Origin of the sequence: Haloarcula sp. JP-Z28 (assembly GCF_011440255.1) — an archaeon.
Classification (GTDB): Archaea; Halobacteriota; Halobacteria; order Halobacteriales; family Haloarculaceae; genus Haloarcula; species Haloarcula marismortui.
This window is the reverse complement of record NZ_JAAOHT010000028.1, coordinates 1-44,203: the sequence shown is the minus strand read 5'-3', so window position 1 is coordinate 44,203 and position 44,203 is coordinate 1. Positions and strand designations below refer to the sequence as shown.

General features: G+C 59.7%; 38 protein-coding genes and 4 pseudogenes. 27 read left to right on the top strand and 15 right to left on the bottom strand.

The genetic code is table 11. From position 1 onward, the window contains the following. From G9463_RS12035 to G9463_RS12025, 3 genes and pseudogenes are all read right to left on the bottom strand, one after another. Positions 1-484: pseudogene (locus G9463_RS12035) on the bottom strand (IS5/IS1182 family transposase); the annotation flags it as partial. Between the two features lie 105 nt (positions 485-589). After that, complete coding sequence (locus G9463_RS12030) at positions 590-1,339, bottom strand: helix-turn-helix domain-containing protein (RefSeq protein WP_165896837.1); 750 nt, start codon at positions 1,337-1,339, stop codon at positions 590-592. A 214-nt stretch (positions 1,340-1,553) separates the two neighbouring features. After that, entirely contained in the window at positions 1,554-2,741 is a 1,188-nt protein-coding gene (locus G9463_RS12025) for an orc1/cdc6 family replication initiation protein (RefSeq protein ID WP_165896836.1), read from the bottom strand. An 898-nt stretch (positions 2,742-3,639) separates the two neighbouring features. Between G9463_RS12025 and G9463_RS12020 the strand changes: the two genes are divergently transcribed. The 8 genes from G9463_RS12020 to G9463_RS11985 all read left to right on the top strand — a co-directional run bounded on the left by G9463_RS12020 (position 3,640) and on the right by G9463_RS11985 (position 14,081). Beyond that, complete coding sequence (locus G9463_RS12020) at positions 3,640-4,134, top strand: hypothetical protein (protein ID WP_004966609.1); 495 nt, start codon at positions 3,640-3,642, stop codon at positions 4,132-4,134. Between the two features lie 3 nt (positions 4,135-4,137). Beyond that, entirely contained in the window at positions 4,138-5,643 is a 1,506-nt protein-coding gene (locus G9463_RS12015) for a UbiD family decarboxylase (protein ID WP_165896835.1), read from the top strand. After that, positions 5,640-7,043, top strand: coding sequence for a UbiD family decarboxylase domain-containing protein (locus tag G9463_RS12010; RefSeq protein ID WP_165896834.1), 1,404 nt, complete (start codon positions 5,640-5,642; stop codon positions 7,041-7,043). The genes G9463_RS12015 and G9463_RS12010 overlap by 4 nt, the downstream gene beginning before the upstream one ends. A gap of 170 nt (positions 7,044-7,213) precedes the next feature. After that, complete coding sequence (locus G9463_RS12005; RefSeq protein ID WP_121304377.1) at positions 7,214-8,896, top strand: acyl-CoA synthetase; 1,683 nt, start codon at positions 7,214-7,216, stop codon at positions 8,894-8,896. A gap of 45 nt (positions 8,897-8,941) precedes the next feature. Further along, positions 8,942-10,108 (top strand): acyl-CoA dehydrogenase family protein, encoded by a 1,167-nt coding sequence (locus tag G9463_RS12000; protein ID WP_165896833.1) that lies wholly within the window; start codon positions 8,942-8,944, stop codon positions 10,106-10,108. Beyond that, the gene (locus tag G9463_RS11995) at positions 10,108-11,892 is read left to right on the top strand and encodes an acetyl-CoA carboxylase biotin carboxylase subunit (protein WP_165896832.1); all 1,785 of its coding nucleotides are present in this window, start codon (positions 10,108-10,110) and stop codon (positions 11,890-11,892) included. The genes G9463_RS12000 and G9463_RS11995 overlap by 1 nt, the downstream gene beginning before the upstream one ends. A 2-nt stretch (positions 11,893-11,894) precedes the next feature. Continuing rightward, positions 11,895-13,613: an acyl-CoA carboxylase subunit beta gene (locus G9463_RS11990; protein ID WP_165896831.1), complete on the top strand. Its 1,719-nt coding sequence runs from the start codon at positions 11,895-11,897 to the stop codon at positions 13,611-13,613. Between the two features lie 3 nt (positions 13,614-13,616). Next, a complete protein-coding gene (locus G9463_RS11985; RefSeq protein ID WP_165896830.1) occupies positions 13,617-14,081 on the top strand; it encodes a MaoC family dehydratase in 465 nt (154 codons plus the stop codon). A gap of 41 nt (positions 14,082-14,122) precedes the next feature. Here the strand turns inward: G9463_RS11985 and G9463_RS11980 are convergent, their stop codons facing one another. Next, entirely contained in the window at positions 14,123-14,845 is a 723-nt protein-coding gene (locus G9463_RS11980; RefSeq protein ID WP_165896829.1) for a class I SAM-dependent methyltransferase, read from the bottom strand. 42 nt (positions 14,846-14,887) lie between these two features. Continuing rightward, positions 14,888-15,721 (bottom strand): CoA ester lyase, encoded by an 834-nt coding sequence (locus G9463_RS11975; RefSeq protein WP_165896828.1) that lies wholly within the window; start codon positions 15,719-15,721, stop codon positions 14,888-14,890. A gap of 214 nt (positions 15,722-15,935) precedes the next feature. Between G9463_RS11975 and G9463_RS11970 the strand changes: the two genes are divergently transcribed. Continuing rightward, positions 15,936-16,811 carry an amidohydrolase family protein gene (locus G9463_RS11970; RefSeq protein ID WP_165896827.1) on the top strand — a complete coding sequence of 292 codons (876 nt, stop codon included), beginning with the start codon at positions 15,936-15,938 and terminating at the stop codon, positions 16,809-16,811. On the opposite strand, the gene G9463_RS11965 is transcribed toward G9463_RS11970, so the two are convergent. Continuing rightward, the gene (locus G9463_RS11965) at positions 16,808-17,569 is read right to left on the bottom strand and encodes an enoyl-CoA hydratase/isomerase family protein (protein WP_165896826.1); all 762 of its coding nucleotides are present in this window, start codon (positions 17,567-17,569) and stop codon (positions 16,808-16,810) included. The two genes, G9463_RS11970 and G9463_RS11965, sit on opposite strands and share 4 nt — an antisense overlap. Positions 17,570-17,643: 74 nt before the next feature. Then, positions 17,644-18,300 carry a helix-turn-helix domain-containing protein gene (locus G9463_RS11960; protein WP_193569605.1) on the bottom strand — a complete coding sequence of 219 codons (657 nt, stop codon included), beginning with the start codon at positions 18,298-18,300 and terminating at the stop codon, positions 17,644-17,646. Positions 18,301-18,406: 106 nt separating this feature from the next. On the opposite strand from G9463_RS11960, the gene paaA reads away from it, so the two are divergent. The 6 genes and pseudogenes from paaA (at position 18,407) to paaE (ending at position 21,305) form a co-directional block, all read left to right on the top strand. After that, complete coding sequence (gene paaA, locus G9463_RS11955) at positions 18,407-19,348, top strand: 1,2-phenylacetyl-CoA epoxidase subunit PaaA (protein ID WP_165896824.1); 942 nt, start codon at positions 18,407-18,409, stop codon at positions 19,346-19,348. Positions 19,349-19,353: 5 nt separating this feature from the next. Then, positions 19,354-19,527 (top strand): annotated as a pseudogene (locus G9463_RS24515) (PacF protein); the annotation flags it as partial. Positions 19,528-19,581: 54 nt separating this feature from the next. Continuing rightward, a pseudogene (locus G9463_RS24510) lies at positions 19,582-19,881 on the top strand (PacF protein); the annotation flags it as partial. Further along, on the top strand, positions 19,881-20,714 hold the full coding sequence (paaC, locus tag G9463_RS11945) for a 1,2-phenylacetyl-CoA epoxidase subunit PaaC (protein WP_127015043.1): 834 nt from the start codon (positions 19,881-19,883) through the stop codon (positions 20,712-20,714). The pseudogene G9463_RS24510 and the gene paaC, both read left to right, overlap by 1 nt. Further along, a complete protein-coding gene (paaD, locus tag G9463_RS11940) occupies positions 20,707-21,141 on the top strand; it encodes a 1,2-phenylacetyl-CoA epoxidase subunit PaaD (protein ID WP_004966591.1) in 435 nt (144 codons plus the stop codon). The genes paaC and paaD overlap by 8 nt, the downstream gene beginning before the upstream one ends. Next, entirely contained in the window at positions 21,138-21,305 is a 168-nt protein-coding gene (gene paaE / locus G9463_RS11935) for a 1,2-phenylacetyl-CoA epoxidase subunit PaaE (RefSeq protein ID WP_004594293.1), read from the top strand. The genes paaD and paaE overlap by 4 nt, the downstream gene beginning before the upstream one ends. A 110-nt stretch (positions 21,306-21,415) precedes the next feature. Here the strand turns inward: paaE and G9463_RS11930 are convergent, their stop codons facing one another. Then, the gene (locus G9463_RS11930) at positions 21,416-22,867 is read right to left on the bottom strand and encodes an aldehyde dehydrogenase (RefSeq protein WP_165896823.1); all 1,452 of its coding nucleotides are present in this window, start codon (positions 22,865-22,867) and stop codon (positions 21,416-21,418) included. 147 nt (positions 22,868-23,014) lie between these two features. After that, positions 23,015-23,473 carry a MaoC/PaaZ C-terminal domain-containing protein gene (locus G9463_RS11925; RefSeq protein WP_004594295.1) on the bottom strand — a complete coding sequence of 153 codons (459 nt, stop codon included), beginning with the start codon at positions 23,471-23,473 and terminating at the stop codon, positions 23,015-23,017. Positions 23,474-23,571: 98 nt separating this feature from the next. Here G9463_RS11925 and paaI point away from each other — a divergent pair, with 98 nt between their 5' ends. Beyond that, positions 23,572-23,967, top strand: coding sequence for a hydroxyphenylacetyl-CoA thioesterase PaaI (gene paaI, locus G9463_RS11920; RefSeq protein WP_127015041.1), 396 nt, complete (start codon positions 23,572-23,574; stop codon positions 23,965-23,967). A 3-nt stretch (positions 23,968-23,970) separates the two neighbouring features. On the opposite strand, the gene paaK (G9463_RS11915) is transcribed toward paaI, so the two are convergent. Continuing rightward, positions 23,971-25,260 (bottom strand): phenylacetate--CoA ligase PaaK, encoded by a 1,290-nt coding sequence (gene paaK, locus G9463_RS11915; protein ID WP_165896822.1) that lies wholly within the window; start codon positions 25,258-25,260, stop codon positions 23,971-23,973. 132 nt (positions 25,261-25,392) lie between these two features. Between paaK (G9463_RS11915) and G9463_RS11910 the strand changes: the two genes are divergently transcribed. Further along, a complete protein-coding gene (locus G9463_RS11910) occupies positions 25,393-26,565 on the top strand; it encodes a thiolase domain-containing protein (RefSeq protein WP_004966585.1) in 1,173 nt (390 codons plus the stop codon). Beyond that, positions 26,562-27,998, top strand: coding sequence for a zinc ribbon domain-containing protein (locus G9463_RS11905; protein ID WP_165896821.1), 1,437 nt, complete (start codon positions 26,562-26,564; stop codon positions 27,996-27,998). Before G9463_RS11910 ends, G9463_RS11905 begins: the two co-directional genes overlap by 4 nt. 6 nt (positions 27,999-28,004) lie before the next feature. Here G9463_RS11905 and G9463_RS11900 read toward each other — a convergent pair whose 3' ends face one another. Continuing rightward, on the bottom strand, positions 28,005-29,150 hold the full coding sequence (locus G9463_RS11900) for a thiolase family protein (RefSeq protein WP_165896820.1): 1,146 nt from the start codon (positions 29,148-29,150) through the stop codon (positions 28,005-28,007). Positions 29,151-29,249: 99 nt separating this feature from the next. Between G9463_RS11900 and G9463_RS11895 the strand changes: the two genes are divergently transcribed. Beyond that, complete coding sequence (locus G9463_RS11895; RefSeq protein WP_165896819.1) at positions 29,250-30,134, top strand: 3-hydroxyacyl-CoA dehydrogenase family protein; 885 nt, start codon at positions 29,250-29,252, stop codon at positions 30,132-30,134. Then, the gene (locus G9463_RS11890) at positions 30,131-30,943 is read left to right on the top strand and encodes an enoyl-CoA hydratase/isomerase family protein (RefSeq protein ID WP_165896818.1); all 813 of its coding nucleotides are present in this window, start codon (positions 30,131-30,133) and stop codon (positions 30,941-30,943) included. Before G9463_RS11895 ends, G9463_RS11890 begins: the two co-directional genes overlap by 4 nt. 105 nt (positions 30,944-31,048) lie before the next feature. On the opposite strand, the gene G9463_RS11885 is transcribed toward G9463_RS11890, so the two are convergent. Then, positions 31,049-31,819, bottom strand: coding sequence for an IclR family transcriptional regulator (locus G9463_RS11885; RefSeq protein WP_004966577.1), 771 nt, complete (start codon positions 31,817-31,819; stop codon positions 31,049-31,051). 112 nt (positions 31,820-31,931) lie between these two features. Here G9463_RS11885 and G9463_RS11880 point away from each other — a divergent pair, with 112 nt between their 5' ends. Next, positions 31,932-32,258, top strand: coding sequence for an EthD domain-containing protein (locus G9463_RS11880; RefSeq protein WP_165896817.1), 327 nt, complete (start codon positions 31,932-31,934; stop codon positions 32,256-32,258). A gap of 58 nt (positions 32,259-32,316) precedes the next feature. On the opposite strand, the gene G9463_RS11875 is transcribed toward G9463_RS11880, so the two are convergent. Beyond that, on the bottom strand, positions 32,317-32,787 hold the full coding sequence (locus G9463_RS11875) for a VOC family protein (protein WP_004966575.1): 471 nt from the start codon (positions 32,785-32,787) through the stop codon (positions 32,317-32,319). Between the two features lie 214 nt (positions 32,788-33,001). Between G9463_RS11875 and paaK (G9463_RS11870) the strand changes: the two genes are divergently transcribed. From paaK (G9463_RS11870) to G9463_RS11845, 6 genes are all read left to right on the top strand, one after another. Next, the gene (gene paaK / locus G9463_RS11870) at positions 33,002-34,288 is read left to right on the top strand and encodes a phenylacetate--CoA ligase PaaK (protein WP_165896816.1); all 1,287 of its coding nucleotides are present in this window, start codon (positions 33,002-33,004) and stop codon (positions 34,286-34,288) included. Between the two features lie 207 nt (positions 34,289-34,495). Continuing rightward, positions 34,496-37,345, top strand: coding sequence for a penicillin acylase family protein (locus G9463_RS11865; protein WP_165896815.1), 2,850 nt, complete (start codon positions 34,496-34,498; stop codon positions 37,343-37,345). Positions 37,346-37,473: 128 nt separating this feature from the next. Beyond that, positions 37,474-38,721 carry an ABC transporter substrate-binding protein gene (locus G9463_RS11860; RefSeq protein WP_011224934.1) on the top strand — a complete coding sequence of 416 codons (1,248 nt, stop codon included), beginning with the start codon at positions 37,474-37,476 and terminating at the stop codon, positions 38,719-38,721. An 8-nt stretch (positions 38,722-38,729) separates the two neighbouring features. Further along, positions 38,730-40,754, top strand: a complete 2,025-nt coding sequence (locus G9463_RS11855; protein ID WP_165896814.1) for an ABC transporter permease — start codon at positions 38,730-38,732, stop codon at positions 40,752-40,754. Next, on the top strand, positions 40,747-41,511 hold the full coding sequence (locus G9463_RS11850) for an ABC transporter ATP-binding protein (RefSeq protein WP_127015029.1): 765 nt from the start codon (positions 40,747-40,749) through the stop codon (positions 41,509-41,511). The genes G9463_RS11855 and G9463_RS11850 overlap by 8 nt, the downstream gene beginning before the upstream one ends. Further along, the gene (locus G9463_RS11845; protein ID WP_127015028.1) at positions 41,508-42,230 is read left to right on the top strand and encodes an ABC transporter ATP-binding protein; all 723 of its coding nucleotides are present in this window, start codon (positions 41,508-41,510) and stop codon (positions 42,228-42,230) included. Before G9463_RS11850 ends, G9463_RS11845 begins: the two co-directional genes overlap by 4 nt. A gap of 257 nt (positions 42,231-42,487) precedes the next feature. On the opposite strand, the gene G9463_RS11840 is transcribed toward G9463_RS11845, so the two are convergent. Next, the gene (locus G9463_RS11840; protein ID WP_004966567.1) at positions 42,488-43,240 is read right to left on the bottom strand and encodes an IclR family transcriptional regulator; all 753 of its coding nucleotides are present in this window, start codon (positions 43,238-43,240) and stop codon (positions 42,488-42,490) included. A gap of 868 nt (positions 43,241-44,108) precedes the next feature. Further along, positions 44,109-44,203 (bottom strand): annotated as a pseudogene (locus G9463_RS11835) (IS5/IS1182 family transposase); the annotation flags it as partial.

The following is a 44,203-nucleotide window of genomic DNA, read 5'->3' as shown; positions in this document are numbered from 1 at the left end:
GTTTCTCAGTCGTACAGTGAACGTCCAGAATCGCTTGGCTTTCTGTGTCGACGAGAGCTGTCGCTTTGAGCGTCTGAACCCGGTAATTCGTCCGACGGCAGTAGTGTTTGCTAGCGTTTTCCCGGTCGAAAAACGTCGCGTCGATAGCGGCGTGACCGGATGGCTCGTGCTCCTGCGCCGAGAGGCGCAGCAGCACTCGCCAGATCGCTGTCTTGATTCTGTCAAACCACTTGACTAGCGTGGAGTGGTCGGGGAGATCGGCCGCGTCGAGGCCGATCTCCCCGAGTATTTGTGGCATCTCGCTCAGCAAATCAAGTGCTTCTCGGTAGGATTTTTCCAGGTAAACCCGCAGACAGTGCAGCGACACTACCGCATACTCGGCGAAGCCGCCACCCCCTTCGGGGGCGGCGACTTCGCCTCGCTCACCAACAGCATTTTTAGCTAACTGAACGACGTTGCTTGTGAAGCGGGAGATCTTAGACATGAATCATCGGCGGTTTCCCGCTTCATCTTCCTAGTTCTGACGGTCGAAGCCGACGCCGTCCAGTGATTCACCAGAGCCCTTTATTGGAATATTCCAAACCGAGCGTCAGCGTGATACCGGCGGCTCTTCGGTCAGTCGCCTGCCTGCGACGTACTGTTTTGCCAACTGTTCCTCGGCCCGACGCAGTCGGTAGGTCAGCGTCGACCGCGGGACATCGAGGTGCTCGGCTAACTCGCCGCCGTCGACTTCCCGGGGTGACTCGTAGTAGCCGTGCTCGACGGCGGCCTGGAGTGCGGCCTCTTGTTCCGGCGATAGAGCGCTCTGTGTCCCGTTGGCTTCTCGCATCGACGCCGTCGTGTCGGCAGTGCGGAGTATCTCCATCTGAGCACGTTCCCCGACGGCCGCCGCGAGCTCGTCGAAGAACGCGGCCACGTTACCGTCGCCGGAGTGAATGAGTCGCCACGTGTAGTGACGCCCCTCGTGGCGCGTCTCGAACAGCACCCCGTCGCCCAGGTGGTCCTGAGCGATGTGGGGAACCGAGGCACAGGCAGGGGTGCGCTCCCAGTCAGAGTAGAGGACGAGCATGTCATCGGCTCGATCAAGGACGCGAGTGGTCTGTGTGGCACCGCAGTCCTCGGTGGCAAGACAGTCAGCGTAGTAGTCGCTGGTGAGGAAGGCGTCCTCGATGGCGGTGAGTGCGGCTGGCGTTCCAGTTGCGTGGTCAACCCGCCAGAGACGGTCAGCAGTGGCGTGCAGCGACAGCGAGCGGACGCGGGCATCGGGATGCTCGGCGAGGGCGTCCGCGACCCTGTTACAGTCTGGCTCGTAGTCAAGGGCGAAGACGAGTTCGCGCATACGCATCATACAGCGCGGTTCGATAAAACACGTCGGCACGGTACTGGCCAGCGCCAGTGAAATCAGAGCACGCCATCGGTATCGGGTAAGTCCTGTATTCGTTGGCTTTCAGTAGGCTGGTACCCGTCCAGAGTTACGTCACTGTGGGTAGTATAGTTCTGCTCTCTGTCTAACAGCGGAACCGGTGGGGTGGCTAACAGCGGAAGCAGTGGGGTCACGGGCTTTTTTTCAGGAGTTCTGAGAGGCCCGTTTTGATTGAACTGATGGGTTGCTCTAACTCGAACTTCTTGTACTTGCCGCCGCCTTTCCCCCGGTTATACTCCGTCGAGGACACAATTCCGAGTTGTGTGAGTTCACCGAGATAGTCACGGACCGACCGCTCTGAAACCGGGTCCAGACCCTCCTCACGTGCTAACTCCTGATATGCACCCATGATATCCCGTGTCCGTGCCGGGGTGTCATCTTCTTCGGCGAGCCCAGTGAGTGCATAGAGAACGAGTTGCCCGTGGTCAGAGTAGTTGCGGATCCCTTCGACGACTTGGTCAGTTTGAAGCCGTTGCCGGGCTTCACGTACGTGGTGTTCAGTTACGAGCTCGTCGTCATACTCTCGAGCAAGGTCGCCGGCCTCAAGGAGGAGATCCAGAGCCTGACGGGCGTCTCCGGAGTCTTTCGCACCGTACGCAGCACACATTTCTATAACGCCGTCGTCAAGGACATCATCCTGAAACGCGACGGCCTCGCGCTGTTTCAGAACTAGCTGTAGCTCATTGGCATTGTATGCCGAGAACGACACTTCCTTTTCACAGAGACTCGACCGGACTTTTGAGGACAACTGGTTGCGGAAGTCGAGGTCATTTGAGATACCGATGACACCCAATTTCGCTTCGGAGATGTCACCGTTCGATCTGGCGCGGGGGAGTTTGTACAGCAGCGAATCGTCCTCAATGTGATCGACTTCGTCGAGAATGATAAGCACCGTTCCGCCCAGATCGTCGAGTGCATCGAAGAGGAATTGATACACTGAAGCCTGTGGATACCCGGTGTTTGAGATTTGATTCGCTGGATCACGAAGCGTGTTGACGATTGCGACCGCGGCCTGATAGCTCGAATTGAGTCCATCGCAGTTGACTTCGACCGTACTGAGGTCTAGTCCGTCGACATCTGCTGCATCACGTTCCAGAGCGGAGAGAAGGTATCGAGTGGCAGCGGTCTTCCCGACTCCGCTTTTTCCGTACAGAAAGATGTTTGACGGGGTTTCGTTGTTGATGACTGGCTGGAGCGCAGCGTGATACTTCTGGAGCTCCTCGTCACGTCCGACAAGCTCCTCAGGTGTCCACTCTTCAAGCAGTGCCTCGCGTTGTTCAAATATTGTGGATGTCGGCGAGAAAGTAATGTCGCTCATTTGTCCATAATTGTAACATGAAATGACTTAACCTTTGGTTCCGCTGCTTCCGCTGTTCGGTTGGCTATATAAGTGGACGACCCCACTGCTTCCGCTGTTAGATGAGAAATGGGCAGCTGCCCCACTACACCCCCACCCCACCGCTTCCGCTGTTAGGAGGGTGGCCAGGTGGTGCGTTTTTTGAGCAACGGGACCGGATAATTATGAGTAGGTAGACAGCGGGGTTGCAGTAACGGAGCGACACACCCACCCCACCACTTCCGCTGTTAGCTCGACAAAACGGGAGTGGGCTGACACAGCCCCACTGCGTCTCCAGTCTGTACGGACCGAGCAACGCTGGTTTTTCCAGTCTATACAGGGCGAGTGTCGCGGTTTTAAACTCTCAGAGGATACACCACCCCCCGCTCGAGGGATTTTTTGAGATGAGGGAGTCGGTATCCCAGAACCTCCCTCACGAATTATCAGTACAGAGTCTGTTGTATGAGATACTGCTGTACGAGACGGAGTACACAGGGACTCCCACCCCACTGCTTCCGCTGTTAGACCTGACAGCCTGCGGTGGCCCATTCGAACTACAACCTCAAAATTTCTAGTGATAATGAATAACCTCAAGTACATCGGCAAAAAACAATAACATTACTACATTACCACAAAATAGCAAATCACCTCCTCCCATGGGGGTGGTGCCGTCTATTTATTTCCTAACAGCGGAAGCAGTGGGGTGGGTGTGTGGAGCATCTCCAACTACAGATGCCGGGATCACAATCTACCGTTGCCACTTCGATCAGATTGTGACGGTGACGTACGAACCGGTGCGATAGTGACGCGACGACGGTACATATATGCCATTGGAACAAGAGGTTGCTAAGAACATCAGCAGACCAACTGAGGGCAGGTAATGTCGAGCCACTACATCACGTCAACAGACCATCTCCCTGAGGAAGCACAGGCAGAAACCACACTACAGATCACGGACGCGCAGACGAAACGCATCTTCGAGGCACGCGTCCGGATTGCCAAGGACCCTGCTGAACTCACTGACCCGGAACCGCTTACAATCGTTGCCGGGCCACACGAGAGCGTCAGCGAGACCAGATACGTCGAACTACTCGATGAGACCGATGCGACCGGTATCGATCACGAGCTCGTAGCCCATCTGGCGGCCGAACAGGAGACGGCGTCGAATATCCTCAACACCCGGTCCGACGATCTGAAGGTACTCTTGCAGTATCTCGTCGAGACTGGCGAGTACGAATCAACGGCCGATGCGCTTCGTGAGGTCGCGTTCGACCACCTCGCCACAGAGCGACCGGCCCTGCTGGACGCCTATGCGGAGGTCCGCCGCGAACCCGATGACGACCCACTCAGGCGCGTGCTCGGAAAACAGGAGTGACAGATGGCAGTCAATTCGCTCCGCGAGTACCTCGATTTGCTCGACACGACCGGCTGGCTTCGGTCCTTCGACCAACCGGTGTCGTGGGACCTCGAAGCAAGTGCAGCGACGATACTTGCCAACATCCGTGACGGACCGGTCCCGGTGTTCGAGTCCATCGCAGGGATAGAAACGGAGTCGAAACTGGTTGGCGACCCGTACCGCGGCCCTCAGACACGCCCCTGGGATCACTTCGCTCAAGCGCTGGGCTTCCCAAGTGGCCTTTCAGGCTGTACGTACTACGACCGAGTGATTGCCCGCCTCAACAGGACGAAAGCGCCTCGAACCGTTGCGAGTCACAGGGCCCCCTGTAAGGAAACAGTGCGGACGGGAACCGAGGTCGACCTCCTGTCGTTCCCGTGGCCATATATCCACGAGGGCGACGGGGGGCGGTATTCTAACCACCACACCATCGTCGCACCGGACCCCGACACAGAGTGGGGGACCTGGTCGAGCCATCGAATGATGATCCACGACAGCTCCCAGGCCAGTCTGCTGTTACTGGCCGGTGAGCAGGTTCCCAACCGCTACTACTACGACTACGAACCGCGGGGCGAACCGATGCCAGTCGCGGTCGTTATCGGTGCAGAACCCACTGTCGAGAGTACTGCAGATATGTGGATCCCGACAGGGCGGAGCGAAGCGGCCTTCGCGGGCGGCCTGAAAAATGCGCCTGTAGACCTCGTCCAGTGCGAAACCAATGACCTGTACGTTCCGGCGACGGCCGAGCTAGTTCTCGAAGGGCACGTTCGACCCGACGACCGGCTTGATGAGGGACCGTTCGGAGACTACTTCGGCTACATGAACGGCCCGCGACGCTCCATGCCGGTGTTCGAGGTCGATGCGATCACCCACCGCCACGAACCGCGGCTACCGTTTTGCGTCGAGGGGAGCGGTGTCGGATACGGACAGAACTCGACGAGTACGCTCCAACTCGTCGCAGCCGGCCCCGACGCGACCGTTGGACTCCGAGCCGCCGGATTTGACGTTGCGATGGCGGTCCCGTGGCGCTTTACCTCCCGCACCGTCTGGGTCATCGCGACCGACCGACCGTATCCGGGGTATCTCCACGAACTGGCGAACTTTATCTTCACGACGTGGGGGATGCTCCACATCGACTTCTTCGTATTTGTCGACGCTGCTGTCGACCCGCTTGACCCGCGGGCAGTGTTGACGGCCATCGCACTTGAGGCTGATCCGGACGCCGACTTCCACCAGTTCGGCGTCGAGCGGATGCCGAAAGTCCCGCTCAACATCTACCAGACGCCCGACGAGAAGGGCAGTGCGGATGTGGGGACTTCGAAGGCGAAGACGGCTAAAGCCTACATCGACGCAACGACTGACGGTGACGCGACGGACACGACGGCGACCGCAGAAACACGGAAGCGAGCCCAAGAGCGGCTGGTCGAAGCGGGACTAGACGCTGCGCGGTTCGACCGGCTCGACGAGCGGGAGGGCAAATCACAGTGATACCGTTCACGCAGTACGTCCGTGGACTGGCCGGCGACGACGACCTCGTCCGACTCGACGGCCCATTCGAGGTTCCGGTTGACGTGCTTGCGGCGGAGGCGCTCCGTGCAAGTGGGCCGGCGCTTCGGTTCCAGCGACCCACAGGCATAGATCTAGTTAGCGGTGTGTTCAGCGGTCCGGACCAGACACAGCACCGCGAGGCCCGGCCGTGGTCGCGGCTGTCGCTCGGCCTTGGACTTGAGCCGGACGCCACGCTTGTTGATCTGCTGGAGACAATCAGCACTCTCGGCCCAACCGGCGAGAATCCGGAGCCGACATATGCGGGGCAGGCAGCCTCGGGGACAGATATCGACGTACAGGACCTGCAGCTCCCGCAGGGCGAAACCGACATGTGGCCCGCAGTGACGCTTGGTGTCGCATCGGTCTCGACCGCTGACGGCACACACTGGGCACCGGTTCACGGCTCGGTTGTGGGCGGCGACACGCTCAGAGTGCGCGTCCCGGACGCGCTGTCGTCGCTTGTTGCTGACGGGACCACGATGACGATAGCGCTTGGCGTGCCGCCGGCGGCGATTACGACGGCATACCTGCTCGCTGTCACCGAGCAAACGACCACGCCAATCCAGTCCTGTGGGGTAACTGGCACCGTTCCGCTCGTCCCGACCAACGGCGGACTCGTCCCGAGTGCGACGGAGGTTGTTATCGAGACGACAGTTGTGGACCGTCAACCTGACTTCCGCCCCGACCGTCGAGAAGGCTGGGAGTACGTCGTTGTGAGCGGGCCGCTCTCACTGTCGGTCGAGAGCGTCCGCGCTACTGACACCCCAGTCATCCCCATCTCCCCGGTCGGCCGCCCACTCGCGGATGATATCCAGCTTACGGGGCTTGCGACCGCCGCAACGCTCTATCACCGGGTCAACAACTACTGGGGTATCTCACCAGTCGAATGGGTCATGTTACCAGCAGAGGCCGAGCTTGGTATCTGTTTCGTGGCCAGTGACGTGTTGTATGGCGGCTTCGAGTGGCAACTCGCGAATATCCTCTTTTCCTTCTCGTCGCTTTTTGACACGGTGGTTATCGTCGACGAAGACGTGCCGCCACAGGATTTCGGCCGCGTTCTGGCTGACGTCTGGCTGAAATCTCACCCGGCTCGCGACTGGACGTTCAGCGAACCGGACGCACCGGCGGCGACACGGCCGCACTACCGAACGGACAATGAAACCGGTTCGCGTCTGTACGTGAATGCGGCATGGGACCCGCGCTGGAAGGAAACGTACATCGCGCCACGGGTCACGTTCCAGAACTCCTTCCCGGGCAACGTCCGCGACGTGGCGCGTGCTCTGTGGGACGAATCCGACACCGGTCTCGAAGACACGAATGAAAGCGGCGCGTCTCGCTGAATATGTCTCCCGAGTGTGTATATATTCAAGGATGTCGTAAACGCATCTGTTTACGCTATACGTAGTACAAATACTACCTACGAAAGAAGCCAAATAGTAATTGGTACAATATATTTTGCGTGGAAAGTAACCGGTACAGTTATACCGGAAACCGGTATTCCGAGCGGTGTATGGTGACCAGCCACAACCTCCCGGACTACGACACAGCACGGCAAGAATTCTCCTGGGACGATATTTACGCGGACGCGGACTGGGATGCACCGAACGACCTGAACATCGGGCACGAAGTTGCCGACCGACACGCGACCGACCGGGGACAGGTCGCACTCTATCAGGTCGGGACCGACGGAGAGCTGTCGAAAATGACGTTCTGGGAGCTTGCTGACCGCTCAAGCCAGTTTGCCAACGTCCTTGACGACCTCGGGGTTGCGCAGGGCGACCGGGTTTTCTCGTATATGCCTCGAATCCCCGAGCACTACGTGGCGCTGGTCGGAACGCTCAAACACGGTGCGGTCTGGGGAAGCGTCAACGAGCGGTTCGGGCCCGATGGCATCTCGTACCGTCTGGACGACTGCGACGCGAAGGTCGTCGTCACCACGACTGACAATCGAGACACGGTCGAAGACGCACTGGACGATGCGCCCGCGGTTGAACACGTGATTACCGTTGACCGCGGCGGCGGCGCACCCGCTGGTGACGTGGTCTTCAATACTGCGCTCGACGGCGCGAGCACAGCCTACGAGATTGCCGAGACCAGCGGGGAAGACGACGCACTGCTGTACTACACCTCAGGAACCACTGGGCTGGCCAAAGGCGTCCTCCACAAGCAGCGCTGGATCGCCGGTGTCGCGGCAACACAAAAATACGCCGTGGATCTTCAGGATGGCGACCTGTACTGGTCGACTGGCGACCTCGGCTGGCTGACGGGTGCAATCAACACACTCGGTGCCTGGTTCTGGGGTGCGTCGCTGTTCACGTACGAGGGCGAGTTCGACACCGACGAGTGGGCCGCCCTGCTGGATGAATACCCGATCAGCGTCCTGTTCTCGGTCCCGACGGCCTACCGGATGCTCCGGGAAAACGAAGACGTGCTTGCCGATGTCGACCTTGATTTACGGCATGCGCTCTCTATTGGCGAACCACTCAGCGCCGGGGTCGTCGAGTGGGGAGAGGACGAACTCGGTGTCACGATTCTCGATACGTACGGGCAGACCGAGACCGGGAACATGATTATCAACAACTATCCGACGATGGAACTCCGGCCCGGGTCGATGGGGAAACCACTCCCTGGAATCGAGGCCGACATCGTCGACCCACAGAGCGGTGAAGTTCTGGAACCCGGCGAAACGGGCGAGATTGCGCAACGAGGAGACTATCCGTGTTTCTTCGCCGAGTTCTGGAACAAGCCCAAGAAAACCCAGCGGGCGTTCATCGACGGTCCCGACGGGAAATGGTATCTCTCGGGCGATCTGGCACACAAGGACGAGGACGGGTATTTCTGGTTCGAAGGGCGGGCAGACGACGTGATCCTCTCTTCGGGCTACCGCATCGGGCCGTTCGAGGTCGAGAGTTCGCTGGGCGAACACGAAGCGGTCGCTGAGGCGGCCGTCGTTCCCAAACCTCACGAAGCGCGGGGCAACATCGTCAAGGCCTATGTTGTGCCGAGCGAGGACGCGGAGCCGTCCGACCCACTCAAAGAAGACATCCAGAGCTACGTGAAAGAAGAGCTCTCCGCACACGAGTACCCGCGCGAAATCGAGTTCCGCGAGGAACTGCCCAAGACCGTGACTGGAAAGATCCGCCGAACCGAGCTCCACGACGACGCCGAAGCAGAAGCTGAAGTCGAATCCTGACACAGGGTATCAAGCAGTACGAGTGCCAACGCAGACACAACCACAATGAATTTCGAAGCTACAGAGGAACGCTCGATGATTCGGTCGACCGCAGCGGACGTGGCGGCCGAGTACGGACCGGAGTACTGGCGCGAAAAAGAAGAAGCAGGCGAGTTCGGAGAGGCATTCTGGAACGAACTGGCTGCAGCCGGCTTCCACGGCCTGCTGGTCCCGCCGGAGTACGAAGGGGCCGGGATGGGCATCCAGGAGATGGGGCTGGTCATGGAGACGCTCTGTGCCGAAGGCTGTGGCATGGCGGGCACGTGGTATCTGGTGCTCACCGCCGGCATGGCTGCTGTCGGTATCAGCGAGAACGGGACAGAAGCGCAGAAACAGACCTATCTGCCGGACATCGCTAACGGCAAGCGAAACTTCTCTATCGGTATCACAGAGCCTGAAGCCGGGACAAACACGCTGAACGTCGCGACCCGTGCCGAGAAAGACGGCGACGAGTACGTGCTGAACGGGAACAAGGCCTGGATTACCTTCGCCGACCGGGCTGACAATATGATTCTCGTCACGCGCACGACCCCACGTGACGAGGTTGAGCGCGGGACTGACGGCATAAGCCTGTTCATCGTCGATATGGACGACCCCAACATCGACGTGTCTCCGATTCCCAAACACGGTATCAATTACTCGAAGTCCTGTGAAGTCTTTATCGAGGACGTTCGGGTCCCCGAGGAGAACCTGCTGGGCGAGGAAGACGACGGCTGGTGGACCCTGGTCGATATGCTGAACCCGGAACGTATTGGCTTTGCCGCCGCCGGGACCGGTATCGGCAAACTAGCCGCGGACACTGCTATTGAGTACGCCAGCGACCGGGAGGTGTTCGATGCGCCTATCGGGAGCCATCAGGCGGTCTCGTTCCCGATCACCAAGGCGTACGCCCGTATGGAAACGGCGGCACTCATGCGTGAGAAGGCGTCATGGCTCTACGACCAGGGCGAAGAGTGTGGATACGAGACAAACGTCGCGAAGGCGACAGCCGTCAGTGCTGGTATCGAAGCGGTCAAACAGTCGATGCAGGCGTTTGGTGGCTGGGGCTACGCGAAGGAGTATGACGTCGAGCGCTGGTGGCGTGAAATCAACCTGACACGGTTGGCCCCAGTTTCCCAGCAGATGGCGTACAACCATATCGGCCAGCACCTCGGCTTCCCCAGATCCTACTAATGTTCGAGAAAGTCCTTGTCGCAAACCGCGGCGAAATCGCGGTTCGTGTGATGGCTGCGTGTGAAGAGCTGGGTATCGAAACGGTCGCCGTCTACAGCGACGCCGACCGCAACGCCGGCCACGTTGAGTACGCCGACGACGCATACAACGTCGGCCCGGCACCTGCAAGCGAGTCGTACCTCGACCAGACAGCGATCCTCGATGTCGCTGAGCGGGCCGGGGCCGACGGAATCCACCCCGGGTACGGCTTCCTCGCCGAAAACGCCGAGTTCGCTAGCCGCGTCGAAGCTACCAACGGCATCACGTGGGTCGGTCCGCCAAGCGACGCGATGGAGACGCTGGGCGAAAAGACGAAAGCCCGGACAGTGATGCAGGACGCCGGTGTCCCAGTCGTCCCCGGCACAACGGATCTGGTCGACGAGCCAGCGGAAGTGCGGGAACTGGGTGCAGAGTACGGCTACCCCATCGCAATCAAGGCTGAAGGCGGCGGTGGCGGTCGTGGCATGAAGATCGTTCGGAGCGAGGCCGAAGTTGCGGAGGCGCTCAAAAGCGCAAAACGCGAGGGGGAAGCGTATTTCGGCAATGACTCGGTGTACGTCGAAAAGTATCTCGAAGCCCCAAAGCACGTCGAAGTGCAGGTGCTTGCGGACGAACACGGCAATGTCCGCCACCTCGGCGAGCGCGATTGCTCGCTGCAACGTCGCCAGCAGAAAGTCATCGAGGAAGCCCCGAGTCCAGCGCTTGACGCCGAACTGCGTACGGAGATCGGGGCGGCCGCCAGACGCGGTGTCAGTGAAGCCGGGTACACGAACGCCGGGACCGTGGAGTTCCTCGTCGAAGACGGGGAATTCTATTTCATGGAGGTGAACACCCGAATTCAGGTCGAACACACCGTCACTGAAGCAGTGACCGGGATCGATATCGTTCGCTGGCAGCTCCGGGTCGCTGCAGGCGAGCGACTGGACTTTACACAGGACGACGTGTCGATAGACGGGCACGCCGTCGAGTACCGGATCAACGCGGAGAACCCGGCGGAAGACTTCGCGCCGACGCCAGGGCCGCTAACGACGTACGCGCCGCCAAGCAGTATCGGTGTCCGGCTCGACCACGCGGTCTCCCAGGGCGACGATATCGGGGGCGACTACGACTCGATGATCGCGAAGCTCATCGTCGCTGGCGAGGACCGGGAGCACTGTCTGGACCGGTCAAAGCGTGCTCTTGACCATTTCACTGTCGAGGGGGTCCATACCACCATCCCGTTCCATCGGTTGATGCTGGATGACGACACCTTCCGCGCCGGGACGCATACAACAAAATACCTCGACCAGGAACTCGCCGACGATGCCCTCGACGCGGCTGTTGCACGATGGGGGACTGACGAGGTCGGTGGCGACGCCTCGGCGGCGTCGACGGATCAAATCGCTGTCGAAGTCGATGGGAAGCGCTTCGATGTCGTCGTTACGGACGGACTGCCCCGCATCTCCCGTGATGGCAACGCCAGTGGCGGCTCCGGCAGTGGCACTTCGGGCGGCAACTCATCCGGTGGTGGCACGGTGGACGTGACCACGTCGGGTGCGATTACAGCCGAGATGCAGGGCACTATTCTTTCGACTAAAGTTGCACCCGGTGACGATATTGCTGCGGGCGATGTCGTCTGCGTGCTGGAGGCGATGAAAATGGAAAACGACGTGGTGGCATCTGCGGGCGGCACTGTCGCATCTGTCCCGGTCGCAGAGGGCGATTCCGTAGACATGGGTGACACCCTGGTTGTACTGGAGGAATAAGTATGCAAGTCAAAATTTCAGACGACGCGACCGAATCGGAAGCACAGGCCATTGCCGAGGCGCTGGCGACACACTTCGAGGACGACATTACCCTCGTTGTCGACGGCGGCGAAACGGTCAGCAGTGCCACGTACGACGGCACTCGGCAGGATGAATCCACGGACCCAGTTGAGGACGACCTCGGCCCGACCGAACGCGAGGAGGCCCTGCGCGAGGAGATTGAAGAGATCCTCGAAGGCGGGCCGGAAAAGTACAAAGAGCAGTTGCCTGAGGAGGGCAAGCTGTTCGTCCGGGACCGTATCGACCTGTGGTTCGGTGACGATTTCCTGTTCGAAGACGGGAAATTTGCGGAGTTCGACGCCGACGACCAGCTCCCGACCGACGGGCTCATCACGGGGGCCGCGGAGTTCGAGGGCCGTGACCTGCATTTCATGGCCAACGACTACACGGTCAAACGCGGCAGCATGGCCGCAAAGGGTGTCGAGAAGTTCCTCCGGATGCAACAGCGGGCGCTGAAAACCGGGCGACCGGTGCTGTATCTGATGGACTCCTCGGGGGGTCGTATCGACCAGCAGACGGGCTTTTTCGCCAACCGCGAAGGTATCGGAAAGTTCTACTACAATCACTCGATGCTCTCTGGGCGGGTCCCGCAGATCTGTGTGCTGTACGGTCCCTGTATCGCCGGCGCGGCCTACACGCCCGTCTTCGCGGATTTCACCGTTATGGTCCGGGATATGAGCGCAATGGCGATCGCCAGCCCCCGGATGGTCGAAATGGTCACCGGCGAAGAGATCAGTCTCGAAGAACTCGGTGGCCCTGACATCCACGCACAGCACTCCGGGAGTGCGGACCTCATCGCCGACGACGAGGAACACGCCCGCGAACTCGTTGCGCAACTCATCAGCTATCTGCCCGACAACGCCGACGAAGACCCACCACAAACCAGCGGGACGGCCCCGAAGCGCTCGCCGGAGGGTATCGATGCCGTCGTGCCAGAAAAGCCCAACAAGGGCTATGATATGTTCGACGTGATCGAGCGAGTCGTCGATGCTGGGTCGACACTCGAACTCCGGCCCGAGTACGGCAAGGAGATAATCACGTCATTTGCCCGGATAGACGGCCGGCCAATCGGCGTCATTGCCAATCAGCCAGCCCAGCGCGCGGGAGCCATCTTCCCGGACGCAGCGGAGAAAGCCGCCCAGTTCATCTGGACCTGTGACGCCTACAACATCCCGCTGTTGTATCTCTGTGACACGCCGGGGTTCATGGCCGGGTCAGGCGTCGAGAAGGAAGGTATCCTCGAACAGGGCAAGAAGATGATCTACGCCACGTCTTCGGCGACAGTGCCCAAGCAGTCCGTTGTGGTCAGGAAGGCCTACGGTGCGGGCATTTACGCCATGTCCGGTCCCGCCTACGACCCCGAGTCGACGATCGGGCTTCCGAGCGGGGAAATCGCTATAATGGGGCCCGAGGCGGCTATCAACGCCGTCTACGCACGGAAGCTCTCCGAGATCGATGACGAGGACGAACGACAGCAAAAGGAGCAAGAACTCCGCGAAGCCTATCGCGAGGATATCGACATTCATCGAATGGCCAGCGAAGTTGTCGTCGACGACATCGTTCCGCCCAGCGACCTCAGAACGGAACTGACGAACCGGTTTGCGTTCTACGAGACCGTCGAGAAAGACCTGCCAGACAAGAAACACGGAACCATCCTCTGAGCTATGACAGGACTTTATTACGAAGAGTTCGAGGTCGGCGAGACCATCGAACACGAGAAGCGCCGCACGATCAGCGAGCGCGACAATCAACAGTTCTGTGATATGACGATGAACCAGCAGCCGTTGCACTTAGACGCCGAGTTCGCGGGCGAGACGGAGTTCGGCGAGCGACTGGTCAACGGGCTCTACACCATGAGTTTAGCTGTCGGACTGACAATCCCGGAGACGACCGATGGCACTATCGTCGCGAACCTGTCCTACGACAGCGTCGAGCATCCGAACCCGGTATTTCACGGCGACACCATCCGCGTGCAGTCGACCGTGACCGACAAACGCGAGACTAGCGACGGTGACCGAGGCATCGTCACGATGCACGTCGAGGTGTTCAAACTCACAGATTCGGACGATGTCCTCGTCTGTGAGTTCGACCGGACCGTGCTGTCACTGCGACGCGATACCGCCGAGTGACGCCGGGACCGGTTGACGGACGAAGCCCGGGTCCCAGTCGCCTACTCTGGGACACCGATGACCCACCGCCATCGTTGCTCGAACGTCCCATTGAGAGAGCTGAGGAGTTCACGGGCTCGCAGAACCCGTTCTTCGGTGTCGAGCTTTGGATAGAGCCGTGCGGCCATCGCGGGAATCGCGTGGAACAGCCGGATGTTTTCGGCAGTCGTCGAAAACCGCCACGTTCCTGTCGTCGTTGAGAACTCACCCGCGAGGGCGTCTTGGAGAGCCGATGTGTCAGTCGGGGAGCGTGACTCGCGCTCAAACTGTTCGAACACGTCCGTGCCGTCAGGACGGAACCAGCCAAGCGGCGCGACGGCCCCGACCACCCCACCAGACCGGAGCACTCTGGCGGCCTCCCGCACTGCGGCCGCTGGCTCGGGGACCAAAAAGAGCGAAGCGGTAAACGCCACCCCGTCGACTGACTGGTCACAGAGCGGCAGGTGGTCGAAATCAGCTTGCAGTCGGGCAGTGGACTCGATTTCGCTCAGCATCTCGCGGCTGATGTCGAGCGCAACAGTCTCCGCTGCTGTCTCGGTGAATACGCGTGTGCTCACACCTGTGCCTGCGCCCGCATCGAGCACTGTCTCAAGCCCATCGTCAGCATGAGTGCTCATCTCGACGGCGAGCAGGCGTGCGAGCGACGTGAAGCGATTGGTCCGCCGCTCGTAGGCCGTGTAGGCGTCGACGCTGGCATCGAAGTTCTGCCGGACGACGGCTTTCATACACGACAGCACAGTCAGGTCCCGGATAGGTGTTGTCGTTGGCTACCGCTGCCCGGCCTCGCGAGCGCGTTCGAGGACACGCTCTGCCTGTGCGATAAGCGGTGCGTCGATCATCTCCCCGTCGACTTCGAACACCCCAGCATCTGTTTCTTCGTCGGCCGCGATGATGCGTTCGGCCCATGCTATCTCCTCGTCACTTGGGGTAAACGCGTCGTTGATGACTGCGACCTGATCTGGGTGGATTGCCATCTTCCCGTCGTACCCGAGTTGGGCAGCGAACTCAGTTGCGTCACGGAGGCCATCCAGATCGCCGTATTCCGGGTAGATCGTATCGATTGCATCGATTCCCGCGGCGCTGGCCGCAACGACGACTCGCTGGCGTGCATAGAGCACCTCCCGTCCATCGCTGGTGCGACTCGCACCGAGGTCGGCTGCAAGGTCCTCGGCCCCAAAGAGGAGGGCATCGGTCGGGTCGGCGGCTGCAATCTCCGCCGCGTTGAGGACGCTGGCGGCCGATTCCACTAGCGCAAGCACCGGGAGATCCGCATTGTACTCCCCGAGGAGCCGTTCCAGTGCCGAGATGTCCTCGGCCGAACTAGCTTTCGGGAGCATCACACTGTCGGGACTGGTGTCCGACAGTATCCCCCCGAGGTCGGCTGTGGCGCTAACTCCCACGGGATTGATACGAACGCAGATGTGGCTGTTCGAGTTGACAGCCGAGAGTACCGACTGAACCGATTCACGTGCCTGTTCTTTATCAGCCGGTGCAACCGCATCCTCGAGGTCGAAGACGACGACATCAGCGTCGCCACCGGCCGCTTTCCGCATTAACTCCGCATTGTCTCCCGGCGCAAACAGAACACTGCGACGAACCATAGCTGTGCGTTCACCCCCCAGCAGTAAGATGGTAGGGGATAGACGCCCGGCCATGCACAGGATGACCGTGGGTCTGGCGACTCGTTCCCTGTCGCGATCAGTACGCCGCTTCGTGAATCAGCTATCGGTATCACAACTATCCGTCTACTTCGGTGGGTCTGCTGCACGGCACAAACAGCATGGATTTTTATGACACTGGGTAAAATCTCTCTCTGTGACAACTGACCTCCCGGGTGTCGCCGACAGGCAACTGCTCGACACGCACGCGCACCAACCGACCAGTGAGTTCCTCCACGACGCCGGCGGCGAAATGATGCAAGACGCCGCCGACCGGTTCGGCACTGATCTGGAGACGTGGGACTACGACGAAATGCTCGCGGAGTACCACGAGGCGGGCGTCGGTGGTGCTGTCCTGCTTGGCTGGGACGCGGAGACGAACACCGGGAACCCACCCGTCCCGAACGACTACGTCGCTGAGGTCCGGGACGAGTATCCCGACTTCTTCGTCGGGTTCGGGAGCGTCGACCCACTGAAAGACGACTGCGTGCAGGAGGCGATCCGGTGCGTTGAGGATCTAGACCTTTCGGGGTTCAAATTCCAGCAGATCGCACAGGGCTTTGACCCCTCAGATGAACGCCACGACCATCTGTGGAGTACCATCGAAGACCTCGGCGTCCCCGTTGTCTTCCACGGCGGGAACTCGACACTGGGAGCCTGTAGCGCCGGCGGTCGCGGCCTGAAAATCAAGTACGGCAACCCGATGCTTATCGACGACGTGGCTGCTGCACATCCGGACCTCGATATCCTCATCGCCCATCCCGCCTTCCCGTGGGAGAAAGAGCAGCTGGCCATCTGCCAGCAGAAGGGCAACGTGTACATGGACCTCTCCGGCTGGGTGCCGAAGTATATCGACGATCAGGTACTCCACTACGCCGGCACGGTCCTCAAAGACAAGGTGATGTTCGGCACCGATTATCCGATGATCGACCCAGAAACGTGGCTCGAATCGTTCGCTCGCGACACTGACTTTGATACGGATGTCCAGCGGAAGATTCTGTTCGAGAACGCACAGGAGTTTTTCGACCGCTAGTCGAAATCCGGGGTTCGGCCGTCCAGAAACGCCTCGACACCACGTGCATGTGCCGGCGTATCGTACGCCAGTGATTGGATGCGTGCTTCTCGACGCAGCCCGGTTTCCAGGGGCTGGCCGATGTTGTCGTGGATCGCTTCCTTCGCCAGCCCGAGGTTCTCCGTTGGCTGTGCCTGAAGCGTTTCGAGCAGGTCAGCTGTCCGCGCATCAAGCTCGGCCGGGTCGATAGCCTCGTTGATCAGATCCATTTCGGCGGCGCTCTCGGCGTCGATCAGCTTCCCGGTGAACGCGAGCTCTTTGGTTTTCCTGAGACCGATCAGCCGGGGAAGTATGGCGGTTGCGCCCATGTCTGGCACGAGGCCGACGCTGATGAACGATGCACCGAACCGCGCGGAACTGGCGGCGTACGCGAAATCAGCGACGGCCACCAGCGACAGCCCGGCACCGACTGCGTCGCCGTTGACCTTCGCGACGACAGGCACGGGTGCCGAGAGGATATTGCTGGCGACCCGGCCCAGTGTTGTCCGGACTCGCTCGTAGGCTTCCGTTGTCGATTCTTCCCGCTCGCTCATCGCCTCGATATCCCCGCCAGCGCTGAACGAATCACCGTCGCCAGTGAGGAGGACGGCGTCGTGCGTCGCCGGGTCGAGATCCTCGAGCGCATCGGCTAATTCAGTAGCGACCGCTGCCGTCATCGCGTTTTTCGAATCTGGACGGTCGAATACGATTCGTCGAACAGCGCCGTCTTCAACGCGCATGGTCGTACTCACACGCCCGGGTACTTTAACTCCGAACCCGTCTCTCTCTGTCGTCGCCTGGTCGGCCGTCGTCGTTACTCTCCACCGTCTCCCGGATGGCCGTCACCGACGCCGCCGAACAGCTGTGTGAACAACGAGTGCTGTGCGCGATGAAGTCGTTCGAGGAATGCAGACTTACTGATCCCGAGCTCGCCAGCGACTTCGCTCGCAGTCGTCTGTCGTGGGACGACAAAGTAGCCCATCTCGACTGCGTATCGGAGACTCTCCTCCTGTGCCGGGGTCAGGTCCCATTGCTGTGCGATAGACGCGTCTTCTGTTGCACGCAGTGCGTACACCCGCTGTAGTTTCACGCCGACAGTTTCACCGGCCGTCTCCATGACTGTCTGGAGAATCTCGTGCCCAACCACAGCACCAGCTAAAACCGCGTTCCCGTCCCGATACGTCAGCGATTCTACCATGAACCCCGCGCTAATGAGTTTATGCACAACACACTGCTGGAGTGACAGGCATCGATAGTTATACCGCCCCTCGGTAACTGACTGGTAGAGATAGCGGATCCGGTCGTCTCCGTCGAGGTAGTCTTTGAGGTCGTCGCTCGCCTGTGCGCTGAACCGCAGCAACACGTTACTGTCCTCCCGGAGGAGCGGCGGGGCCGCCTCGATGGGTGTCCCCGTGACACTGCTCGCATCTGCCAGTGGGCAGTCGTCACCCTCGATGCGAAACTCGACCATCAGGCACTCCTCTATCATTGCCTCGCACATGTGCGGACGTACTTATAAAACCCGCCTATATGGGGGCAAATTAGTAAGAACATTCCTCACGATTTATAGAATAGATATGAACGTCGACGAAGTCAAAGACCGCGCCGGACCCCGGGAGTTCAGCCCGAAAGACGACCTTCCCGAAGAGTATCGGAAGGCAGCCACGCGGATGCTTGAGTTCCACGCCAACAGCGAGATTATGGGCGCGTTCCTTGAACGGCCCTTCATCAGAAAAGCACCGAGTATCGAGCGAAAGATGGCCTTCAGCGCGAAGGTTCAGGATGAGATCGGCCACGGCCAGATGCTCTACCGAGCGGCGGAATCGCTCGGCGTCAAGACCCGTGAAGAGATGCTCGACGATCTGGCGAACGGAGACGGAAAGTTCCTGAACTGCTTCCACTACCCAATGGAGAGCTACGTCGAGACGCCGATGATCGCGTTCTTTGTCGACGGGGCTGCGATGCGTCGTCAGGCGACCCTGAAAAAGTCCAGCTGGGAGCCATACGCCCACGCGATGGACAAGATCTGCTTCGAAGAGGGGATGCACGTCAAACACGGTGAGTCGATCCTCCGCGAACTGATGAACGGCTCCCGGAAGGAACAGCGTATGACTCAGGAGGCCTTCGAAGAGTGGTGGCCCCGAATCCTGCAGTTCTTCGGCCCGACCGACGACCAGAGCACCCACCACGACTTCGCTGCGGAAGTCGGACTGAAGACGTGTACAAACGACGAACTTCGAACCGCGTTCCTCAACACGTACATCCCGAAGGCCAAGAAATACGGCCTGGAGATGCCCGATGAGCCACGCATCCGCGAAAACGGTGACGGGAGCTACGAGGTCGTTGAGGATGACCTCGACTGGGACGAGTTCTTCACGGTCTCACAGAACGAATACGAGGGCAGTATCGAGCAGATCACCGGTCGCCGGCAGGCTCAGGAAGCGGTACAGTGGGTCCGTGACATGATGGACGACCAGACGACGACGAACAACGGCCCGCAGTCACAGGCGGCGGACTGAGAACAATGATCTGGGAAGTATTCCGACAACAGAGTCCGGACGCGGATTTCGTTCACTGCCGGGATGTCCACGCACCCGACCGAGAGATGGCAAAGCAGTTCTCGGTCATTCAGCACGGACGACGGAAGCCAACCCACGCCCTCTGGGTTGCCCCGCAGGAGAAAATCACGCAGGTCGACCCCGATGCAGAGAGCCGCGACGAGACTGGGGACGGTGCCGAGAAACCGTGGGCCGTCTTCCGGCAGGACAAGCCCGGTGGGTATCACACGCACTGCGGTGATGTCGACGCTGCCAGCGCCGCCGACGCAGAACAGGCGGCGATCGCGGCGTTCACTGACGACGACCCGAACAGTCTCTGGGTCGTCCAGCACCAGTACATTGGTGAAGTCACAGCGGATGACGTAACGTTTGGCGGGACGACCAACAAGTCCTACCGGTTTGCACAGACGTACAACGTCAACCCGGCTGCTGAGGAGGTCGAAGCCTCCGAGTCTGAGCAGATAGAAGCGGAGAAACAACGAGGCGAAATCTAATGGCAACAACAGAATCCGACCTCGGCGGTCCAACCGACCTTTCGGAGGAAGAACAGCGCGCAGTCGAGGCACAACTGCTCCGGCTTGCTGACGACGAGTTGATTCAGGCCGAACGCTACACGTTCTGGCAGGTGCGTGCGCCGACACTGGAATCGGACCTCTCGATCTCGAACAACGCACAGGACGAGCTGGGCCACGCACGGCTGTGGTACGATGCAGTGCAGCAACTGGGCTATTCCGAGGAATCGCTCATTTACGAGAGCGACCCCAGCGACTTCCAGCACAGTACGTTCGTCGAGCTGCCGTTTGCGGAAGGTGACTGGGCCGACGCCATCGTCAGAGCGTACCTCTACGACGTTGCTGAAGACATCCGCCTCTCCGCGCTTGAGAACTCGTCATACGAGACAATCCGGAACAGAACGAGCCGCATCCAGGGCGAGGAAGGCTATCATCTCGAACACGCCGAAAGCTGGCTGGACCGGATGGCACTGGACGAGGAGGCCAGCGAACGCGTGCAGGCGGCTATCGATGACCTCTATCCGTACGCCCTCACGCTGTTCGAACCCGTCGGGGACGTGGAGGCCGACATCGAACGGCTGGGCATCCGGACGATGACTCTCGATGAGATGCGCAGCGAATGGGAGACTCGCGTCGAGTCGTTCCTGACCGAACTGGGGTTCGACGTGCCGACCGACGTTGCCCCCGCAACGCCGACGGGCCGGGACAACGAACACACTGACCACTGGCACGACCTTCACGAACAAATGACTTCGAGCTACCGGAATCTGGGACGTGACAAAGCGACGCTGATAATGGCGGACGACGATGAGTAGCGACTACGACCGGCCACGCGCAGACGCTGATGCCACCGCGTGTTCGTACACTGACTACGAGACCAAAGACCACGCGGCGGACGACGTGCCAGCCACGGGCGAAGACGCCGACGGCATCGAACGCGACGTGTGGGCGGCCCTGTATCAGGTCGAGGACCCGGAGATGCCGGTCAGCATCGTCGATCTGGGCCTCATATACGGGCTCGACGTGTCCGACGGCGAAGCCACGGTTGATATGACGCTCACCTACAGCGGCTGTCCGGCACGCGAAATCATCCTCGATGAAGTCGAAGAAGCCGCCGAGAGTGTCGACGGAATCGAGACTGCATCGGTCCGGCTGGTCTGGTCCCCGGACTGGTCCATTGATCTGGTCACCGAACAGGGCAAGGAAGCGTTGCGTGACTTCGGGATGAGCTTCGACGGATGAGCGAGCCGGACCCCAGCGTTACGACCAGCGGCGAACAGACAGGCGCGGAGTGCCCGTACTGTGGCTCGACCGACACCGAACGGAAACACCCACGAGGACCGTCACGCTGTCAGTCGATTCATTACTGTAACGAGTGCCTGCAGCAGTTCAAGAAGTTCGAGTAAGCAGTTATTACTCGCTAGTTCTGGCGTCGCAATTTTATATCGTGAATCAGGGCAATGGTGCCATTGATTGCACTGACTGGCGGTGTGATGCCGACTCGTCGAAGAGAGCTTCAGCCGAGGTTGATGTGGACGTTTTTCACCTCGGTGTAGCTCTCGATAGCCTGTTCGCCCTGTGCGCGACCGTGACCGCTCTGTTTCGTGCCGCCAAAGGGGGTCTGTGGCCACGTGTTGGGCGTCTCGTTGACCATCACCATCCCGTAGTCAAGTCTGTCTGTGACGGTGTGAGCGCGAGTCAGATCGTTCGTCCAGACACAGGCAGTGAGGCCGAACGGCGAGTCGTTCGCCACGTCAATGGCCTCTTCCTCGTCGCTCACTTCGATTGCAGTGAGCACAGGGCCGAAGATCTCTTCCTGGGCAATCGTCATCTCGTTGTCCACGTCAGCAAAGACGGTCGGCTCGACGAAGTGGCCGGTTTCTTTGTCCCCAGGAACGCCACCGCCGGCCGCGACAGTCGCCCCCTCTTCCTTGCCGGTCTCGATATAATCGAGAATCTCCTGTTGCTGGCCCGCGCTGACGACTGGTCCCATCTGCCCATCGTCGTCGATGCCACCGCCAAGTGGGATGTTTTCAGCGATTTCAGCCATTCGGGAGACCATCTCGTCGTAGACGTCTTCGTGAACGACAATACGCGAGTTCGCCCAGCACATCTGCCCGGCGTTCATGAAGATCCCGTACTGGATGCCGCGGGCGGCGGCATCGAGGTCAGCGTCGGGGAACACAACTGCCGGCCCTTTGCCGCCGAGTTCGAGCGTTACGTCAGCGACCGCATCGGCAGCAGTGCGCTGGACTGTCTTTCCGACACCGGTACTCCCGGTGAAGGTGACGTGATCGACGCCCTCGTGTCCGGTGAGTGCGTCACCGGCCTCGGACCCCTTCCCGGGAACGACGTTGACGACGCCGTCCGGAAGGCCCGCTTCCTCCGCGGCTTTCGCGTAGTACAGCGCCGATAGCGGCGTCATAGCGGACGGTTTGAGGATAACGCTGTTTCCTGTCGCCAGCGCCGGTGCTAGGCCGCGGCCGGCGAGCTGGAAGGGATAGTTCCACGGCGCGATGTGTGCGGTCACACCGACTGGCTCACGAGTGGTGTAGTTGAGCCGGCCATTTTCGACAGGAATCTCGTCACCGCGGACCTTGTCCGTCCAGCCGGCATAATGGCGGAACGTATCGATGACCATGTCGATTTCCAGCCCAGCCTCGAACGGCGTTTTCCCGTTGTCGTGGGATTCAACCATGGACAGTTCGTCTTTCGTCGCCTCGATGGCGTCGGCCATCGCATGGAGTTTCGCCCGGCGCGTTCCGGGGTCCATCGTCGCCCACTCGGAACCCTCTGCGACGGCCGCCTGTGCCGCTTCTACTGCAGCATCGATGTCGGACGCCTCGGCCTTCTGTACCGACGCGTAGGTCCGTTCAGTTGCCGGGTCCTCCGTCTCAATGCTGTCGCCGTTGGTCGCTTCTCGCCATTCTCCGCCGATATACAGGTCTGTCGGGCCGGTGTACTCCATTGCAGTAACAGAGGGAGTGCGCGGCGTCTTAGTTGTTATTATTGATTATTAATGTCTGGGCGACAAGAGCGCTAGCTCTGAGCTTCAAGCCTCAAAATTGCGGTACTACGCCCTATCGATGCATCGCCTTCGGCCGCGGCAGTAGACTCACTCGCGTTTCTTGATCAGGAACTTCATATCGCCCTCGAAGACGACGGTCCCGTCCTGGTTTTCCATTTCAGTGTCGAGGACGACCAGCCCGGCGTCGTCGCGTCCGACTTCTTTGGTGTTGTCAACGACAATCTCCAGCTGGAGTGTATCGCCGATGTGGACCGGGTTTGGGAGGTCCATGTAGTTCATCCCGAGGAACGCGAATGCGGTCCGCTCGACGATCCCGGTCCGGTAGACGAAGCCGGTCGCCTGCACGAACGTCATTGGACCGTGTGCGATCCGCTCACCGAACTCCTGTTCTTCCGCGTATTCCTTGTTCGTATGCAGCTCTGTCCAGTCTCCAGACAGGGCGGAGTGCATGACGAAATCGGACTCGGTAACGGTCCGGCCGACACTGATAAACTCCTGTCCTTCTTCGAAGTCCTCGAAGTGGTGTGGCTCGTAGCTGTATGCCATATTTTTTCATCTAATAGCAGCCATTTATATTTTTACGCTCCGCTGACAGCAGCAGTGACCGGTATGTATTTATTATTAGTGATGGAACCACGACCCGTATGTCCGGTGTCGCCGACGAAGTCAGAGAGCGTATCGAATCGGATGCGTACTGCGAAACCCTTGGTATCGATGTCGTCGAACTTGATTCGGGGTACGCCCAGACTGAACTGACGATTACCGAGGACCTGCTGAACTTTCATGGGACACCGCATGGCGGAGCGATCTACTCACTTGCAGATGCGGCGTTCGCCGCGGCGTCGAACTCTCATGGCGAGGCAGCGGTCGCACTGGAGACGAACATCTCGTATTTAGACGCCGTCGACACCGGTGAGACGCTGTCTGCGATCGCTAAAGAAACACATCTCGCAGGCAGCACCGCAGAGTACGAGGTAACGGTGACTGCACAGGATGGCGAGCGCATCGCGACGTTTCGTGGACGAGTCTACCGGCCCTGACAGTCAGTCACGGTGGTCGTAGACGCGTTTTACCTTGCCGACCTGCGTTCGTTCGATACTGCCGGGCGCAACGAGTTCGAGTTCGTCCGGGGTGAACGCGAGTACGTTTTCTAGCCGCTCGATGATTTCGTCTTCCAGCGCTTTGTCACCCGGCCCCTGCTCTGCAGTTCGTTCGATGGTGAGTTCCAGGATGTCGAGGTTGTCCTCTTTGTAGAGGTCGATCCGGTAATGCGGAGCAACGCCGTCGATATCCAATACAGCGTGTTCGATTTCGCTGGGATAGAGATTCACGCCCCGAACGATGAGGAGGTCGTCGGTCCGGCCGGTGACGTTGTCCATCCGTACCATCGTCCGTCCGCACGCACACTCGTCGTAGTTCAGTGTCGTGAGGTCGCCAGTTCGGTACCGGAAGACCGGCAACGCTTCCTTGGTGAGTGTTGTCAGAACGAGCTCACCTTCTTCGCCTTCCTCGACCGGTTCTTTCGTGTGTGGGTCGATGACTTCCGGGTAGAAGTGGTCCTCCCAGATGTGGAGTCCATCCTTCGCTTCGTGGCATTCACACGAGACCCCAGGACCGATGATCTCCGAGAGTCCGTAAATATCGATGCCATCAACGCCCAGTCGCTCTTCGATTTCCTCCCGCATCGGGTCGGTACACGGCTCAGCTCCGAAGATAATCGTCGAGATCGGCAGATCTCTGGGGTCGTGGCCCATCTCTTCGGCCGTTTCGGCGAGGTAGAGTGCATACGATGGGGTGCATGTGAACACATCGCTTTCTAGGTCGGTCATCAACTCGACCTGTCGCTGTGTCTGGCCGCTTCCGATAGGAACAACTGAGGCCCCCAACTCCTCAGTTCCGTAGTGGATACCAAGTCCGCCAGTGAACAACCCGTACCCGTAGGCGTTCTGGACGGTATCGCCCGCTTCAGTGCCGCTCGCAGCCAGCGAACGCGCGACAACTTCACTCCAGGTGTCGATGTCGCCATCCGTGTACGAGACGATTTTCGGCTTCCCGGTCGTTCCGGACGACGCGTGGATGCGGGCGACCTCCTCGTCGTCTACGGCGAAGAGTCCATCTGGGTACTCGTCGCGGAAATCCTCTTTCGTCGTCATCGGCAGTTTCGTGATGTCGTCGATACTCTGGATGTCTTCGGGCGAGACACCTGCCGCATCGAGTTTCTCCCGGTAAAACGGGACGTTCTCGTAGGCGTGTGTGACAATTCTTTGCAATCGGTCAGATTGCAACGCACGCAGCTCTGTCCGGTCAGACGCCTCCAGTGGCTTGTACACCATCTTCAATGATAGAATTGAATGTTAATGATAAAATGGTTTGGGATTGGTCACTGCGCCGCCAGTTGCGTGCTTGGTATAGGGCTGTCAGCAAACGATGCAAAGCTATTTTTCAGTACCCTCAGAGTTCCATGTATGCGGGATGCGTATCTCATCGGCGCAGGGCAAACGCCGTTTGGCTCGATGCCCGAAGAGAGCTACAGATCACTGTTCGACCACGCAGTCAGCGAAGCCATCGACAGTGTCGACCACGGTATCGATACGAACGCGATAGACGAAGCGGTCGTCGGCTCACTCGGCGTGGGCGGTCGACAGCTCGGTCTCTCTGGACCGGCAGCGACCGAACACGCTGGGCTGCACGGCGTCCCCAGCGTGCGCGTTGAAAACGCCTGCGCCGCGTCGGGCTACGCTGTCCGACAGGCAGTGCAGGCAGTCAAAAGCGGGATGGCCGACGTAGCGCTGGCTGGCGGCGTCGAAGTCATGACAGACATGAGCAGCGATGTGACGAAGTACTGGCTTGGTGTTTCCGGTGAAACAGAGTGGGAACGGCTGACTGGGACGACCTTCTCTGGCGTTTACGCACAGATGGCAAGTGCGTATCTACAGGAGTACGAGGCCAGCGAGGAGCACCTCTCGATGGTGGCGGTCAAGAACCATCGGAACGGCGCAAAGAACCCGAAGGCCCACCTGGGCTTCGAATGCTCCCTCGAAGACGCCGTCGGCGCACCGGTCGTCGCAGACCCCTTGAACCTCTATCACTGCTGTCCGACCTCTGACGGCGCAGCGGTCGCGCTCATCGCGAGTGAGGACGTCGTCGGGCAGTACACCGACGACCCGGTCCGGATCGCCGGGGTCGGCGCGGCCAGCGACCGGGTCGGTCTCTTCCAGCGAGACAGCTACACTTCGATTTCTGCCTCGGAAATGGCCGCAGACACAGCCTACGACCGTGCCGGGGTCGGCCCTGACGACCTCGATTTCGCAGAGGTCCACGATTGCTTCACGATCGCCGAACTGCTTGCATACGAGGACCTCGGGTTCTGTGACCGCGGCGAGGCCCCACAGTTACTTGAAGCGGGAACGACCGAATCTGACGGAGCAATGCCGGTCAATCTCTCCGGCGGGCTGAAATCAAAGGGTCACCCTATCGGCGCAACCGGTGCCGGACAGCTTGTCGAGGCGTTCAAACAACTCACCGGAAGCGCTGCGGACCGGCAGCTAGCGGCCCCGAAGTACGGGCTGACTCACAATGTGGGTGGGAGCGGCGGCAGCGCAGTTGTCCACATCCTCGAACGGGAGGCCGCACGATGACTGCCGCAGGGCTTGCGGCCATCGGTGCGTACGCACCTCGCCTGCGGATCGACGCTGAAGAGTTCGAAGCCGCCTGGGGTCGGTTCGATGCGGCGGGGGTTGATGAGAAGGCGGTCCCCGATGCCGACGAAGACGCAGTCACGATGGGTGTCGAAGCGGCCCGCCGTGCGCTCACTGCGGCTGACGCGTCCGGCGCGGCCGTTGCGCATCTGGCCTTTGCGACGACGACACCGCCGATGGCCGAAGAGGACCTTGCAGCGAGACTCTGCAGTATTCTCAACGTCCCCGACGATGCAAAGACGCAGACGATGACCGGCTCCACGCACGCCGGTGCGCAAGCACTGGACGCAACCATGGACGGCGGGTCGTTCGGGGAGGACATCGGCCTCGTCATCATCAGTGACTGTCCGCGGGGCGACCCTGACAGCGAGGTCGAGCACGCCGCCGGTGCTGGGAGCGTCGCGCTCGTTGTCGACGATGACGGTCCCGGAACCGTCATTGAGCGAGCGTCACACACGGAGGCCTACCCCGGAACGCGTTTCAGAACGGGCGGGGACGACCGGACGACCGGTCTGGGCGTGACGCAGTACGACCGCGAGGCGTTCACGACCATACTCGGCAGTGCGGCGGACAGACTGGACGTGCCGATGGAGACAGTCGATGCAGCAGCGGTCCAGTCTCCGGACGGAAAGCTCCCGTATCGGGCAACAGGTGCGCTCGGGGTTGACGCAGCGACTATCGCCGCCGCTGACACAGTTAGTTCGCTCGGGGACACCGGCGCAGCAAGCGCATTTCTCGGGGCGGCGACAGCGCTTGCGGATGGCGCTGAACGTGTGTTGATTGCTGCGTACGGAAGCGGCGCGAGTGCGACGCTGTTCGTCGCCACTGGTTCCGTTCCGGTCAATGCTGCGCTGGACGGTGCCGCCTACCTGTCGTATGCCGAGTACCTCAGGCGGCGTGGCGAGATTACGCGCGACGAACCCGAAGGTGGCGGAGCGTACGTCAGTGTCCCGTCCTGGCAGCGGACGATTCCGCAACGCCACCGGCTTGTCGCCGGTCGGTGTTCCGCGTGTGAGGCGTTGAACTTCCCGCCGACCGGGGCCTGTACGGACTGTCACGAGCGCACCAGCGATTTCGAGGCTGTCGAACTGCCCGGGACAGGGACAGTCGAGGCAGTAACGACTATCCAACAGGGCGGTGCGCCACCGGAGTTCGTCGCCCAGCAGTCGAAAAGCGGCCAGTTCGATAGTGCTATCATCGCGCTCCATAGTCAATCAGGCGAGCAGACTGTGAGCGTCCCTGCACAGGTGCTTCAGGCGACGGACGAAGTCACGATAGGCACACCTGTCGTGCTGACGACGCGACGCATCTACACGCAGGAGGGGGTCATCAGATACGGCTTCAAAGCACAGGTCGCCAGCCAGCGCCGGTAGCCGGCACTAGCAGGGATTCTCGAACACAACCGCGACACCCTGACCGAAACCGACACACATCGTCGCCAGTCCGTGGGTCGCGTCCTGCCGTTGCATCTCGTGTAACAATGTCGTCGTGATTCGTGCCCCTGAACAGCCAAGCGGATGGCCTAACGCGATAGCCCCACCGTTGACGTTGAGCCGCTCAGTCGGAATCCCCAGCTCGCGCTTGCAGTGGAGACTCTGGGCCGCGAACGCCTCGTTGAGTTCCACGATGTCGATATCGTCGATTGTCAGGCCAGTGTCGTCCAGTGCGGCACGCGTCGCCGGAATCGGTCCCCGTCCCATGACCAGCGGGTCGACACCAGCGACGGACCGCGTCTTCACTCGGCCGAGAACATCTAAACCGTGTTTTTCTGCGTACGCCGCCGAAGTGACGAGCATCCCGGCCGCACCGTCGGTCAGCGGTGACGCGTTCCCCGGCGTGACTGTCGCCGCCTCGTCGTCACGAAACACCGTTGGGAGTTCGCTCAACTGTTCGACTGACGTGTCTGCCCGTGGTGTTTTATCGGTCTCTATCGCTGCCTCGTCGGTGTGGACTGGCACGGTCTCTGCATCGAACCGACCGCTTTCCATGGCAGCGACCGCCCGCTCGTGTGAACGCAACGCGAACTCGTCCTGAGCTTTTCGGCTGATATCGTGGGTCCGTGCGATGGTTTCGGCCGTCTGTCCCATCGGAAGCCTGTCGGGGTCGTACCGCTGTTCGATAGCGGGATGCAGCCAGTCGGAGAAAGGGACGGTGCTCATGTGTTCGACACCGGCCACCGGATACACCGCCCCGTCGCCCGCCTCGATGGCGCGAGCGGCGTCGACAAGCGTCGTCAGCGAAGAGCCACACAGGCGGGTCGTTGTCGCCCCGGGCACTGTCTCGGGAAACCCGCCGGCGAGTATCGACTGCCGGGCGAGGTTTCGGCCCTGCTCGCCCTCCTGGTTTGCACACCCGAGCCGGAAGTCATCCCACTCGACGGCCGGGACACCGGTCCGGTCAACAAGTGCAGTAAGCACAGCGGAGACGAGGTCTTCGGGATGTGTCCCAGCCAATGCGCCATCCTTCGGTACCTGTGGCGTCCGTACGGCGTCGACAACAACGGCTTGCGAGTCGGAAGCAGTCATCCTCACCGACTCCTATCGTGGCCGCCGTATTAAATGCAGGTCACACCGGCGCCGAGACGCAAGCAACGTTTTTATCCCTCGCTACTGTGCTGAGAAATGATGCACGTAGCTATCCTAGGCGCCGGTACCATGGGCCACGGTATCGCTCAGGTGTCGGCAATGGCTGGTCACGACGTCTCTCTCCGCGATATCGAGGCGGATATCGTCGATGACGGCCTGGCCGCCATCGAGTCAAATCTCCAAGAGGGTATTGCCCGGGAGAAAGTAACCGAATCTACGGCCGAGGCAACGGTAGACCGCCTCAAAGGGACGACCTCGCTAGAAGAGGCCGTGACTGGGGCAGACCTCGTCGTGGAAGCAGTCCCCGAAGAGATGGCGATCAAACACGAGACGCTCACTGCGGTCGAATCCCACGTCGACTCGGCAACGCTAATCGCTTCAAACACCTCTTCGCTGTCACTGACTGAGATCGCGAGCGTCCTTGATTATCCCGAGCGAGCTATTGGCCTTCACTTTTTCAATCCGGTGCACATTATGGCACTCGTCGAGATTGTCGTCGCGGAACAGACGAGTGCCGAAACGATTGCGCGTGCCCGGGAGTTCGTGAACGGGATCGACAAGACACCGGTGGAGGTGGCCGATGCACCGGGCTTTGCCTCCTCCCGCCTTGGCGTCTCGCTGGGAGTCGAAGCGATGCGGATGGTGCAGGAAGGCGTTGCAACACCGCAGGACATCGACACCGCGATGGAACTCGGCTACAATCACCCGATGGGACCTATCGAACTCGGCGACGTCGTCGGTCTTGATGTCCGACTCGACATCCTCGAATACCTTCGTGACGAACTCGGTGAACGGTTCCGTCCGCCACAGATCGTGAAACGGAAGGTCCGTGCGGGCAAACTCGGCAAGAAATCCGGCGAGGGGTTCTACGTCTGGGAGGACGGTGACATCGTTGGCACCAGCGGCGAGTGGGGGGACGCATGACGGATCTCGCTGACATTGCGGCAGACTGTGAAACGGTCTCGGTGCGCGTCGGGGACCGCGTGGAGAACGTCGCTACCGTCGAATTACACCGCCCGGAGGCTCGAAACGCGCTCAACACCCAGTTGCGGTCGGAGTTCAAGCAGGTCTTCGACGCAATCCCGGACAGCGACGTTCGTGCTGTCGTGTTGACTGGCGCGGCAGACACCGGCGCATTCGTTGCGGGTGCGGACGTAACGGAACTCCGCGAGCGGGATATGCTAGAGCAACGGGAGGCGAGCAAGCGACCTCGCGTCTACGAGTACGTCGACGACTGCCCGATGCCGGTCATCGCCCGTATCAACGGGCACGCCCTCGGCGGCGGCTGTGAGCTGATTCAGGCGGCTGATATCCGGATCGCGCATCCGGATGCGAAATTTGGGCAGCCGGAAATCAACCTCGGCATCATGCCCGGCGGTGGCGGGACACAGCGACTGCCGCGTCTGGTCGGGGAGGGCCACGCGATGCGGCTTATCCTCACGGGCGAACTCATCGACGCGACAGAGGCCGCCGATATCGGCCTCGTCGACGAAGTTCACGATGGCGACTCCTTCGATGAGCGTGTCTACGACATCGCGTCGTCGATTGCAGAAAAAAGCCCTGCGGCGCTCGAATTAGCGAAGAAAGCCGTTCGTGCCAGTTCCCGAATGGACCTCGAAGCCGGCATTGAGTACGAAGCCGAACTGTTCGCCCAACTGTTCGCAACCGGTGACAAGGACGAAGGTATCGACGCGTTCCTCGAAGACAGAGATCCAGAGTGGGCCAGCGAGTGAGCGCATCTCGTCCCCAAAACGGGGTCCATCGTTCGACCGCAGCCACACGCAGCGAAGTACAACTCGAAAACTGCTCGTTGCCCCGCTGGAACTACGCTGGTAGCCTCAAGGATGGGCCATGTTTATCCCGATCTCGTTGACAACGCCCAGTAGCAGCGTCGGCAGTTCGTCCCGAAGAATGGGGCCTTCAAGCCGGCTTGCTGGGCCAGAGACACTGATCGCCCCGATGGCGATGTCGTTCTCGTCCGTGATCGGGGCCCCGACCGCGTGCAGTCCCTCCACCGACTCCTGAAAGTTGAACGCGTATCCGCGGTCACGGATGGCCTCGATTTCCTCCCAGAGTTCGTCCCGGTCGGTGATCGTCTGTGGCGTCCGGCCAGGCAAGCCATGCCTGTCGATGGTCTTCGTGATCTGGTTGTCTGGAAGGTGTGCCAGTATGGCCTTCCCCGCGGCGTGCTGGTGGAGATAGTTCCGATGGCCAACCCGGGCGTACGTCTGCACCGAGTGTTTCCCCTGAGCGCCGTAGATGTGGACGCTCCGGCCGTGTTCTTCAACGGCACACCAGATTTTTTCCTCGGTCTCTTCCGCGAGTTCGTCGACTCTTGGCTTCGCCTCGTCGTAGAGCCGGTATTTGTTCCGTGCCACTTCGCCGTAGTCCAGAAAGCGGATACCGAGCTGATACTCGTTATCGTCCTCGACGAGGAGACTGTTGGCCGCGAGTGTCTTCATGTATCTGTGTGTTGTACTCTTCGCACAGTCGAGGTGGGCTGTCATTTCAGACACCGTGGCCGTGTCGTGTTCCTTGAGATACTCCATGATCTCGATTGCTCTCTCGATCGTTCCGACCGGCCTGTTGACAGCGGGCGGGATTGCCATACGTACACACATGACTAATCGGCTTACAAGTGTTTTGTTCGAGTAGCTTGAATCAGTGGTGGCCCTGCCAGATCGGCAGGTAAAAGCCAATCCGTGACGACATGGCGCACGCATGACAAAAATCGTTGATTTGCTCGTCCGGAGAGATGGCTACACTCACGAGGAGTTCGCCGACCGATGGCAAGGCAACCACTCGGAGCTAGCGAAGGATCTGCCGGGGTTGCAGCGCTACGTGACATCCGTGCCAACAGACCCGGAGCGTGCGGCCTACGACGGCGTGCTTGAGCTGTATTTCGAGGACATGGATGCACTCAGCGACGCGTTTGATTCAGACCTTGCCGAAACAGTGCAGGCCGACGCAGCCGAATTTATCGATCTGGAGGCCGGCCCCCGGCTTATCGTCGAGGAAACGGTCCAGCTCGACGAAAGAGACGACTGATAGCGCTCCACCTGTTTTGCCGACCGATGCGTTTTCCCTGAGCGACCTTCTGCAGATATCACCCATCAAGCCGACTTCCATCGACGTAGAGTTTGCCGGCAGGAGGCCGGTCAGCGTCATAGCTATCGTGATACTCGAACAATTGAAACAGCGCCCCGGTCGGGTTCGATGGTGGCACAAATGCCTCTGTCCAGTCCTGATACTCGCGGTACTCAATGACGCTGTATCCGTTGCGCTCCAGTACCGCTTTCACTGCGTCGACAGCGGCCACTTCGAGCGTGACGTGGTGTAGGCCCGGACCGTGGTTGTCGAGATACGACGTAAGGAATGTGTCCGATGCCTCCGGTGCGATGAGTTCTAGCCGCGACGCCTCCCGACCGAAATCGTACTGTGCCCAGCGAAACCGCCCCTCGACGGACTCTTCGATGAGCTTCCGACAGCCGAGTGCGAACAGGAACGGTTCAGCGTCGCCGATGTCCTCGACAGCGATTCCGATGTGGTCGACACGGATCGGGGTCTCCTGAGACATGGCAAAGACTGCGTCAGGCTCCCCATTATATGCTCGGGTCGGGAGTACGAGCCGTAATTATGTCCGTCTCCGTGGCCACCCTCGCAGTGGCAGAAAGCGCTACTGAACTGCGAACCAGCCTTCAGCCGTCCTGTTTTGTGCGGTCACCGTATCAACCGTCATCTGCGCTGGTGGTCCCCGAACTTTTTCCCGGTGCTAGTCGAAGCGGCTGCGTATGTACCACAGTAACGAGTGTCTCGACCGCGCCGAGCTTGGGAGCGTGCAGAGCGAGCGGCTCCGGTCAATCGTGAACTACGTGTACGAAAATGTGCCATTTTACCGAGACCGGTTCGATGCCGCAGGGGTCTCTCCGACGGATATTGACGGGATTGCCGACATCAGTTCGCTCCCGATGACAACCAAGGAGGACTTCGAAGACGAATATCCAGACGGACTCTTTGCCGTCGATGACGACGAGGTCAGCCGTTTTCATGCCTCCTCTGGCACGACCGGGAAACCCAAGATCGTCTCCTACGTCGATGCAGATCTGGAGTTGTGGGGCAAGACGATGGCGCGGTCGCTGTCAGCCGCTGGTGTGGGTCCCGACGATACAGTTCAGAACGCCTACGGCTATGGCTTGTTTACCGGTGGGATGGGTTTTCACGAGGGCGCTGAAGAACTCGGAGCGACCGTCGTTCCGACCAGCAGCGGCGGCACGCAGCGGCAGGTCGAACTCGCCGCTGATCTTGACACCGACGTGCTGGCCTGTACCCCGTCATACGCACTGTACCTCGCCGAAACGGCCGAGGAGATGGGATATGACCCGCAGGCGCTTCCGATTTCGGTTGTCTCCTACGGCGCTGAGACGTGTACAGAGCCGATGCGAATGGAAATCGAGACCGCACTGAACGCCACCGGGATCAACAACTACGGGCTCTCAGAGATTATCGGCCCCGGTGTGGCTGCGGAATGTCACGAAGCACAGGACGGACTCCACATCTGGGAAGACCACTTCTACCCGGAGGTTATCGATCCACGCACGAAAGAGCCACTCGAGGCGGGCAAAGAGGGCGAACTCGTTCTCACGACGCTTACCAAGCAGGCACAGCCGGTGATACGATACCGAACGGGTGACCTGACGACGCTAAATTACGACGAGTGTGCGTGTGGGCGGACAATGGTACGGATGGACAACGTCACCGGTCGAACCGACGACCTTCTCATTGTCCGCGGCGTGAACCTCTATCCAAGCGAAATCGAACACGCAGTGCTTGACATCAACGGCGTCGCGCCATACTACCGGATCGACCTCTACGAGGAGGACAATCTCGACGTCATGGAACTCACTGTTGAGCGCGCTGAAGGGTCCAGCAAAGACCACAGCGAACTCCGTGACGACGTTCTGTCTCGCCTGCAATCCGTGCTTTCGTTCACTCCGGACCAGCTTAACCTCGTCAACCCCGGGACTATCGAGCGAACCGAAGTCGGCAAGATTCAGCGGGTCTACGACCATCGCAATTGATTGGCAGTTGCCGACAGCTATCGTCTCAGCTACCCGCTGTTAGGGTATCTTGATACGGTCATTGGGAGAATGGCAGCCGCTGGGCGAATTTGTCCAGCGCGCCACGGGGGGTGACCGACGTTGATACCAGAACTGGAGAGCCATGCTGTCGGTGTGGCCAGACATGTCCCCAAATATTTATTAAATATCCAGACTGTCAATTACGGGATGTCAGCACAGCACCAGCAGTCGTGGCAGCACCTTTCACGACGAACGCTTCTGAAGACAGGCGCGGCGGTTACCGGCATGACCGGTATCGGAGCCGTTGAGACGGAGTTGGCGTACGCGCAGGAGGACGATGCCACGGTCACGATACGACGAGACGACTACGGCGTCCCACACATCTACGCCCGCGACGCTGACAGCCGCGCGCCGGTGTTCTACGGGTTCGGATATGCAACCGCGGCAGACCGGCTCTATCAGCTAGAACTGTACCGGCGGTACTATCACGGGACTGTCGCGGCGGTCCTCGGTTCAGGTGACGGGGACACCGACTGGGTCCAGTTCGATATCGAGGCGCGGCGCAACACCGCCGGCGAGCCGTCACTCGACGAGCAGGCTGCTGAACAGTTGACAGCGGACCAGCGAGCGGTCCTGCAGGCGTTTACCGACGGTATCAACCGGTATATTACTGAAGTCCGCGAAAGCGAGGAACTGGAGTTCCATCAGGCGTTTCAGGAACACGGGTTCGAGCCTGAGGAATTTACCACGACAGACGCCGCCGGGATGTTCGTCGCCAGTATGGCGTATTTCAGCGGCTTCCAGCTTGAGACGCTCAGTGCGACTGTTCTCGACGCACTCACGCAGGAAACCGGGAGCGAACAACGTGCGATGGAGTTGTTCGAGGACCTGCAGTGGGGCGACGACCCCGGCTGTCCGACCTCGACGGTCCAGCCATCGGATATCTATGCCCCACCCTATACTGACGTGGGCGCAGGGCCGACACCCAATGTGGCCGGGGGACAGCAGACAGACAGGGTGACGCGCGGGGCCAGCGGTCCGTCTGCGACACCGAGCAACCTGGTGACTGGCGGGGACTACACGCCGCCATCTGATGCCGAAGGGATGCACGACGGAGAGATAGAGCGGATGCGAACGCTTGCGTCCGGACTCGACAGTCTTGGCCTCCCGATCAAGTACGGCAGCAACGCCCTCGCTGTCCAGGGTGATATCACGGCCAGTGGCGATGCGCTACTGATGGGTGGGCCCCAGATGGGATTCAACACTCCCTCGATAATGTACGAGGCAAGCCTGCATGGCCCGGACTTCGACGTCGCCGGTGTCACCGTTACGGGGTATCCGTTCATTATGTTCGGACACAATCGCAACGGGGCAATGACCTCGACTGCCGGGATCGACAACTGCATCCAGATGTTTACGGAATCGATCACGACCAACTCGTCCGGCCCGGACACGTACACTTTCCGTGGTGAGGAGTACGAGGTTGAAACGGCCGAGCAGACAATCACTGTCGCCGATGGCGAGGACGTGACGTATACAGAGCGGTTCACACGCCACGGTGTTGTGACCCAGTGGGACCCCGACAACGCGGAAGCACTGGCGCAGACGAAGTCATACGCCGGCCGGCACATGAACTGCTGGCGAGCCTTCTATGAGTGTCAGTTCGCGACGGACGCCGAGGAGTTCCGGGAGTCAGCACAGCGCTGTGACTATGCGCTGAACTTCATGTGGGCTGACAAGGATGGTGACATCGCGTATGTCCATCTGGGTCGGTACCCGGATAGCGAAGCAGTCGACTGGGACACTCGGTTGCCAGCCGATGGAACACAATACGAACTCACGTCGGCGGACTACCTCCGTGCGGCTGACGGTGATGTCCCCTACGCGATCAATCCCAATCCGGGGTACTCGGCACAGTGGAACAACAAACCTGCGCCCGCGTGGAACAACGGTGACCTGAGCTATTCATGGTCGACCGACCACCGCGTGCAACGGATCATCAATCTGCTTGAGCAGCGGTTAGATCAGGAGGGGACAGTCGATTATGACTTCCTGAAGACCGTTATCTACGACATCTCTTTCACCGACCTGCGTTCGATTCGGTACAGAGACCATCTGCTCGACGCGCTTGCAGACGCAGACCTCTCTAATACCGAACAGCAAGCACGCGACGAACTGGCCTCGTGGGACCACTTCGCGCAGGCCGACGGCGAAGACAACGAAGGCCGACACTCTGCTGGCTACACCATCTGGGATGCGACGTTTCCGTACATCCTGGAGGAGGTTTTCAGCGAGACGTTCGGGAGCGCATACGGGCCAGCATCGTACTTCCTTGGCTACGACTACGGTCGCGGCACCCTGATGCGGGTACTCAACCCGGCGGAGACAGCACTGGTGACACAGGCCGAGTACGCCGATGGAGATATCACGGACGCGCTAATCAGCGCGTTCCGAACCGCCGTGAGCGAACTCGCCGAGCAATACGACGGTGAACCGGCGACCTGGCGGCGTGAGGCGGCCCTGCACGAGTTCGATAACCTCGCGCTGTTCGGGATGCCTATTGGCGTCACGTCCGCGGGGAACACGGCGCTGCTGAACCGCGGGACTGAGAACCACGTCGTCCGGCTCAGCGACGACCCCGAGGCAGAGAACATCCTCCCGCCCGGAAACGACGGCTACGTCGCTTCGGACGGCACTACTGGCGAGCATTACGACGACCAGCTGGCGATGTTCGAGAATTTCGAGTACAAGCAGTTGTTGTTCGCCGACGCAGATATCGAGTCCGCCACAGCCGAGACTCGAACGCTGTCGAGGCCAGCAAATACAGCTGGTGCTGCTATCGGTGACACGCCGACGAGTGACGGCACTGAGACAGACGAGAATACTGTGGCGAGCGGCCCGACAGCTACCGAAGAAACAGAGAGCACAAACACAGCGACGGAGGCAAACACCGGGACGGACGCCAGTGGGCACGGCTTTACGACACTCACTGGGGTCACCGCGGTACTCGGGACTGTGCTTGCGTGGCTGTACAGACAGGACGACAGCACCAGCTAGTCACTACGGCGCCGGGAACGTGAGCGACAGGACGCGATAGCGCGCGACTGAACGCAGCGAACAGCGTGAGACGCGCCGACAGGGGGCAAGGCTTTAATACGATTTGCTTAACAATAGATAATGAACCTATGTCGAGCGAAGGTACCTCACCAGACAGTAGTGTGGGAATCGACCGTTCACGGAGACAGTTCATTGCCGCTGCCGGGGCAGCCGGCGCGCTTGGGCTCGCCGGCTGTCAAGGCGGGTCAACAGGCGGCGAGGCGGCAGTGACTGTTGCGAGCCTGAACCCAATGACTGGCCCGTTCAGTTCTCTTGGACCGGGCCAGCGTACCGGGGCCGAACTCGCTGTAACGGAGATAAACAACAACGACGACTACGACTTCGAGTTCGAGCTAGTGACAGGCGATACAGAAACCGAGGCCGGCGCTGCACAGTCTGAGGCACAGCGCGTCGTTCAGGAAGACGGGGCGGAGTTCGTATTCGGTGCGATTTCCAGTTCCGTGGCGCTCGGGCTGAATGACTTTGCCGCTCAGTCGGAGCACATCTACTTCCCCGGCGGTGCAGCCGTTCCGATCACTGGGTCTGCCTGCAACGAATGGGTGTTCCGCTTTGAAACGAACACTGCACAGATTGCTGAGGCGATATCGTCGTATTCAGTCAACAATCTGGGGAACAACGTCTGGTTCCACTACGCGGACTACGCGTACGGCGACTCGGTGTACAACCGCACGAGCAGGCGTATGGAAAGTGCCAGCGACGACTATACCGAGGTCGGGACATCAACGTCGGAGCTGGGTGCAAGCAACTACGGCTCGTTCATCACGCAGATCAGCAACTCCGACGCTGACGTGGTCGTACTGGGGATGACTGGTGGTGATCTGGTGAACTTCACCAATCAGGCCGCGGACCAGGGTCTCACCGACCAGATCGCTGTTGTCGGGCCGACCCAGACGTTCCAGAGTGTCCGTGCCGGGACTGGGGCAAACAGCGTCGGCACATTCGGCGGCGCTCGGTACGACCCCTCGCTCGAAACGGGAGACAATCAGGCGTTCGTTGAGGCCTACTCCAGCGAGAACGACAGGCAGCCCGGCAACTTCGCCCGCGTCGGCTACGACTCGATGCGGCTGATGGCCAAGGGAATGCACGAGGCTGGGAGCACCGAACCGGGGGATGTCCGAGACGCTCTGGAAGGTGGCACGTTCACGACAGTACTGGGGGACATTACGCTTCGGGAGAGCGACCATCAGGCCACGAATCCGACGTGGATGGCTGAAATCGTCGAAGGCGATGGTGGTTCAGCGGACGTCGAACTCCTCGAGCAGGTCCCGGGTTCGGAGACGCTGCCACCAGCCAGTGACCTCGGCTGTGAGATGTAGGTAGCACAATGGTTGCTGCCGACTTCATCGAACAACTGCTGAATGGCCTCACCCTGGGGATGGTGTATGTCCTGCTAGCCGCCGGACTGTCAGTCATCTTCGGCGTCATGGACGTGATCAACTTCTCCCATGGCGAACTGTTCGCACTCGGTGCGTATTTCGCGCTGACCATCATTGCGCCGTTCGGAGCTGGGACTGGATTCTGGGTCGCGATAGTGGTTGCCCCGGTCGTCGTCGGTCTCATCGGTGCCGCTATTGAGCGAACGACTGTCCGGCCGCTGTATGGCCGCGACCCGCTGTATCATATTCTCCTGACGTTCGGACTTGTACTCGTCATCAATGACGCGATCCGTCTTATCTGGGGGACACAGCAACGGCAGCTAGCTGTCCCGGAGTATCTGAGCCAGCCAATATCCATACTGGGTGTCCAGGTGTCTGTGTATAATTATTTCATGATCGTTTTCGCAGCGTTGCTCGCGGTAGTGACGTGGTACCTGCTGAACCGGACAAAGTACGGGATGATCATCCGTGCCGGGTCGCAGGACCGCGAAATGGTTCGGAACGTCGGCATTGACATCGACCAGTACTACACGCTTGTCTTTGGCGTCGGTGCAGCCCTCGCCGCCGTCGCCGGGATTGTCCTTGGCGGCTATCAGAACGTGAACACCGGGATGGGGAACAGCGTCATTATTCCGGCATTCGTTGTCGTCGTCCTCGGAGGCCTCGGTAGCTTCAGAGGGGCCGTCTTCGGCGGGTTGCTCGTCGGTATCGTCCAGACGCTGATGCGGGCCTACAACGGAACTGTCCTGGCCACGTTCGGTGATACGACGCTGAGCGTCCCCAATCTCGAAGGACTGACTGTGTACCTGCTTATGATTGCAGTGTTGCTCGTGAAACCGCAAGGACTGTTCGGAACGCGAGGTGAAGAGTCGGAAGGCGAAGGCGAGATTCTCGTCGGCGGGTACGGCGGGATACTGGCAGACAACACACGGGTACGGCTCGGCGGTGTCGCTGTTGTCGCGCTTGCACTCGCCCCAGTCGCGATTCTGCTCATGGGCAATCAGTACTACCTTGTCGTCCTCAACGAGATCCTCATCTGGGCCATCTTCGCACTGAGTCTGGATATCGTGATGGGGTACGCCGGACTGGTCCCGCTCGGCCACACGATGTTCTACGGCGTCGGCGCGTACACCGCTGCGCTCGTCATGCTGCACTACTCGCAGTCGGTTTTTGTCGTGTTACTCGGGGCGATTCTCCTCTGTGCTATCCTGGCCTGGATCGTCGGCAGCCTCTCTATCCGGGTGTCCGGTGTGTACTTCGCGATGATTACGCTGGCGTTTGCGGAGTTGCTCTACAGCGCTGTGTTCAAGTTCGACTTCACCGGCGGGAGCGACGGCTTGCTCGGCTTTGAGGCGTTCATCGGACTCGGTAGCCTCGGGGCGTCACTCTCGAATATCGAGTTCGGGCTCCTCGGGTACGAAATCGGCCAACAGTTCGTGTTCTTCTATCTGGCCCTGCTCATTGCGGTACTCTCGTTCCTGTTCGCTCGGCGCATGATGAACGCGCCCTTCGGCAGCGTCTTGCAGTCGATCCGGGAAAGCGAAGAACGGGCGGAGTTCATCGGGTACGACGTCAACAGATACAAACGCCGAGCGTTTGTCATCAGCGGCGGCATGGCTGGACTGGCCGGCGGCCTCCTCGCCGTCAGTCCATCGACTGTCATCATTTCACCAGACCAGACACTCAACTGGATTCACTCAGGGGAGGTCATCGTCATTGCGCTGTTCGGTGGGATGGGTACACTGTACGGTCCCATGATCGGCTCTGGCGTTTTCTTCGGCGCCGAAGAATTCCTCTCGTCGTACACCGACCAGTGGCGGCTTATTATCGGGACGATGTTCATCCTGTTCGTGCTGTTCGTCCCACGCGGTATCGTATCGATTCCGTCTCTCGTCGCACAGCGACTGAAGACGGCCAACAACGCGGATGGGTCCGTAGATATGGATGAGCCGGAAGTGAGAAGCGATGACTGAGACTGTACTCGAAACGGATGGACTGACGAAGCGGTTCGGCAAGCTCACCGCTGTTGACGACGTGTCACTGTCGGTTGCGGATGGTGAGTTCAGGAGCGTTATCGGGCCAAACGGGGCCGGGAAGACAACGACGTTTAATCTCATCACTGGCGCACTATCGCCGTCAGAAGGCGTCGTTCGGTTCAAGGGTGAAGATATTACTAACGTCGCGCCACACGAACGGGTCGGCCGCGGACTGGGGCGGTCGTTCCAGATTACGAATGTTTTCGGCGGCCTCACCGTTCGAGAAAACGTGCGTCTGGCAGCCCAGTCCGTCCACAGTGACGAGATCAACCCCGGCGAGGCACTGTTCCGTGACAAGAACGGCTTCGACGAGATCACGGAGCAAACTGGGACGGTACTGGAGCAGATCGGCCTTCGAGACCGGGCTGACGAGCACGCAGAGGCACTGGCATACGGCGACCAGCGCCGACTTGAACTAGGTCTCGTACTGGCGACAGACCCTGATCTCATCATGCTTGACGAACCAACTGCCGGAATGAGTAGCGAGGAAACACAGGCCACAATGAAGCTTATCGATGACGTCCTCTCAGACCGGTCGCTGATGCTCATCGAACACGATATCGACCTTGTGATGCGTGTCTCGGACCGGATTACCGTCCTTACTCGCGGTGAAGAACTCGCAAGCGGGACACCCGAAGAGATCGCAAACAACGAGGATGTCCGCGATGCGTACCTCGGTGGTGTTCGAGAATGACCGACCCACTGCTCTCTCTTGAAGATGTCCGGGCCGGGTACGGGATGACTGAGGTACTACAGGGCGTCTCAATGGATGTCGAACGCGGAAGCGTTGTGTCGCTGGTCGGGCGAAACGGGGTCGGCAAGACAACGACGCTCCGGTCGATTGTCGGCAACATCACCCCGAACGGAGGGTCAATAACGTTCAACGGCGAGGACATCACGACACTCACTTCCGAGACGACGATCCGGCGCGGTATCGGGTTCGTTCCCGAAGAGCGGCGGATCTTCCCCGAACTGACCGTCCGAGAGAACATCAGAATGGGTGAGATCGGTTCCGAGTCACCTGACGGGCCGTCAGTTGACGACGTACTGGATATGTTCGAGAACCTTGCAGAGCGCGAACACAGAGACGGGTCGGTCCTTTCGGGTGGCGAACAGCAGATGCTCGCAGTCGGTCGTGCCCTGACTGCCGACCCGGATCTGTTGTTGCTTGATGAACCGACCGAAGGACTCGCACCATATGTCGTCCGGCAGATAGAGGACCTCATCCGTGAGCTGAACGAGCAAGGCATCACAGTACTCGTCGTTGAGCAGAACATCCCGGTTGCACTGGAGGTCTCGGAGTATACGTACATCCTCGAAAAGGGCAAGATAGTCCACGAGGGAACTGCGGCGAAGATCCAGGATGACGAGGAAGTACTCGACAGACACCTCGGCGTCGGTGTCACTGACTGATTGCGGCGACAATCGGCAGATATCGATCCAATCTCCGGTCATTGGATCATATGGCGTAGGACCTCGCTCAACGCAAGGCCTCGACCATCATTCGAGTGCCATGCACCGAGCAGTAGCGACTAGTTTGATGTAAACACACCACATGGAACGTTCTATTCTATTGAATATGGAGTTGTCGTGTCAGCGCCCTATTGGATGGGGGAACAAACGGTCTTGCGGATAGATCGCCCAAATCAGCGGTGTTCGAGTTAGTAGAACTATTGGTATGAGAGATTCACCTGTAGTTCGCCGGAGATCCCACGGATGAGGTCGGTCAGTTCGTTCTCGATGCGTTCCGAGTCCAACCGGTTCGCTGGGCCCGAGACACTGATTGCACCGTACGCGTTGCCAGCGTTGTCCACCAGCGGTGCCCCGACACCGGCTACGCCTTCGAGGAACTGGTCAATGCCGTAGGCGACCCCACGGTCCTGAATCTCGTCGAGCTCCGCTTCGAGTTCTTGCCGATTTCGACCGTCCGGAAGGGGGTAGTCGTAGCTTTCGAGGATTGATTCTCGCCGGTGTTTCGGCAACACTGAGAGGATCGCCATTCCACCAGCCAGCCTGTACAGTTCGGTGTACTGGCCGATCTGTGAGTTTGTCTGGATCGCCCGACTGCCGAGTGCTTTGGCCAGGAAGACTGCCTTGCCGTTCTCTTCGACTATCCACCACGCTTTTTCATCAGTTTCGTTGGCTATTTCGTTCAGTTTCGGAGCGACTTCCTGATACATTTCCTGTCGCTCGCGGACTTTCATCCCGATGTCCAGAAACCGTAAGCTCAGCCGATAGGCCTTGTTCTGGTCCTGTACGACGTAGCCTCGACTCTTGAGAGTTGAGAGATGAACGTGGACTGTACTCTTTGGCATCCCCACCCGCTCTGCCAGTTCGGTGACGCCGAGTGACTGCTCCGTTTTCAGTGCTTCAATAATATCCAGCACTCTCCCGGCGGACTCGATTGTGTCTTGTCCTGTCATACACGTATGTTTGGCTAAGTGTTTATAAAATTATTCAACCACATTGAACTCTGACCTCAAGGTGTTCTGCCCGGTGCATTCTCAGTGGCGTCTCGGTGACTGTACTGCGACACGGCCTCCCAGCCTCGCAGACTACTTTCTTGGACTCAGTTCTTTCTGGTGACGTTGTATAGTCACTGAAAACGGAGGAGGACGGTCTCATAGTAGTGTACTAGCTTCGACTGCTGCAGATATTGAAGGCTGGCACGTTTACTGCTCAGTGTCGTGTTCAATCTGACTGAATCTGAACGCAGCATACGAAATGCAGTGAAACCATGCAAAGGATATCAGCGGCAACCGAGACCAGTCCCGCCACCGTATCCCAGTCCGCTTCGGCTGGCCCTGTGCGTACTCACGCTCTCCTTGCACAACTGCAACCGCTTTCTGTAGCGCCTCGATACTGATGAGTTGCTGCAGTCCAACACTGTCACCCGAAATCGGCGATTCTCAGTCCGATACTCAGTTTGAATAATAGCTGTACACCTGTTATGCTATGACCGATACTCTGGAACTTGCGAGTAGTAGTGTCCCACAGTGCAACCATCAGGATTATATTGTGTTGTTCATATCTATTGAATATCAGGCGGGAATAAGTGTGTCTTCCTGCTCCTCTTGTGCGTCTGGTGAGAGATGGAGACCACTCTAATAATACCTGTACGCCTGTTATCTGAACACTCCGCAGATGTCGCATTACGAAACAAAGCAGCGGTGCTATCTTAACAGCTCTCAGCTATGAGAGTTCATTTAGGAAGTGATTCCGCCTTGTTAGCTACTTCTGGCGGTTGTCCGAATAATTTGGCCGTGGTGAATCGCCAGACGTAGCGTGATTTCACGGTTTCAGCGATTGCTTGATGTTGTGAACAGCACACATCAGAACAAGCTCACGAAATTCACCGTACCAAGTTCGCGCACGCACGGCGTCGC

Bases quoted from the DNA above. Each gene is read 5' to 3' on its own strand.
- G9463_RS12030 (WP_165896837.1), bottom strand. From the start codon at position 1,339: ATGCGCGAACTCGTCTTCGCCCTTGACTACGAGCCAGACTGTAACAGG.
- G9463_RS12025 (WP_165896836.1), bottom strand. From the start codon at position 2,741: ATGAGCGACATTACTTTCTCGCCGACATCCACAATATTTGAACAACGC.
- G9463_RS12020 (WP_004966609.1), top strand. From the start codon at position 3,640: ATGTCGAGCCACTACATCACGTCAACAGACCATCTCCCTGAGGAAGCA.
- G9463_RS12015 (WP_165896835.1), top strand. From the start codon at position 4,138: ATGGCAGTCAATTCGCTCCGCGAGTACCTCGATTTGCTCGACACGACC.
- G9463_RS12005 (WP_121304377.1), top strand. From the start codon at position 7,214: ATGGTGACCAGCCACAACCTCCCGGACTACGACACAGCACGGCAAGAA.
- G9463_RS12000 (WP_165896833.1), top strand. From the start codon at position 8,942: ATGAATTTCGAAGCTACAGAGGAACGCTCGATGATTCGGTCGACCGCA.
- G9463_RS11995 (WP_165896832.1), top strand. From the start codon at position 10,108: ATGTTCGAGAAAGTCCTTGTCGCAAACCGCGGCGAAATCGCGGTTCGT.
- G9463_RS11990 (WP_165896831.1), top strand. From the start codon at position 11,895: ATGCAAGTCAAAATTTCAGACGACGCGACCGAATCGGAAGCACAGGCC.
- G9463_RS11985 (WP_165896830.1), top strand. From the start codon at position 13,617: ATGACAGGACTTTATTACGAAGAGTTCGAGGTCGGCGAGACCATCGAA.
- G9463_RS11980 (WP_165896829.1), bottom strand. From the start codon at position 14,845: ATGAAAGCCGTCGTCCGGCAGAACTTCGATGCCAGCGTCGACGCCTAC.
- G9463_RS11975 (WP_165896828.1), bottom strand. From the start codon at position 15,721: ATGGTTCGTCGCAGTGTTCTGTTTGCGCCGGGAGACAATGCGGAGTTA.
- G9463_RS11965 (WP_165896826.1), bottom strand. From the start codon at position 17,569: ATGCGCGTTGAAGACGGCGCTGTTCGACGAATCGTATTCGACCGTCCA.
- G9463_RS11960 (WP_193569605.1), bottom strand. From the start codon at position 18,300: ATGGTCGAGTTTCGCATCGAGGGTGACGACTGCCCACTGGCAGATGCG.
- paaA (WP_165896824.1), top strand. From the start codon at position 18,407: ATGAACGTCGACGAAGTCAAAGACCGCGCCGGACCCCGGGAGTTCAGC.
- paaC (WP_127015043.1), top strand. From the start codon at position 19,881: ATGGCAACAACAGAATCCGACCTCGGCGGTCCAACCGACCTTTCGGAG.
- paaD (WP_004966591.1), top strand. From the start codon at position 20,707: ATGAGTAGCGACTACGACCGGCCACGCGCAGACGCTGATGCCACCGCG.
- paaE (WP_004594293.1), top strand. From the start codon at position 21,138: ATGAGCGAGCCGGACCCCAGCGTTACGACCAGCGGCGAACAGACAGGC.
- G9463_RS11930 (WP_165896823.1), bottom strand. From the start codon at position 22,867: ATGGAGTACACCGGCCCGACAGACCTGTATATCGGCGGAGAATGGCGA.
- G9463_RS11925 (WP_004594295.1), bottom strand. From the start codon at position 23,473: ATGGCATACAGCTACGAGCCACACCACTTCGAGGACTTCGAAGAAGGA.
- paaI (WP_127015041.1), top strand. From the start codon at position 23,572: ATGTCCGGTGTCGCCGACGAAGTCAGAGAGCGTATCGAATCGGATGCG.
- paaK (WP_165896822.1), bottom strand. From the start codon at position 25,260: ATGGTGTACAAGCCACTGGAGGCGTCTGACCGGACAGAGCTGCGTGCG.
- G9463_RS11910 (WP_004966585.1), top strand. From the start codon at position 25,393: ATGCGGGATGCGTATCTCATCGGCGCAGGGCAAACGCCGTTTGGCTCG.
- G9463_RS11905 (WP_165896821.1), top strand. From the start codon at position 26,562: ATGACTGCCGCAGGGCTTGCGGCCATCGGTGCGTACGCACCTCGCCTG.
- G9463_RS11900 (WP_165896820.1), bottom strand. From the start codon at position 29,150: ATGACTGCTTCCGACTCGCAAGCCGTTGTTGTCGACGCCGTACGGACG.
- G9463_RS11895 (WP_165896819.1), top strand. From the start codon at position 29,250: ATGCACGTAGCTATCCTAGGCGCCGGTACCATGGGCCACGGTATCGCT.
- G9463_RS11890 (WP_165896818.1), top strand. From the start codon at position 30,131: ATGACGGATCTCGCTGACATTGCGGCAGACTGTGAAACGGTCTCGGTG.
- G9463_RS11885 (WP_004966577.1), bottom strand. From the start codon at position 31,819: ATGGCAATCCCGCCCGCTGTCAACAGGCCGGTCGGAACGATCGAGAGA.
- G9463_RS11880 (WP_165896817.1), top strand. From the start codon at position 31,932: ATGACAAAAATCGTTGATTTGCTCGTCCGGAGAGATGGCTACACTCAC.
- G9463_RS11875 (WP_004966575.1), bottom strand. From the start codon at position 32,787: ATGTCTCAGGAGACCCCGATCCGTGTCGACCACATCGGAATCGCTGTC.
- paaK (WP_165896816.1), top strand. From the start codon at position 33,002: ATGTACCACAGTAACGAGTGTCTCGACCGCGCCGAGCTTGGGAGCGTG.
- G9463_RS11865 (WP_165896815.1), top strand. From the start codon at position 34,496: ATGTCAGCACAGCACCAGCAGTCGTGGCAGCACCTTTCACGACGAACG.
- G9463_RS11860 (WP_011224934.1), top strand. From the start codon at position 37,474: ATGTCGAGCGAAGGTACCTCACCAGACAGTAGTGTGGGAATCGACCGT.
- G9463_RS11855 (WP_165896814.1), top strand. From the start codon at position 38,730: ATGGTTGCTGCCGACTTCATCGAACAACTGCTGAATGGCCTCACCCTG.
- G9463_RS11850 (WP_127015029.1), top strand. From the start codon at position 40,747: ATGACTGAGACTGTACTCGAAACGGATGGACTGACGAAGCGGTTCGGC.
- G9463_RS11845 (WP_127015028.1), top strand. From the start codon at position 41,508: ATGACCGACCCACTGCTCTCTCTTGAAGATGTCCGGGCCGGGTACGGG.
- G9463_RS11840 (WP_004966567.1), bottom strand. From the start codon at position 43,240: ATGACAGGACAAGACACAATCGAGTCCGCCGGGAGAGTGCTGGATATT.